This is a genomic window from Methylophaga sp. SB9B, assembly GCF_004832235.1.
Taxonomy (GTDB): domain Bacteria; phylum Pseudomonadota; class Gammaproteobacteria; order Nitrosococcales; family Methylophagaceae; genus Methylophaga; species Methylophaga muralis.
In genome coordinates, this window is record NZ_SSXS01000008.1 from 35,248 (window position 1) to 92,918 (window position 57,671).

Genomic DNA, 57,671 nt, shown 5'->3' on the forward strand with positions numbered 1-57,671 from the left:
TCGACCAGTGACGCTCGTAATTGATCCTGTAAAGGAACCTCTGTCTAATTGGGTATAATCCTGCGACCAAAAAGGCAATGCTTCTGCTTGTTCCAGTACATCTCGTGAAGTTCGCTCAACCAAATGCATTTTCCCTTTGCCCACAGGACTGCTATTTAAAAGCGCTTCTCTAAAATTCATTGTGCTCTCTCCTCGCTTGGTTTTTCGTGGACATCATGGTCCGGCATTTAAAATATGCCTTATCGAAAAAAACGTCTTCCCTCCTTATTTTTGTGCCTGTTTGATTTATGGAGTTTCAGACTGTTGACACAACTCTAGGCAAATAGTAGGGGGATAGATAGCAATAATCGGCAACACCCTCAAAATGGTATGAGTAATCTCACATTAGGAGTTTGTTAAAGTTGCATAGCCTCTTGTTAACCCATGACTTAAAAGACATTTTTTGCTTGTCATAGCGACTATTCGTTGAATCATACTCCTAGTTTCATCTATTCAGTAGTTAATGCATTTCCATATCAATTGAACTCTGTAACAAGTTACTTGTTGCCAGAATTTACTAATTGATTTTTATTTTGATACGTATATTCGAAGCACCTTTTTTAATTAATCATGACTATTTACTGCAGCCAGTTTTTTATAAAGAAAGTCAGAGAAATTGACCTGAAAAAGGCAGATCACATTATTTGAATGACATACAACTTAGGGATCTTTCAATGAAGAAATCAATTATTTTGTTCAGTACTACAATACTCCTCTTATCTCAAAATGCTTTAGCCTGGGAAAGTGAGAATGGTCAACATTCAACAAGCGCTTCTATAGCACTATCAAGTGATTACGTCTGGCGGGGTTACTCTCAATCGGATAATAAGCCTGCGATTTCTGGTAGTGTTGATTATTCACACATCAGTGGTTTTTATGCAGGCACCTGGGCATCAAATGTCGATTTTATGATTAACGATGATGATGCTCATCTTGAAATGGATATATACGCCGGTTACGCAGGTGAGTTCCATAATAATGGCATTGCATATGACGTGGGTGTGCTTCGTTATATTTATCCAGGGACTGATGGTGGAAATTGGAACGAAGTTTATGGGTCACTGAGCTACCATTATTTTTCACTTGGCATCTCACACTCTGGCGACGTATATGGCAGCGGGGAAAAGGGAACTTACTATAACCTGGGGGTAAACTACCCATTGCCTGAGGGCATCAATTTGGGGTTGGGGTTAGGTTATTACGACTATGACCGTGATGTCTTTGGTAGTGGGAATCCTGACAGCGCAACAAATTACCTGGTTGGCTTATCCAAAGACTTTGCTGGTTTTGAATTGAACTTGAGTTACTCCAATACAAACAGCAATGCTAAAGATTTGTATGGAAGCAAATATGCAGATAGTCGTTTTATCTTCAGCATTTCCAAATCAATGTAATTGTAGTTGTTGCTAGTGGCATTAAAAATCCTTTTGAACGTCTGACTAAACTCTGAATCCACTCTCTCAATTTATTACGAGAGGGTGGAAACAGTCACCTACCTCCGGGATACCTTTTTCAGGCATTTTTTCCCGAACCCCAACTAATCAATAAAAGAAATTCTGTAATGAATATGGATTTTCCACTCTGCCAAAAATGAAACCCATCACTATCCTATTGTTTTTAATAAACCTTCAAAACCGTTTACTCGTCATCGCCCAATTTCAAAGCCACAAAACTGCTGTTTGTGCTCCTGAATAGCAAGAATCGGCAACACCCCATCAAATCGGGAAAAAATTCTCGCTCTCATGCCGATTATTGCTACGGCAGAAAATTTTAACTCGCTATAGTTAAGTCGTTGCAATTTTACAACAACGATAGGTCAGTTATGGCCATAGGAGGAGAAATGAAATTGGATCTTGGTGCTGAAGCATTTCATCAGCCATCCCATATTAATGCAACGGTTGCATCAGTCCCTGATGCAATAGATTTTTCTAAACCGAGCTCAAGCAAAACACGTTTATCGACAATGTTATTTGCCGTTACATCAGGTGTGGCGGGCGGCGCCATGTTAAGCACTCAAGGTTTAGCCACCGGCGCTTTGCAGTGGATGTTTATCGTACTCGCACTTGTTGGTGGCTTTCTGTCCACCTGGTCACCATGTGGTTACTCAAGCCTTAGCCTGCTAAGACCTGCTGGTAAATACTCTTTAGCTTCAGTAATGCGCTGGAGCCCTACTTTTATGACCCATGCGTTGGGATATGCTCTTGGCGCCTTAATGTTAGGTGGCATGCTGGGATTAATCGGCTGGGCTTTATTCAGTAAATTGCCATTTTCGTACATGGCTGGTGGCATGGCATTGCTTGCTCTGGGGTACGGTGCTCATCAGCTCGGTTTCATGAAAATGCCTTACCCACAACGTCGTGCACAAGTCCCACATGATGCGAGATTCCGTTTTCGTTCATCAACTATCGGTCTTTTATACGGCTATGCACTGGGTATGAACTATCTGACCTACGTACAAACACCGATTCTATACATCGTTACCGGCGTTGCCTTACTTAGCGGCAACGTTATAACGGCAATTGCCGTTATTGCCATATTCAACATCGGACGCTGTTTACCAGTTGCCGTTAACTTCCTACCGATCAGTAATCAATCAGTTCAAGCATGGTTGGCACGCTGGCAGGAACGTGCTGTTGAAATAGATGGATTCCTTCTGCTTTCGATTGGATCAGCAGCATTGATGCTTCTGCTTCTTTAAGAGCCGAATGAATCTTGTTAGAGAAGTGTGGAAAATTTTAATAACAATGGTTGGAGGAGAGATATGACCATAAAATTTAATGACGGTAAAACTGGATATCCAAAACAAATCAAACGCTTAGCAGCCTCTATGGCTATGACTGCGATGTTTGTCGGTGGAACTCAAGCTGTAATTGCGGGCGGCGTACCACAGCAACTTGGTTCTGAGGCAACTTTGGACCTGATGGATACACCAGTAATTCTTGATGCACCACCTAGTGATGCTAAACGTGTTTATGTGCTTGATGCAGGTGCATTTCACATGACATCAACTTATTACACTATTGATGGTAATAACAACAAACTGCTGGGCATGACTGATGCAGGAAAGCTACCCCATATGATGTTGGGTGATAACGGTAACTTCATGGCCATAGCCAGCACCATGTATTCACGTGTTGCTCGGGGTACACGGGATGACTATATCGAAATCATTGATTCCAGAACGCACAAGCCAATCGCAGATATTGATATCCCAGAAGGTCGCTTCTTAACACAAGTAATGCAACGCATGGCGAGTCTGAGTGCAGATGATAAGCATATATTGTTTCAGCAATTTTCACCTTCACCGGCAGTTGGTCTCGTCGATCTTGAGAAAGAGTCCTTTGTAAAGATGATGCCAATGCCAGACTGTTATCACCTTTTCCCGGTACCAGATCAAAAGTTTTTCATGCATTGTCGTGATGGTTCATTACTTGAAGTAAGTTACGACAATGAAGGCAATACGCAGCAGAAAAACACCAAAGTTTTCCATGGTGAAGAAGACTATCTGTTTAATAACCCATCCTACTCTATAAAAACTGGTCGTCTTATCTGGCCAAGTACTGGAGGCCGTATTTTCCAAGCCAAGCTATCAGCTTCAGGTGCAGAATTTATTGAACCGTTTGATGCGTTCACTGAGGAACAGAAAGCTGATAAATGGGCTCCGGGTGGTTGGCAACCTGTCAGCTTCCACAATGATCGGAACGAAATCTATTTGTTAGCCGATCAACGTGAAAAATGGACACACAAGCTAACAAGCCGATTTGTATTTGTAATCGATGCTACCACCGGAAAACAGTTGCGTCGCATCGATATGGGCCATGAAATCAATGGTATCGGCGTAAGCCAGGATGCTGAGCCTTACCTATTTGCATCTTCACCTGGAGACCAATCTCTCTATACCTTCGATGCAATCACCGGTAAACAACTCGGTCAGATCGATGAGCTCGGAAGAGCACCTGTAATGATTTACTTACCAGAATAAAGTGAGGAAATTATGAACTGGGTAATTAATGATGCTTCTGTAGCAGTACTGGCCTCCCTTTTTCTGGGACTTGTACTAGCTGCAGCAGCTATTCCTAAGTTACGACACCCTGACGAATTTCAGGGTGTTGTAACCAATTATCGTTTGTTGCCATCTTTCATGGTAACGCCGTTTGCAAGATTACTGCCTCTGATTGAACTGGCATGTGCGATAGCACTACAAATGACACCAGTTCGAGAGTTGGCAGCATGGGTAGCAACGGGTCTTTTTATTATGTTTGCAGTTGCAATCGCCATCAATGTAGGCCGCGGTAGAACTCATATTGATTGTGGTTGTGTTCGCCGTCCTACCAGCGTTAGTCGAATAGGGATGTTCCATGTACTAAGGGCTCTGAGTCTGGCGGGAGTCAGTCTTTATGCAGCTTTAGTCCCTGTGCAGTTTACTAGTGTTTCAATTGCATCATGGGTTATGGGGCTCGCAGCGGCAGTCATGCTGACCTTACTTTACCTGGCAGCCGACGTAATCGTTGGGCTACCTGCCACTCGTTCTAACAAACTTTAGACCTTATTAAAGGAAAAACTGACATGAATTTTGAATTTCTTATTGCATCAAATGTTCTTCTTTGGGGAGCTTTTTTGGCACTAGCCGCACTTATGCTTGGTGTCATTCGTCAGATCGGGCTGCTACATGAACGTTCAGCTCCATTAGGCGCATGATGATCGATCATGGTCCTGATATTGGTGAAAAATCTCCTGTCTTTAACGTAACAACCATTGATGAGAAACCATTGTTAGTGGGTCGTGCTATCACCGCTGGGCGTCCAAGCTTATTAATGTTCACCGGCCCTTCTTGTCCAGTATGTGCAAAATTATTGCCAATAATCCGCTCTGTTGCTGCTGCTGAAGGAACTGATGTCATTTTAATCAGTGACGGTACACAGGCTGAGCACCGCGAATTTCTGCAAAATCATCCACTTCAAGGCGAGCGGTATGTCGTGTCAGCAGAAATTGGTATGCGTTACCAGGTTTCTAAAGTTCCTTACGGCGTTCTACTCGACCAAGATGGTGTAATTCAGTCTAAAGGTTTGTGTAATACCCGTGAACATGTTGAAAGCCTTTTCGAAGTTATTCGCTTGGGTCATTCGTCATTGCAAAGCTTTATGAAAGAAGGCACTGCGGTTCCAGCAGCAGGGTTAGGCAAAGAAACGCACGTACATTAATCGGTGAATCATTAGTTATAAGTACTAACGGAGAGAATAGAAATGAAAAAAAATAAAGGTTTTGACTCTACTATCGAAAAGATGGCCAGAAGCACTGCCAGTAAAACTGGCCGTCGTGGCTTTATTGGAAAACTCGGTGGATTTATTGTCGGTGCAGGTCTCCTTCCTTTGCTACCGGTAGATCGTCGTGGCCGTATGAAAGAAGCTAATGCGACGACGACAGGCACGATGGACCGTGGCGGATTCCAACCTCAGGATCAGGATACTCAAGCTTGTGATTATTGGCGTCACTGTTCTATCGACGGCAATCTCTGTGATTGCTGTGGTGGTACATTAACATCATGTCCTCCAGGCACCGAACTATCACCCAGCTCTTGGGTTGCTAGCTGTTATAACCCAGGTGATCAGCAGACTTATCTGATTGCTTATCGCGATTGCTGTGGTAAACAGACTTGTGGACGTTGTAATTGCCTTAATACGGAAGGTGAACTGCCAGTTTATCGTCCTGAGTTCTCCAACGACATCGTATGGTGTTTTGGTGCTGATAATGACGCTATGACCTATCACTGCACAATCTCGCCAGTAGTTGGTAAGGCGAGCTGAGTTAGATAGGTATCACCTAGCATGAGAATCAGCAGCCTGTTTGTATTTTTATCAGTTGTCCTGGCAATTCAGGCTGCTGACTCTTTTGCCTCTGAACTGGAAGCCTTCAAGCGTCCAGAGGGAATTCCGGCGCCATATACCAACCCACTTACGGTGGAAAAGGCGGCGCTCGGAAAAACCCTGTTTTTTGATCCTCGCCTTTCCCGAAACCAGGAAATGTCATGTGCCACATGTCATGCCCCAGATAAACGTTGGAGTGATGGGCGCAAGATTCCACTTGGTTCTGAAAGTCTTTTGAATCCGCGACGAACCCCCTCTGTTTTAAACAGCGCATGGCTTACCTCATTAATGTGGGATGGACGTGCTGACACACTGGAGTCGCAAGCCGTTTTACCAATAACAACTCAACATGAAATGAATTACGACATGTCAGAGCTGACCACTCGCCTGGAGGATGTCGAAGGATATTACCCATTATTTAAAGCCGCTTTTGGTGATGAAGTCATCAATCAGCAACGTATTAGTGAAGCGTTGGCCAGCTTCCAGCGGACCCTAGTTTCTGCGCCATCCGCGTTTGATAGATGGGTAGAGGGTGACGAATATGCAGTTAGTGAAAGTGTTAAACGAGGTTTTGCACTATTTAACGAAAAAGCAAAATGTGTAGCCTGTCACGCATCGTGGCGATTCACCGATGACAGTTTTCATGACATTGGTCTTAATAGTAATGACCTCGGTAAAGGTGCATTGGTCCCGCCTCAAATAATCATTATGCAACATGCATTCAAAACACCTTCACTTCGTGATTTACCTGAAAATGGTCCGTTTATGCATGATGCATCAATGAACACACTGGAAGAAGTAATAAAGCATTACGAAAAAGGCGGAATCCAACGAGAAAGCCTATCTCCAGAAATGAAGCCTTTTAAGCTGACTGAAACCGAGCGCGATGATCTTATCGCTTTCATCAATTCACTTACGGGCCCGGTACTCGGCATTAAATTTCCTGATATTCCTGAATGACAATCACGACAACTTTAATTAACCACATGAAAACAAAATGAAAATTTTCTCAATAGAACGTATCAACAAAATATTTTCCCATATGGTCAATAGATTAGTCTTGAGCATACTTATTTCAGCAAGCTTTATAACATGTGTTTACTCGATGCAGCTTCATGCTGAGATCCAAAAAGAAGCCGATACCAAAATTCATAAAGTCTATTTACTGCATCACGATTTTGAATTCGATGTTTACAAAGCATCTCCAGGCGACATCATAGAAATCATTAATCAATCAGATATTTCTCATAGCGTTTACATCGAAACACCTGATGAAACTATCATCAACATAGATGAAAAGCTTTATGTGCAAACACCTGGAGTTTCAGTAAGGTGGAAAGTGCCAGAATCTGGTGAGTTTACTCTGCGCTGCTGGATCCACCCGGTCATTCACGCCAAGTTGCTTATTTCTGAATCGATAGATTAAAAGGCGTGCTTAAGCAATAGAGGTGGGAGATGAGAAATAAAACCGAACTTAATCCCGACAACGCTGAACCCGAGAGAAGAACAGCATTTAAACAGATATTCCGACGTTTTGGCGTTGCTGTTGTCGGCACGTTGGCAGGACATGCGATGTTACGTTCCCGACCAGCTATATCTGCTGAAATTATACGTCCACCTGGCGCCTTACCCGAACCAGCGTTTGACTCAACCTGTATTCGCTGTGGTTTATGCGTAGAAGATTGCCCTTACGATATTCTTAAATTAGCAAGTTGGACAGATGTTGCTCCCGTTGGTACACCTTTTTTTGTGGCTAGAGAAGATCCCTGCAGAATGTGTCCGGATATTCCATGTGCCCGAGCTTGCCCGACTGGTGCGCTTGATCCTTTATTAACAGATATTCGTAAAGCCGATATGGGGGTAGCAGTGCTTGTTGGGCATGAAACATGCCTTAACTATAAAGGGATGTCTTGTAGTATCTGCTGGCGAGTATGCCCGATTCGTGATGAAGCAATAACACTTGAACCTATGCAAAATACCAAGGGTATATTACTAATTCCGACGGTTCACTCGGATAAGTGCACAGGATGTGGTACCTGTGAAAAACACTGTGTGCTGTCAGAAACAGCAATACGTGTTTTACCACGCAAACTTGGTTTAGGACGTCCAGGCAGAAATACTGCTGGTCGCGATAAAGTATGATTAAAACCATCAGATTTATATGTGCTGGCATTTATAGTAAGCGATGGTTGCTTACACGGCGTACCGTGCAGCTTTTTATTCTGTTGGCTTTTTTATACCAACTTCCGTTTATTGGAAATATTGCTACTGGCAACTTATCCTCCAGTGAATGGTTTGACAAAATTCCTCTGACCGATCCCTTTATCTTGTTGCAATCATTTTTAGCGGGCTCATCACTCGCCGCCCCAGCTTTGTTTGGAGCATTAATCCTAGCAGTGTTTTACGCCATTTTTGGTGGACGGATATACTGTAGTTGGGTATGTCCCATAAACATGCTGACAGACGCTGCCTATTGGTTACGTCAACGCTTAAACCTAAAAAGTAACTTATCCATTTCGAAAGAGTTGAGAAAAGCCATTTTATTCTTAGCTTTACTGCTTTCTTTTTCTGCAGCTACCCTCGCTTGGGAAATAATTAATCCAATCACCTTACTGCAGCGCGAATTGATGTGGGCATCAATGGCAGGCTCGATGTTTTTATTGGCTTTGTTTTTTTTCGATCTACTAGTAAGCCGTAGAGGCTGGTGTGGACATCTTTGTCCAGTTGGGGCTTTTTACGGATTTCTCGGACATTTTGGACGTTTACGTGTAACCGTTAACAGAGCTGAATCTTGTGCAGGTTCTTCATGCTCGGCATGTATGAAAGTATGCCCAGAGCCACATGTATTGGTTCCAGTTGTGTCACTTAAGGGTAATACAGTTGTATCCGGTGATTGCACACGGTGTGGCGCATGTCTTGATAAATGCTCATCCGGAGTGCTTTCAATGAAAATAGATTTAAGCCACAAACACTCGTTTAAAAATATCCCGATTGTGACCAAAAAATAGCTTCTATCTATAAGAAAAAAGGTTGACGACTTATCGCCAACCTTTCTATGAAATTTTATTCCACCAAATTAACACTGCCACGCATCATCGCTGAATGTCCTGGGAATGAGCAAAAGAAAGTATAAGAGCTGTTAGCATTCAATGAGCTGGTCTCAAATGTGACTGAAGCCTTTTCACCTCCGCCAAGCATTGGAGTCGCAGCGACAACCCGGCTGTCATCTGCAGGAAGATAATTATTTGCAAGACCCGCAGCTGTTCCTGCTTTAACTACTTCTTGAACATCTGAACTTTGAGTCATTACCCAGTTATGACCCATTCCGCCTTTCGGTAAACGTCCTGTGTGTTCAAAGTTTACCGTGAACTGTTCACAACTCATCGGAATATCCATAGTTCGGGTATTAAAGGACATACTATCTCCAGCACTGATTGAAACTTCACAGTCATCTGCTATGGCAACCATCGGAAGGAAACTAACGGCTAAAGGAAGCAATAAGTAAAATCGCATACAAACTCCAAATTAAATAATTGTAGAGCTTGTGATTTTAGTCCTGTATTCCTGTTCTTCATTAGCAAGAATCGGCATTGCTTACTTGCTAAACCCTATATGGCTTAGGGCTAATATTTTTGAATTTGGAAAATCACAAAACAGCAGACATAAAAAAAGCGCCATAAGCGCTTAGGTATTATTTTTATGGTGTTTCAAAATGGAGGTGGGGTCACTATCGAACAGAATGCATATAGCGTTGTTTTTATTGGTTATTTTTTATAATATAAAAAATATTACCACCAAAGTTACCACCAAATTAATTTCTTATATATCACTACATCGTTTAATTCGAACATATAGTATCTATATGTTGATCTGGCGGCGATCGCTCTAATAGTGACTATAGACCTTTGTTATAAAAGATTTTCTTAGTTCAACAATTCAGTGTTGCCCCCATAGTGCCCCATAAATAATTCTTATTAAGCCCCAAACATTTTTGCTAATCATAGATGGTTATGCACTTATGCACTCAATGGACTAGTCAACATCATTAGATTACTCTATCAGGTTGAGTTTTACATCAATGCGTAAATGTCGATTTACATGACAGACTAACTATTATATTTACTAACATAAAAAAATAATGAAAATCAAAACGTCGGAAATAAAAACACTTTTAAATGCCCTTGGATTTACTCGGTTTGATGGGGATAAGGATATCTACTATAAAAATTATCCCAGCAACGATAACTACGTACTGAAAGTAGATTTCGACGAAGAAAAAATTGATTATGGCAACAAAATAAAATTGGGTGATTTGACGACATCTAATTTTGAAAGCACTGAGAACTTTGTAGTATTGGATTGTGTAGACAAACTTCTCGTAAAAGGCTATCCAACTCAGAACTTATCCTTAGAACACAAATGGCCAATGGGCAGAAAAGAAAAAGGAAAGCTTGATGTTTTAGTGTTTGACAATGATGGCAAAGCCTATCTTATGATTGAATGTAAAACTTGGGGTGAGGAATATGATAAAGAAAAGAAAAAAATGCAGCGCGATGGAGGTCAATTATTCTCTTACTTTCAACAAGACAAAGCAGCCCAGTACCTATGCTTATATGCTTCAAGGATAATTGAGAACGAAGTTGAGTTTACTAACGATATTGTAAAAGTTGATGAAGCCTGGAAAGAGCTGGACAATCAAAAGGAAATCTTTGACCATTGGAACAAGAACTTTAAAGACAATGGAATCTTTGAAGAATGGGCGAACGCATACGACGTTGAAATCAAGTCACTTAGGCGGAGTAGATTAAAAGAACTCACGGCAGAAGATAGCGGACGCATTTACAATCAATTTGCTGAAATTCTTCGTCACAATGTCGTGTCTGATAAGCCCAATGCATTCAATAAAATTTTCAACTTATTTCTCTGCAAAATTGTTGACGAAGACCGTAAGCCAGACGAAGAGCTAAAATTCCAATGGTTAGAAAGTGATACCAACGAAGACTTGCAAAAACGCCTTTCAGACCTTTACAAACAAGGAATGAAAGAATATTTAACCAAAGAAGTAACCGACTACAATGACGAGCAAGTAGAAGAAAAGCTGTATGCACTTGATTCTACCGTTAGAGATCAAATTCGTGAAATGTTTACTCGTGTTCGTTTACATAAGAACAACGAATTTGCCTTCAAAGAAGTGTTTGACTCAAAGTCTTTTGAAGAGAATGCAGTTGTAGTGCGTGAAGTAGTCGAGTTACTTCAACCTTATCAAATCCGTTATGGACACAAACAACAATTTTTAGGCGATTTCTTCGAGTTACTTTTAAGTACAGGTATCAAGCAAGAAGCAGGACAGTTTTTTACGCCTGTTCCCATTGCTAAATTCATTATTTCGTCACTGCCTCTTCGTGAACTCATAAAACAAAATATTGAAAATGATGAAAAACACTTTCTCCCCTACATTATTGATTATGCAGCTGGAAGTGGTCACTTCCTTACTGAGTCAATGGATGAAGTGCAAAACATTATTAATGGCATCGATGAGTCCAAGCAAAGACCCTCTGTAAAGCGGAGTTTAAGCAGTTGGAAAATAAATCCGTTTGATTGGGCTTATGATTATGTGTATGGCATAGAAGCAGATTATCGATTGGTAAAAACCGCCAAAGTGAGTTGCTTTCTTAATGGTGATGGATTAGCTAATGTGATTCATGCCGATGGATTAGATCACTTTCAAAAAAGCACTGACTATAAAGGTAAACTTAAAGAGGTAAGTAAAGACGACGCCAAAGACAATGGCATTTTTGATGTATTAGTTGCCAATCCGCCTTATTCTGTTTCAGCTTTTAAAAATACTCTTAAAAATGGTGAAGAGTCTTTTGACCTTTTTAACAGACTGACTGACGACAGCTCAGAAATTGAATGTTTGTTCATCGAGCGTGCAAAACAACTATTAAAACCGGGTGGTTGGGCAGGAATCATTTTACCGAGTTCCATTCTCAGTAATTCAGGTATCTATACAGATGCCCGAGAAATTATTTTAAAGTACTTCACAATCAAGGCCATCGCAGAGTTTGGTTCAAATACCTTCATGGCTACAGGAACAAATACTGTTTCCCTGTTTTTAGAAAGGAAAAACAACAACGATTGGAAAAAGATTGAATCAAGTATAAAAAACTTTTTTGAAAGACCAAAGGAAGCAAATGTCAACGGCATTGAAAAAGCCTTTTCTAAATACGTAGATGAAGTTTTTGAAGATATTACCCTGGGAGACTACATTAGCTTAGTAAACAAAAAGCCGACTGAAGCTTTTAGCAAAACTGAACTTTTTACGGATTACCAAGCGTGGTTTAACGGTTTAACCGAAGTTAAAAACCTAAAAAAGAAAAAAATCTTTAACGACAAAACCTCTGAGCAGAAACAGATTGAACTGGATAAACTGTTTTATTGCAAAGTCTTTGCGAAAGAGCAAGAAAGAATGCTCTATTTCTTTTTGGCAAAGCCTGAGCAGTTGGTGTTGATAAAAGTAGGTGAAAAACAAGCCGAAAAAGATTTTATTGGGTATGAGTTTAGTAACAGACGTGGACATGAAGGCATTAAAATGTACCGCGACCAAGACGGCAAGCTTACAACCAAGCTCTACAATGACGACAACCATCTAGATGAAGAAAAAGCCAACAGTTACGTTTATAGCTCCTTTTTAGGTGAAAATAGAGAAATTTCTGAATCTCTTCAGAACAACCTAACCAAATTTGACTTAAGCGAACTTATTGATTTTAAAAGCGTTACTTTTACAAAAGAAATTTCATTAGGTGTTAAAAAAAAAGTAAGGTTTCAGACTAAATATGACACCGAACGTCTATCAAAACTTTTAATTGATTTAGAAAGTGGCTCGCGTCCTAAGGGTGGAGTTGGTAGTTTCAAGACTGGTATACCAAGTTTAGGCGGAGAGCATGTCGGTACAAATGGCGAAGTAATCACTGATTCATTAAAGTATGTTCCAAAATCTTTCTATGAGAAATGTACAAGAGGAATTTTAAAAGGCAGTGAAATATTAATTTGTAAAGATGGTGCTTTAACAGGAAAAGTGGCATTAATGCCAAAACCTATGCCTTTTGATAAAGCGATGATAAACGAGCACGTATTTTTATTGAGAGCCAATGAAAAGATCGAGCAACTCTATTTGTTTCATTTTCTTTACTCTTCAATTGGTCAATCTTTATTAAAATCCAATATTACAGGCCAAGCTCAAGGCGGTCTAAATTCAACAAATTTAAATAATCTCAAAATCCCCCTTCCCCCCAAAGATGTTCAGAAAAAAATCATCCAAGAAATAGAAGCGTTAGATAAAAAAGAAAAAGCGGATAGAGAAAAGTTATTTGATCTAAATTCGAACCTTGACAGGTTATTTTTAGACTTGAGTCACCCAACTGAAAAGTTAGGAAAACTCGCAAGTTTTAAAAATGGACTTAACTACAGTGAAAAAAGCATGGGAGAATCTGTAACAATTGTTGGTGTTAAGGATTTTCTAGAAGATTTTTCACCTGATCTTGAAAAGCTCGTTCAGGTCAGAATAGACGGTGCTCTATCAGAGAGCTATAAGCTAGAAGCTGGCGATATCTTGGTGGTAAGGTCAAATGGTTCCGCAAATCTTGTTGGTAGGTTTATTTATATAAAACAGCTCAACAGAGTAACTTCTTACTCAGGCTTTACGATTAGAGTGCGTGCTAATTCAGATAAAATTAATTCCAAGTATTTATGCTACTGCTTAAGAACAGACTCAGTAAGAAACAAAATCACAACTGATCCTAAGGGAGCAAATATCAAAAGCGTTAACCAAACAATGCTTTCAGCAATCGATGTTCCTCTTCCTCCTTTAAAGGTTCAACAACAAATAATTCAGAGAGCAGAACAAATTGAGAATGAAATATCACAAATTGAGAGTGAAGCGACTCTGAGGGCAGAAATAAAACAACAGATATTCACCTTGTATCTAAAATAATTACTAAGTGCGTACAGTTATTGACAGAACTCCAAGTAAAAGCGGGCTAGTTAGCTAGCCCGTGAAATTTCCCATGTGTGAGGACGAGTGTTAATTCTGACATTAGCATGCTCTAGCCCATATATACTCTGTGCTTTGATTTCACCGTATTGATTCTCTTTAAGCACTCCCGTTGAGATATCTACAGAATCTTTATACACGAGCTTGATGGGGCGGTCTTTTCGTGAGCAGTCATCACCACCCATCGCTTTAAGATATTCATCCCATTTCGAATCATCAGCAGCTTTTCGGGCTAACTCGATAATCGACTCAGGATCGTCCAGAGGATCCATGCGGCGTAGTTCTCTCCAAATACTTACCCCAGCGCCACCAATTTGCTGAAACTGCCTGATACCCCATACAGAGGCCCACGTTTCAATTCGTCTGGCAGCAACAGTAGGATTTTCACCGTAAATTCCAACATCTAGGTTTTCACCATCAATGTTTTTTGAAATGTATTTAGCGATATAGCCCGTTGCACTACCTTTGTTCGGGTCAATTTTCACAATGGTTATACGATGCTTATCAGCACCCTCTTCATCTCCATCCTCTTCAAAAGCGTAGTGTGTGAAAATATCCTTAACCGGTTGTTCATCTGAGCCTTTAAGAAATAACAGCAGATGCCAATGAGGTGTGCCGTCATGATGTGGCTCGGCAACTCTAAAACCGTAAGCGCGAATACCTTGGCGATCCAATTCAGCACGAATTCTGGAAAAGGTTGTTTTCAAGTATTGTTGTGCATCAATCGGAGTGCTGCCATCCCAATTTTTAGTTGGATCACCACTGGTTGAATAGGCACGGTGGTATTTAGAAGGACAGGTAATTGTTATAAAAATAGCAGTGTGCTTTTTGGTTTTGGCATATTCCTCAAATCCTCGGCAACGTACCATCATTTCATCTTTTCTTATACGAGGATTGGAGACGCTGGTTGCTTTAAGTTCCGATAACAAAAATGATTGCCCTTCTTCATTAGTAGCTAACATATTTTCCAGAAACTCATGTTGTTTTTGCTTTTGCCAGCGACGACGAGTGACATTTAGATCAGAAGCATATATTTGAGCATTTTTCTTTACAAAGTTTAACGTTCTGGCAACGGTTTCAATATCACGATTTTGTCTTATACGAAGATTAGATAGCCACCAACTTTTATTAATTGAACGACGTATCAAAGAGAGCATATCTGATGTGCTGGGCTCATCTTTAAGACCAGATGGATGAATGCCACGATAAGCCATAAAGCCTAAAATTCTCTTATAAGGCTTTTTGAGTGATTCATTGCTTAAAGACTGCCAAATCATGATGCACTCTTGAGCCTCGTCCTCAGCTAATTTATTTAAGTCATCCTCGTCAGCATCCAAGGTTTTTAAACTTAATCTGCTAATAAGAGATGAGTCGATATGCTCACTGATGTTTAAGAGATAAAGGTTTGCTTCTCGTCGGCTTAGGTTCTTTAAGCGTTTGTGATATTCCGCCATAATTTTTTTCTTAAAAAACTCTGGAAGCTTCTCCGTTTTATCATAGACAAAAAGCCGATCATCACGATGTATTTCAGTCATGGTAGGCCTCCAAAAATTTCTGGCCTTTTTGACTGATAGTAACGACCTGCCATGCAATACTAAAATCATTAACGTGGTTAGCTTCCACCAGACCTTTTTTGTATAACTTGCGAATTGCTCTAAAGTCGGTTTTAAACGGTGGACATGAGGAATGCACTGTATGCCCAAATTTTTCACGAATATCGACACATATCAGGATGACGTTTGTTTGCTCACCGTCACCATCATTAAACCATTGCAAATAATTAAGTTGTGTAGCTGTTAATTTGAAGTTTTTCTGTTGTTTCATGACATAGCCTCCATGTTACGAGAGGCTGCAATGCGTTCTTCAAGCCAATGGTTAATTTCTGACTTGAGCCACCCACTAGAGAAGCTTGTTAGTTTGATTTGTTTTGGAAAACGATTCTCACTGATCAGTTTGTAGATTGTTGAGCGAGCAAGGCCCGTCGTCGTTATGACTTCTGGCAGTTTTAGAATTTGTTCAGACATCAATATCTCCCTGTGATTTGTTAAAGATGCAGGGAGATGTTCGTTTAATTTTGAGCTGGTATCACTTGACAAGAATGGCCGTTAAAAATGCCTTGGAAGTTTTCTAGGTGATTTTTTGCCGATTTTTATCAGCAATGACATTCGCCATTCTTTTAAGAACTGTTCTATCGGCTAATTTATTTGCCAAAGGTTTAATCGTGTCATTAATCATCGCGGTTGTATCTCGTGTGTCTCGGATACTTGTTTCAGGAAACAAAATATCACCCAGTATTTTGCTGGTAACTTTATTACCTTCAAGACAATTCCAAGTAATCAGATCCAAATAAGCAATGACTCTCGCATCGTGCCATTTTCTGAAAGTTACAGTATTGAAGTTTTTCATCTGGTGTTCTCTACGGTTAGTAGTCTTATCAGATTTTCGCTTTTCCCGTTCCTGTTGAAGCCATCCTGAAAATGCTGATTTAATTTCGTTATCCGAATTATTCATATCAACCTGTAGGAAAGATAATTCATCCTCAGGATAAATATCAGACGTTGAAATAAAGTCGTTAAGCTTTCCAGCATTATCTTGATTTAGCACTGAAAAAGTTGAGAGTTCGGTTTCTATGTAGAGTTTTTCTAATTCAGGGGATTTAAGGTTATCTGCAAGTAAAAATAGCTCTAAATAGGTTATTTCTTTTACGACTGAGCTGGACTCAGACTGATCGTGCATGATTAGCTCATTTAGCAATTGATTTATTCTTTGATCGGTTATCACACCAGATTGAATATTTTGAGTATTAATATTTCTAATCAGAGCTTTTTGAGAATCATCAAAACTTTCCATTGGAGTTTTGCTGGAAATATAACCTAGAAAACGCATAGACAAATTTACCAGCCAACACTCCAGAGGCATATTTGCCGCCACTTCATATTTTTCTAAATTAAATTCTTCGGGAATGAACTTATCTAAATGATCTGAGTACATCAAAACTTCCAGTTTTATTTTTGCGGATATCTAGCTTGCTTAAGATTTGGCGCTCTTTATCGGGATTACATCAGCGCCGTGAGCTAAACCATCAAGATAATCAGCCCATGCCTGCATCATTTCTTTTCGTTCTGGCAAATATTGAGCGTAGTTATATGCTGCTCTCACCCCATTTTTTTCACTGTGGGCAAGTTGTCGTTCTATAGCATCACGATTCCAGCCCTGCTCATTGAGAATTGTGGAAGCCATACTTCTAAAGCCGTGAGCAGTCATTTCTTCCTTTGTATAACCTAATCTTCTTAGGCTTGCATTGATGGTGTTGTTGCTCATTGGCCTTGTTAGAGTTCGGTTACTTGGAAAAACATATTTTCCCCTGCCCGTAAGTGGCTTTATATCCTCCAATATAGCTAATGCTTGTTTTGATAACGGGATGATGTGCAACACTTTCATTTTCATTCTTTCGGCTGGGATACGCCATTCAGCATTTTCTAGATCGATATCATTCCATTCGGCTTGTCGAAGTTCTCCCGGTCGAACGAATACATAGGGCGTTAAACGCAGAGCACATGCAGTAATGTAGCTGCCTTGATAGCCTTGAATCGCACGCATTAATTCACCAATAGCTTTAGGCTCGGTAATAGATGCAAAGTGAGTTTTTTTGGCTGGAGGTAAAGCACCAACTAAATCTGCTGCAGGATCACGCTCAGCCCGTCCGGTGGCTATTGCATAACGCAGGATCTGGCTACAAATTTGGCGAACACGATGAGCACTATCAACAGCCCCCCTGCTTTCCATTCTACGGAGTACCATTAATAATTCTGGTGCGGTTACAGTATTGATTACTTTTGAACCAAGCCATGGATAAACATCATTTCGCAATCGGCCGATTGTGCGTTGTTTATGTTGTTCAGACCATTCACTAGAGAATTTTGTAAACCATTCATCAGCTACAGCTTTAAAGCTGTTTTCACTTGCAGCATGTTTATATAGCTTTTCAGTCTTTCGCTCGACTGCTGGATCAATATCATCAGCAACCATTGCTCTGATTTCATCGCGTTTAAGGACAGCAGATTTTAGGGTAGTTGTGGGATATGTTCCCAGAGACAATTCTTTTTGTTTCCCACCAAAGCGATAACGAATGCGCCACCACTTTCCACCTTTGGGAGAAATAACAAGATAAAGGCCAAGTCCTGCTGAAAGCTTGTATTGCTTAGCTTCAGGTTTAGCATTTCGGATTTTCATGTCTGTTAAAGCCATTGTTCCCACCAGCACTTTGAATGTTCCCATCAAAGTTACCACTAAAAATGGTGGGAAGTACATAGACGCTATTGGACGACGCGGGAACACGACAATCCATAAAACCGTTGATATTACTGGTTTTACGGACGATTTAGGATGTTTCTGGAAGTGTAAATGGAGGCTGGGGTCGGAATCGAACCGGCGTTAACGGAGTTGCAGTCCGCTGCATGACCACTCTGCCACCCAGCCATGGTATGTCTTTCTTAAGCTATCCAAAACTAAAAAGCCGCAGTAGTTACTTGGACTGACCGCGGCTTTTTTTATTCTTGGAGCGGGAAACGAGATTCGAACTCGCGACCCCAACCTTGGCAAGGTTGTGCTCTACCACTGAGCTATTCCCGCTTAGGAAGACGTGCATTATAGGCACTTAATATTTTCTGTCAACCCTTATCTACCAACACTGGCAAGGCTGCTTTCAGGTAGGTGATCATTGAGGTCAATGTGAGCAAAGCTGCCACATATAACAAGGCTACGCCAATCTCAAAAACAGGTAATCCAAACAGCGGTTTATAGAAAATTAAGCAGCCGATGGCGATCATTTGAAAGGTGGTTTTCCACTTGCCGACTGAGGAAACCTGGACCACATGACGAGCACCAATTTCGGCCATCCATTCACGTAATGCGGAAATTGTTATTTCACGAAATACGATAACGATGACAGGAAGCAGAATAAACCAGACCGGAGACTTATAAAGAATCAACAATAACGCGACGACAACAATTAATTTATCAGCGACTGGATCAATAAACGCCCCGAATGGTGAGGTAAGATTCATCCGCCTTGCCAGATAACCATCGAGCCAATCGGTAATGCCCGCCAGCACAAACACCACCGTTGCCCAGATGGTTGCGTTGGGACTTGGAGCAAAATACAAAGCGACCAATACAGGTATCAGTAAGACTCTAAGCAAACTGAGAAGGTTGGGTAAATTCAGCATAATAATATCGTTGCAAGCTATAGATAGCGCCTATGGTAGCACTATGAGGCGGTTAATTGTCTGGATGAAACAAGTCGTAAATCTTCTGTGCGAGCGCGGCACTGATACCTTCCACTCTTTGCAGGTCTTCTACCCCGGCTCGTTTGACCTCTTGAAGCCCACCAAATTGTTGCAGGATCTTCTGCCGACGCTTGGGCCCAAGCCCTACAATATCTTCTAAAGTTGAGGTTTTACGGGCTTTAGCGCGACGTTGTCGATGACCGGTAATAGCAAAGCGATGTGCTTCATCACGAACTTGCTGTAATAAATGTAATGCCGGTGAATCAGCCGATAAGGTGACTTCACCGGCTCGGCCAACCAGAAATAATGTTTCTTCGCCGGGCTTACGAGCCGGGCCTTTGGCGATACCTAATATTGGTAAATCACTTAAATTTAATTCAGCGAGTACTTCCTGAGCTTCTTTGATTTGGCCTTTACCACCATCAATCAGCAATAAATCCGGACGTTTGCCCTCGCCGTTATTCAACCGGGTAAAACGTCGGCTCAATGCTTGATGCATAGCGGCATAATCGTCACCGCCGGTAATGCCTTCTATATTGAATTTGCGGTAATCACTTTTAATCGCCCCTTCCAAACCAAACACCACACAGGATGCAACCGTGCGTTCACCACTGGTGTGGCTGATATCGAAACACTCAATACGCTTGGGCAGTTCGTCCAGCTCTAATGCATCCTGCAAAATTTCAAAACGTTGTAATAAGTTAGAACGGCTGCTAATACGTTGTGTGAGACTGATTTCGGCATTGGTCATCGCCATTTGTAACCAACGGGTTGCATGGCCGCGTTGCGGTTTACGCAGACTGACTTTGTGGCCGGACTCGGTCTGCAATACGTCTTGCAACAGTTGGGCATCTTCGACTTCATGACTCAGCAGTATTTCGGCTGGAACATCTTTACCCAGGTAATACTGTGGGATAAATGCCGTTAGCAATTCTGATTCGCTGAGATCCGATGAGCCTTTAGGGAAATACGATTTACTACCCAGATTACGACCGCCACGAACAAAACTGACTTCAACTACTGCAATACCATCGCGCACGATGGCCGCCAGCACATCAGAATCGCCTTGCATTGAGCTGACATATTGTCGTTCTTGCACCCGACGTAAGCTGATGATCTTGTCACGGATAGAGGCCGCTTGTTCAAACTGCAGTTGTTGCGAGGCAACATCCATCTGATTACTCAGCTCATCCATTACCTGCTGGTTTTTGCCTTCCAGAAACAGAATGGTGTGCTGCACATCTTTTTGATAATCCGCTTCGGAAATCAATCCAACACAAGGTGCAGTACAACGTTTGATTTGATATTGCAGACAGGGCCTGCTGCGATTTTGATAATAACTGTCTTCACATTGACGCACTGGAAACAGTTTCTGCAGCAGATTAAGACTTTCCCGAACTGCCCCAGCACTTGGATAGGGTCCGAAATATTTACCCTTTTTGCGTTTGGCGCCACGATGCACACTCAAACGTGGATAGTCATCACCGGATATTAATAAGTATGGGTAGGATTTATCATCACGTAATAACACGTTGTAACGCGGCATCAGCTCTTTGATCAGGTTATTTTCCAGGATCAGAGCTTCGTTTTCAGTATGAGTAACGGTGATTTCTATCGCCACGATTTGGGCGACCATTACTTGCGTTTTGCTGGTTAAACCCGTGCTACGAAAATAACTGCCGACACGTTTTTTTAGATTTTTAGCCTTACCGACATAAATCACCGTGCCTTCCGCATCGACCATTCGATAAACACCGGGCCGACTGGTAAGTGATTTTACAAAACTGACCGGGTCGAATTTCGGTTCGGTAGTGGGATTTTCAGTCTGACTCATTAAAACCGTGATTTAAGAATTATCGTCTTTTCTTGGAGAATATTGACGTTGATAGCATTTGTGGGCTTGGTAAAAACTGTTGGCAGATAAGCCTAACAAAATTAACCCACCAATTATGGCTGGAACATTTTCGTGATAAAAATAAAACATGGCCAAGGCAGCTAATAACTCAGCAGTGCCAATAACTTTTAATAACACAACATTTTCCGTACGTTTCACCATGTTTCATCTCCGCTTCGTTGCAAAATTTTGACTATAGCATTAACACTTATTATTTGTAAGGACATTATCTTGTTTGAAAATGCTGGATGCTGTACTTGGTCAAGTATGGGAAAATAACGCGCTTTCTCACTTTCAATATATCAAGGTATCACTCTTGCCAGCTAATTTGCTTCAGCCTGTCTTACCAGTATCAGCCAAAGATCAACTTCGTGCCGGGCAATTATACGGTAGTGCACAGGGATTGTTATTGGCAAAAGCAGCGCAACAGCATGAAGGTCCTTTATTAGTAGTGACAGATGATGTGGCCAGTGCCCATCGATTAGAGTTGGAAATCCGTTTTTATCTTGGCAATGCCGAACTGCCAATTTTGCATTTCCCAGATTGGGAAACCTTGCCTTACGACAGTTTTTCTCCGCATCAGGATATTGTTTCCGAACGCTTGCAAACTTTGCATCATTTGCCCGATTTTAAACGCGGCATTTTACTGGTGCCGATTGCCACTTTGATGCAACGTATTGCACCGCGAGCCTTTCTGGATGGCAATCATCTTGAACTGAAAGTTGGCGATCAGTTTGATATCGAACAATGGCGTCTGAAACTGGAAAAATCCGGTTATCGCAATGTGGCTCAGGTTATCGAACATGGCGAGTTTGCCGTTCGTGGGGCCATCATTGATTTATTCCCGATGGGTAGTCGTCAGCCGTTTCGGATTGATTTGTTTGATGATGAGATTGATACGCTGCGTACCTTTGATCCTGAAACACAACGTTCTATCGATAATATCGAACAGATCCAATTGTTACCGGCACGTGAGTTTCCGGTTAATGACGACAGTATTGCGCTGTTCCGTAAACAATTCCGCCAGTATTTTGATGGCGACCCACAACGCAGTCTGATCTATCGTGAAGTCAGTGCCGGCAATATGCCGGGCGGTATTGAGTTTTATCTGCCGTTGTTTTTCGAGCAAACCGCACGCCTTACCGATTATCTGCCGGACAACACGCTGTTAGTGCAGCTCAATGACACGGTTCATGCCGCAGAACAGTTTTGGCAGGAAATCCAGATCCGTTATCGTCAGCATAGTGTTGATCCCGAAAGACCATTATTACCGCCGATCAATGTGTTTGTGCCGGTAGAAGAATTATTTAGTCAATTCAAACAATGGCAACGGTTGCAATGCCAGAACTTTGAAATTGATGGCTCAGCCGGTAACAGTAATTACGCCACGGTAATGCCGCCCTCGTTGCCATTAAATTCCAAGCAAGATCGACCCTGCGAAGCTTTACATCAATTTATAGATAAATTTTCTGGGCGGATTTTAATCGCAGCCGAATCAGCAGGTCGTCGTGAAACGTTGCTGGATTTGTTACGTAAAAACCAGTTACAACCCAAAGTGGTCGACAACTGGGATGCCTTTATTAATGAAAGCGCTCCGCTCTGTATTACCGTTGCTCCGCTAGAACAGGTTTGCTACTGCAAAGTGAAAATATCGCCGTCATTGCAGAAACTCAGCTATTCGGCCAACAGGTTATGCAACGCCGCCGTCGCAGCCGTAAAAAGCGTGATTCCGATGCCATTATCCGTAATCTCGCCGAACTGACGATTGGTGATGCGGTGGTGCATGAAGATCATGGTGTAGGACGTTATCTTGGCCTGCAAACTTTGGATGTTGGTGATGTCGCTACCGAATATGTGACATTGGAATATGCCAAAGGCGACAAACTCTATGTGCCTGTGGCTTCGCTGGATTTGATCAGCCGTTATTCCGGTTCTGCACCTGAACTTGCTCCTTTACATCAACTTGGCACTACACAATGGGAAAAAGCCCGCCGCCGAGCTGCTGAAAAAGTGCGTGATGTGGCTGCAGAATTACTCGATATTTATGCCAAACGTGCTGCCAATAAAAAACCGCCAATGCAGTCACCTGATGAACAATATGAAGCATTCTCGGCAGCGTTCCCATTTGAAACGACCCCAGATCAACAAGACGCAATTGATGCGGTGATTGCCGATATGCAATCGGAAACGCCAATGGATCGTTTGGTATGTGGTGATGTGGGGTTTGGTAAAACTGAAGTCGCCATGCGTGCGGCATTCCTAGCTGTGCAATCTGGCAAACAGGTATTGGTTTTGGTACCAACTACCCTGCTCGCTCAACAACATTACGAAAACTTCAAAGACCGTTTTGCTGATTGGCCGATTAGAGTCGAAGTTTTGTCACGCTTTCGTAGCAAGAAACAATTGGATGATGTGAAATCAGCCATTAGCGAAGGTACTGCTGATATCGTTATCGGCACCCATAAATTATTGCAGCAGGATATTGACCCCAAACGGCTTGGCTTGTTTGTGCTTGATGAAGAGCATCGTTTTGGCGTCACCCAAAAAGAACAACTGAAAAAATATCGCTCGCAGATCGATGTTTTAACGCTTACCGCCACGCCGATTCCGCGCACCTTGAATATGTCGATTTCCGGCATTCGTGATTTATCCATTATTGCCACTGCTCCAGCACGGCGTTTAGCGATTAAAACCTTTGTGTTGCAATGGAATGCCGACAAAATTCGTGAGGGTATGCTGCGTGAAATCAAACGTGGCGGTCAGGTTTACTTCCTGCATAACAAAGTGGAAGACATTGATCGCGTAGCGCGTGAACTTGAAACCTTAATGCCGGAAGCTCGCATTGCAGTCGCGCATGGCCAAATGCGAGAACGTGAGCTGGAACAGGTGATGCTCGACTTTTATCATCAACGTTTTAATGTACTGGTTTGCACTACGATTATCGAAACCGGTATCGACGTACCGACTGCCAATACCATCTTTATAGATAGAGCCGATAAATTAGGTTTGGCCCAGCTTTATCAAATTCGTGGGTCGTGTTGGTCGCTCGCATCATCGTGCTTATGCTTATCTGATTACCCCGCCGCAACAGGCCATGACTGCCGATGCGATTAAACGTTTGGAAGCCATTGAGTCGATTGAAGATTTAGGTGCAGGCTTTACCCTGGCCACACACGATATGGAAATTCGCGGTGCCGGTGAATTATTGGGTGATGAACAAAGCGGTCAGATGCAGGAAATTGGCTTTACCTTATATAACGAATTGCTGGAACGCGCGGTCAATGCGTTGAAATCCGGTAAAACCCCTGATCTGGATAATATGGCGCGGCAGACCGTGGAAATCGATCTGCATGTACCGGCGTTGATTCCATCCGATTATCTGCCCGATGTGCATACCCGTCTGGTGTTATATAAACGCATTGCCGCAGCAACTGATAAAGAAGCGTTGCGTGAACTGCAGGTGGAAATGATTGATCGATTTGGTCTGTTACCCGAACCGGTGCAAACCCTTTTTGCCGTGCATGAATTACGTCTTAAAGCCAAGACCATCGGCATCCGTAAAATTGATGTTTATGATCAAGGTGGCCGCTTGCTGTTTGATAAAGAACCACAGGTTGAGCCAATGACCATCATCCAACTGATTCAGAAACAGCCTTCCCGCTTCAAACTCGATGGTCAGGATAAACTGCGATTCACAGATAATATGCCGGATGCTGAAAGTCGGATTCTGGCGATCGATTCCCTGTTGGATAACCTGCTTAAACCGGCCGCCTGATGCAACAGGATCGTAATTTTGACGATTTAGCTGAGCGCTTTAATGCGCGTATTTATGACACCAGCAAGGGTCAATTACGTTTAGAAATCCTTAAACAGGATTTACATCAGTTCACCGAGTCTAAAGATTTACAGATTTGGGATGCAGGTTGTGGAGCCGGACAAATCAGTTTGTGGTTGGCCGGCTTTGGTCATCAACTGACTTTGTGTGATATTTCAGAGAAATTACTCGACCAGGCCAAGCAATCATTTGCGCAAGCAGAGCTGGATGCAGGCTTTCATCACGCTTCAATTCAGCAGCTGGCACCGCAGTTAGCAGCGTTTGACTTAGTGATTTGTCATGCCGTAGTGGAATGGCTGGCAACGCCTTTAGAAACCTTAAAACTGGTGCTAGACCGTGTAAAAACTGGTGGTTACCTGTCATTGATGTTTTATAACCGCAACGCCATGGTTTATAAAAATATCATTCAAGGTGGCTGGAGACTGGAACCAATTATCAATGATCGCTATATTGGTGCTGGAAACAAATTAAGCCCGCCGTTTCCCCAATATCCGTATGAATTGATTCAGTTTTTAGAAAGTAATGGTTTTGAGATAATTCAACACAGTGGAATTCGCGTGTTTAGTGATTATTTGAACTCTGAGAGCCGAAACCAGACCAATGAACAGGAATTACTGGCGTTAGAGCATCAATATTGCCGTATGCCTACCTATCGTGACATGGGACGTTACGTACATTTACTCACCGAGAAAATATCTCCGGATTAGCAGGGATTACTTCATAATATGCAGCCCTATCAATTTTGTTTTGATAATGCGTTTTGACTTAATAATCCGTTTTAAGCTTTAGGAAAGACATGTTCAAACATAAATTACCTCTCATCCTTGTTTTATCTAGCTTGTTAACAACAGCTTGCGTGCAAAATGAAACCCGCCCGACCGTTTCAAATGAACAATTAAAGTCAGCGCTTAGTGACAGTGAATCCAGAATTCAAAATCAACTGAGTCAGCAATGCCAAAAAGTTATCGATAATCAAAACAAGCACCAAGCTGGCCTGCAATCTTTCTCAAAAGAACAACAAGTCACTCGCAAACAACTCGATGAGTTAAACCACCAAGTTGAGCAGCTGAGTGAAAAACTGGCGCAACGTGCCGTGGTCGAATCTGCGCAAACAGCTCAAGTCGCTGCAGCAGCGAACAGTCAAAGTTGCCCACCACCAGCCCCAATGACGTTGGGCGATAAATTGGTATTGGGTCAATCTGAGTGGTTATGGATTGAAGCGGTTAATCGCGTATTTCCGGCACGAGTCGATACCGGTGCAACAACGTCATCGTTAACGGCACAGGACATTGTGACTCTGGAACGAGATGGTCAGAAATGGGCGCGTTTTACTATTGTTCCTGAAGAAGGCAGTGATAACAGTTACGAGGTTGAAGCACCTATCGCTCGAATCGCCAATATCCGTCAATCATCAACTAATGAAATTGATAAACGTCCGGTAGTCAGACTGACTATCAAGATTGGCAATATGACCGATACTGCAGAATTCACCCTCACTGATCGTTCGCATATGAACTATCCGATCCTATTGGGCCGTGAGTTTTTGAAAGATATTGCTGTGGTCGATGTCGCCAAGAAAAATGTTCAACCTAAACCAGAGCTACTGACAGATCGGGCATCAGCTATTCCGAAAAAAGCAGAACAAGCTAATCCTAAAGCATCAGAAGAAGAATAAGGAACCATCATGGCATCACGTGCGCCGTTTTATATTCTGGTCAGTCTGCTGTTTTTTGCAGGTTTAGCGCTTACTTTACATCGTCATATCGCGTTTGATATTCCCTGGTTTCCTGGTGAACAACGGCAAACCTGGTCAATTGAAGCCAAAGTTGATTTTGAAGCTCGTGGCGAACCGGTTACTGCCCGTCTAGCCATTCCAAATACCCAACCGGGCTTTACTCAGCTTAATCAACAAACTGCCAGTCCGGGCTATGGTTTAGCCTTTGTTGATCGTAAAGGCGGTACCTACGCAGAATGGTCTATCCGCGAAGCCACTGGCAATCAATCGCTTTATTACAAAGTCGACATGTTGCTTGATCCGTTTGCCATACCGGTAGAACAAGAACCTGTGGAAAACATTAAACCAAATGTTGAACAGGAGCCATACGCTGCAGCCGCTAAAATGATTCTGGATCGTGCTGTTGAGCGTTCATCATCCAATTACACATTGGCTCGTGAATTGATTCACGAATTTAATAATCAACAGCAAACGGCTGAGTTATTAGCTCAACTAAAGCCGAAAACGCTTTGGATAGCACAATTACTGCAAGAAGCTGGCGTGCCAGCCAGACGCATTCATGCTTTATATTTGGAAGATGGCCGTCGACGTCAGTCATTAATTGAATACATCCAGGTGTTTGATGGCGAAGACTATGAGGTGTTTAACCCTGAAACCGGTGTACAAGGCCAGGCTGAAAACATGTTGCTGTGGCAATATCATTCCGGCCCGGTATTGGAAGTGGTTGGTGCAACCAATGCACAAGTCACTTTCTCAATGATTTCGCAGGAGCAACCATTCAACATCGCTTTAAACCAAAAGTTTGCTGATAACGAATGGCTGAATTTTTCGTTGTATACCTTACCACTTGAAGAACAGGCGATTTTTAAAGGCATTTTATTGATCCCAGTGGGCGTGTTGATTGTTGTATTGATGCGAATTCTGGTCGGTATCAAAACCTCGGGTACCTTTATGCCGGTATTGATTGCCATGGCATTTATTCAAACCAGTTTACTGACCGGTTTAATCGGCTTTTTACTGATTGTCGGTGTGGGCTTGATGATCCGATCCTACTTGTCTTATCTCAACTTACTACTGGTCGCCCGAATATCCGCGGTCATTATCATGGTTATCGGTATGATCGCTATTTTCTCGATTGTGGCCTATAAATTTGGTCTGACTGAAGGTATGAAAATCACCTTCTTCCCGATGATCATTCTGGCGTGGACCATTGAACGTATGTCGATTCTCTGGGAAGAGGAAGGTGCTAAACAAGTCATGATTCAAGGCGGTGGTTCATTACTAGTCGCCATCCTGGCTTATATGGCGATGAACCTTGATTGGGTGCGTCATTTAACCTTCAATTTTATGGGAATTCAGCTGATTCTTATGGCACTGACATTGGTTGCGGGTAGTTACACTGGTTATCGTTTGCTTGAGTTGAAACGCTTTAAACCCTTAACCAAGCTGGATAAACAATGAGCGAACCAGTAGAAAAAAAATTGAACTGGTTTCAAACCATACGCGAGCGTTATGCGCACCCGAGTGCCCTGAGTAAAATCGGTGTATTAGGTATGAATCGGCGAAACGTTTCCTATATCAGTCGTTATAACCCACGCCGACTGTTCCCATTGGTTGATGACAAATTACAAACTAAAGAACTGGCGTTAGAAGCTGGCGTGAAAGTGCCTGATTTGATTGGTGTCATCAGCGAACAGCATGCGGTAAAAGATCTTACTGACATTCTGCAACGCTGCAGTAGTGGCTTTTGTATCAAGCCTGCACATGGTTCAGGTGGCAAAGGTATTTTAGTCATCACTCGACAAAGTGAAGAAGGCTATCGTAAATCCAATGGGCAATTTGCCAACATTGGTGATCTGGAACGCCATGTCACTAATATCCTGGCCGGTTTGTTTTCTTTGGGCGGTCGTGCTGATGTCGCCATCATTGAAGATTTGATTCATTTTGATGATTGTTTCAGCGGCTACAGCTACGAGGGTGTGCCTGATACTCGGGTAATTGTGTTTCGTGGTTTCCCAGTAATGGCAATGATGCGTTTATCAACTGCCGCCTCCAATGGCAAAGCCAATCTGCATCAAGGTGCTGTTGGTGTTGGTCTGGACATCGGTGATGGACATGCGTTGCGTGCCGTACAATTTGATAAACCGATTCTGTTACATCCTGATACCGGTTTAAATATGATGTCGTTGAAAGTACCGCACTGGGAAGAAGTATTAAATCTAGCAGTATCATGTTATGAAATGTCTGGCTTAGGCTACTTAGGTACTGATATTGTTTTGGATCGTTTTAAAGGTCCGATGTTATTGGAACTGAATGCCGTCCCGGCCTCACCATCCAGATTGCCAATGGTAAAGGCTTATTACCTCGACTGCGGCAGATTGAAGGGCTGAGTCATAAGAAAAGAATGAGCATTGAAGATCGCGTCGCTTACGCAAGAGAACATTTTACTGATCATCGTTGATTCAACAGGAGTCCGGAATGATAGCTAATCAAAGTAAATCAACTGCATTGATTTCGGGTGGGGCATTATTTCTGGGCTTAACCTTACTGGGCTTTCAGCTCGGCAAGGCGTTAATTGATTTCAAGCAGCTGGAACGCAGCGTAACGGTAAAAGGTTTATCTGAGCGTGATTATCCAGCGGATGTGGTGATTTGGCCGATTCAATTCACTGAAGCCAACAATGATCTGCCAGAGTTGTATCAAGCGATTGAAAATAATGGCAAGAAAGTTCGTGAATTTCTGCAGCAGCGTGGCATTCAGCAAGATGAGATCACTTTTAATGCTCCAGCTATTACCGATAAGTCAGCCCAGCAATATGGTGGTGGACCCAGAGCAGAATTTCGCTATACCGCTACACAAACCGTAACCGTCTATTCCCAAAATATCGAAGCAGTTCGTCAGGCAATGCCTGCTGTGGCCGAATTAGGTAAACAAGGTCTGGTGTTGACCGGTGAAAACTATATGGCACAGACCGAATATCTGTTTACCCGACTCAATGAAGTCAAACCGGAAATGATCGAAGAAGCTACTGAAAATGCCCGTGAAGTAGCCGAGAAATTTGCCCAGGATTCTGACAGTGATTTAGGCAAGATCCGCAAAGCGTCTCAAGGCCAGTTCAGCATTACCGCTCGCGACAACAATAACCCGCATATCAAACAGGTTCGAGTAGTTTCGACAGTGGAATATTATTTGTCTGATTAATGCAGCCTAAACAGCCTTCAATCAAAGGACGAGGAACAGCTCAACGGATCGATGCAAGATACAACCATCATCAACGCCAAATGGTTGATGATGGTTGGTTCCAAGAACCAGAAAACCCGCCCAAAACTACGGTGGAGATTGAACACCCGAAAACCATCATTACCCGCAATCAATCGCCTGATTTACCTTTTAGCCAATCCATAAATGCCTATCGTGGCTGCGAACATGGTTGTATTTATTGTTATGCCCGTCCATCCCATGCCTATTTAGGCCTCTCCCCCGGACTGGATTTTGAAACAAAACTAACGGCTAAACCTGACGCTGCCAAGTTGCTCAAAAAAGAGTTATCAGCAAAGAATTATCAATGCTCACCCATTTCCCTGGGTGCAAATACTGATCCTTACCAGCCAATCGAACGAGACTTTCAAATCACCCGACAGATTCTGCAGGTTTTGAATGAAACCCGTCATCCCTGTCATATCGTGACCAAGTCGGCCATGGTGGAACGTGATATTGATATTCTTCAAAAGATGGCCTCGAATAATTTAGTGCAGGTTCATCTTTCTATAACCACACTTGATCCTGCTTTATCACGAATAATGGAACCCAGAGCCAGTGCCCCGAGACGTCGTTTGCAAACCATTGAGACGCTGCGTGCGGCCGGTATTCCGGTAACAGTTTTAATTGCACCGGTTATTCCAGTATTAACCGATGCGGAGTTGGAGAACATTGTAAAAGCCGTTGTTAAGGCAGGCGCATTGGACGTAAATTACATTCTGCTTAGATTACCGCTGGAAGTCAGTCCATTATTCGAAACCTGGCTGCAGACTCATCGACCGGATCAGGCCCAGCATATTTTGAATCGCATATATGATTTACGCGGCGGTAAAAATAACGATCCGCGTTTTGGTCATCGACTTCGCGGTGAAGGTATTTTTGCTGATTTACTAGCCCAACGTTTCCACAATATCTGCAAAAAATTAAACATCAAATCCACTCTTCCTGCATTACGCTGTGACTTATTTCAAACACCAAATAGTCAAATGAGCTTGTTTTAATCCCTATCTGCTGAGCCTAATCGCTCCCCCCTCCTGACTAATGATAGCTAATACTCATTTCTCATAAGTTAAAGAAATTTCCTGATTTTGTTTTTTTAAACAGGCATACATAATATTGCTTTGACATAAAACTCACATGTAATACGCAATGATGCGTTTGCATTCAATAACCAGGAAATTTCAGTGACTATCAAAAACAGGCTTCAACTTGGCTTCGGCATCGTATTAAGTTTGATGGTGTTGATTGCCATAATTGGCATAAACGAAGTCAGTAAAATTGACCGGACTATGAGTAAAATCAACGAGGTCGATAGTGTCAAACAACGTGCAGCCATTAACTTTCGTGGCAGTGTCCATGACCGCGCCATTTCCATTCGAGATGTAGTGTTAAGTGAAAACAGTGCCGAGCGCCAGCAGCATCTCCAGGATATCAAGCGCTTAGAACAATTCTATGCAGAATCAGCTGTAAACCTTGAAGCGATGGCCAATAATCCACAACAATTTGCCGCTCAGGAAAACACACTGTTAAACAATATCAAATCGATTGAGCAACAAACTTTGGCTCACACCGCTGAGACCATTAACTTAATCAATCAAGGCAGAAACACAGAAGCCCGCGATTACCTGATGGTCAATACTTCTCCTGCTTACACACAATGGTTAGCTGCCGTAAATCAATTTATCGATTTTCAGGAAGTCACTATCAGCAATCAAGTTGATTACATTCGTCAGCAAACTGGTGGGTTTATGGCATTGATGATCACCGTGACGCTAATTGCCATCGTCATTGCCATTTTTGTGAGCTATCGGTTGATTGGTCGTTTGTATTCCACCATTGGTGGTGAGCCGGATTCCGCTGCAGAATTAATCAGTGCATTTGCATCTGGTGACTTGACTCAACAAGCTCACACCAAATTTCCTAAAAGTATTGTGGGTGCATTAAGCGCCATGTCGAACGAACTGTCACATATCATGAAGGCGATTACTTCATCCGCAGGTCAGGTTTCGGATGCGGCCAAGGTAATGAATCAAACTTCAGCAAATAATCAAAGTTTAGTTATCGATCAGAAACAACAAACGCTTGATGGCGCTAATGCCATTAGTGAAATTTCTACTTCGGTTCAAGAAATTGCCCGCCTGACCAGTGAGGCTGCAATGCAGGCTCAAACAGCAGATAAAGAAACTATTAACGGTAATCAGGAAGTTAGCAAAACGATTGCCAGTATTGCTGAGTTGGCGGCTAAAGTTGAAGAAGCAGCACGTGTTATTGATGAATTGTCTGAAGACAGCAAAAAAATTGGTAGCGTTGTTCAGGTCATTGCTGATATTACCGAACAAACCAATCTACTGGCGTTAAATGCAGCTATTGAAGCCGCCCGTGCCGGCGAGCATGGTCGAGGTTTTGCAGTTGTTGCCGATGAGGTTCGTGGCCTGGCCAGCCGCACCAAAGAGTCAACATTAAATATTAAAGACTTAATCGAAAAAACCCAAAGCAGAACCATCATCGCGGTAAAAGTGATGGAAGAAGGTAAAAATAAAGCGCATCAATGTGTTACTCAGGCGGAGCATGCCGGTGAATCATTAGCAGTAATCAGCCGTTCAGTAACCGCGATTAATGATATGAATGCGCAAATCGCCAGTGTCGCCGAACAGCAATCGGCAGTAGCCGAAGAAATTAATAATAACTTCCGCCGGATAACTGCCGTATCAGACAAGGCTGAAGCCGGTTCCCAATCGATTTCAACCTTAAGTTTTGAACTCAATCAGTTGGCGGATGTACTGCAACAATCGATCAGTAAATTTAAAACAGCGAGTTAAAACTTAGCCTCGACATAAATTAAGCCGCTCCATTTGAGCGGCTTAATTTGTTTAAAACTGTACGGTTTTACCTTCTTTTACCGACTGCAACGCTGCCACAATAGCTTGGCAGTTAGCCCGTGCATCTTCCAGGCTGAGTAACGGATCGGTGTTCTTCATTACACAATCTGAAAAATGTTCAATTTCATTCACAAATTGATCGGCTGCTGGCACTTCAACCGTTTCCTGTTGCCCTGCTTCTGTCCACCAGGAAATCTTGGCCGTTTCGTCTGCCGGTTGCCAGGTTGTATGACAGGTTATGCCACCCAAGGTGCCGATGATTTCGTAGACACTGCGTCGGGCATGTTCAAAACTTATTTCGAATTGGGCAAACCGGCCATTACCGTAGTCGAAAACACCTGTTAGGCTTAAATCCGCACCATGTTCATTTATGTTGGCAACAGCGGTAACGGCTTTAGGTTCTTCATCAAACCATAATCTGGCTGTATGTATGGCATAAGGTCCGATATCCCACATTGCTCCACCGCCATTTTCAATGGGGCGGTTAACCCGATATAGACGAGCTGGTTTCATTGGAAAGGCAAAACGGGTGCTGACTGTTCTGACATCACCGATCACACCGGACTCAATGATTTCCCGGACCGCGTCATGTTGTGGGTGAAAGCGATACATAAAGCCTTCCATTACTTTGACGCCCTTCTCTTTTGCGGCTTGGGTAATGGCATCAATATCTTTAACCGTTAAGGCCATCGGTTTTTCAATGAGCAAATGTTTACCATGGGCAATGGCTTTTAATGCCCATTCAGCATGCTCTTCATTCGCCATCGGCAAATGGATTACATCAATATCTGGATGACTTAATAAAGCCTCGGGATCATCCAGAGCAAGAATATCGTTATTCTCAGGCGCCAGTTTTGCCAATGCCTCAGCTGCAGCGCCTTTTCGACGGCTGGCGACGGCAACCAGCTTTGCATTATTGGCTTCAATGATGGCAGGGATTAATTTTTCGGTGACGCGCGCTGCTCCGAGGATCCCCCAGTTCAGGATAGTTTTTTCTGCGGTCATTTTTTACTCCATTTAAATCATTATGTGCTTCATCATAACGATTTAAATGGATTGCACCAAACTTGAAAGTCCCTTTAATAATCAGTGTTTTTATCTCGAGACAGATGGCTTATCCTACTCAATAATCTTATTCATCAATGAGGACGAGTTATGACGATTGAAGTTGGACAACAGATACCTGATGGTAAATTAACTGAATGTGTGGAGTTTGATCCTGAAAATGGCTGCCCGATGAATCCGTCGCCGATGGATGTGCGTGAGATGGCAAAAGGCAAAACCATTGTATTGTTCACGGTACCGGGTGCATTCACTCCGCTTTGTTCTTCGCAACATTTGCCTGGATATGTCGAACATGCAGATGCCATTAAAGCCGCTGGTGCCGATGAAATTTGGTGTTTAGCAGTCAATGATGCGTTTGTTATGGCCGCTTGGGGCCGTGAGCAAAAAGCCAATGGCAAAGTACGCATGATGGCTGATGGCAGCGCCGAATACACCAAAGCATTAGGTTTGGATCGTGATTTAACCGGTGGTGGCATGGGCGTTCGTTCGTTCCGGGCCGCAATGATTATTACCGATGGTGAAGTGAAATATATCGGCGTGGAAGGTTCGGGTGAGTTTGCTAAATCTAAAGCCGAAACCATTCTGGAAGAATTAAAAAAATAACCGCTCGTAAGTTAACGGTTTAAACAAAGGGCAGTGTTTGACACTGCCCTTTTTGTTTAATTTTTTCTCAACGCTGTAGCAGCTTCACTCCATCAGACGAGCCAATAAATACCGCTTTGACAATATCCGCAAAAATACCGTGCTCAACTACACCCGGCATAACGGTTAGCAAGGCATTAATCTGCGCAGTTTCAAGATCAGTAAATTGCATATCCAGAATTAAATTTCCAGCAGCACTATAGGCCACATTATCACCCGCGGAATTCAGCCTAAGACTGCCTTTAGCCTGCAGTTTTGCCAGTCGATTTAGCACCAGCTGCGCGGCACTTGGCATCACTTCGATAGGTATGGCGTTTTTCTCACCAATTCGTGAAACCATTTTGCTGTCATCAACCAAAACATAAAAAGCAGTGGCGTGACTGGCCAGTAACTTTTCACAGACCAGATCCTGCCCTCGTCCTTTTAACAGCTGCATATCAGTGGTGACTTCATCCGCACCATCCACATACATATCCAGATGCGATAAATGCTCGATGGAAATGACCTTTAGTCCAGCCTGCTGAGCCTTAACTCGGCTAATGACCGAACTGGCCACCACCTGAATCTCCAATTGCTGTTCATGCTGTCGGCGAGCCAGTTCATCGATAAACAGGTTGGCAGTTGAACCGGTACCCAAGCCGACAATCATGCCGTTGTCGACGATTTCGGCAGCTTTAATGGCCACCTGTTGTTTGGGACTTGGCGGGCTCGCTTCAGTATGTGTGGACATTGACAAACTCCTTGCATGTTTTGGCAAAATTGTCGTTTCAGCTTAGCATGGTTAAATTAGCTGCTCACCTTTCGTGGAGACAAACATGGCTCAACTCACTGAAATAATCCAGGAAATTGAACGTGTAACTGGAGTCAACTGCCAGCCACATCAACTGTCTTCGGTAGGCGGCGGTTGCATAAACACCGCCTATCAGTTGAAAACACCTGATACTCAGTTCTTTATTAAAGTAAATAGTCCGAAGCTGTCAGATATGTTTGTTGCTGAAGCCCAAGGCTTGCAAGAGATGGCAGAACTCAACGCTGTTCGCGTGCCGAAAGTCATTTGCTATGGCACCGGCGATGGACATAGTTATCTGGTATTGGAATATATTCCTCTTGGCAGTATGCGCGGCTCAGCCAATGCCAAGCTCGGCGAACAACTGGCTTTGTTACATCAACAGCCACAAGCGTATTTTGGCTGGCATATGGATAACACCATAGGCAGTACGCCGCAGATAAACGATCGTTCTGCCAACTGGGTGCAGTTCTGGCAACAACAGCGTCTTGGAAAGCAACTTGAATTCGCTGCCACAAACGGCTTTAGAGGCAGTCTGCAGAAAAATGGCGAACGGTTAATTGAACAACTGCCAGCCTTTTTCACAGATTATCAGCCACAAGCTTCTTTATTACACGGTGATTTATGGGGCGGCAATGCAGCTGCTGATGAGCAAGGTAATCCAGTGATCTTTGATCCCGCCTGTTACTACGGAGATGCTGAAACCGATTTGGCCATGACTGAATTATTTGGTGGCTTTGGCAATGACTTTCATGCCGGTTACCGGAGTATCAGAGCAGTCGATTCCGGTTATCGCACTCGCAAAACGCTCTATAACCTTTATCATATTATCAATCATCTTAATCTGTTTGGTGGCGGCTACCTCGGTCAGGCCGATGCCATGATTTCACAATTACTGGCCGAGCTACGGAGTTAGCTAAGAATGAGTCAAATCAAAGTGTTATTCGTCTGCATGGGCAATATCTGTCGTTCACCCACAGCGGAAGGAGTTTTTATCAGCTTATTAAAAGATAAAGGCAGCAGTGACAAGTTTCTGGTTGACTCTGCCGGCACACATGCTTATCACGTTGGCGAACCACCTGATGCCCGTGCTCAACAAACCGCTAAGCAACGTGGTGTAGATTTATCTTTTATCAGAGCTCGTAAATTTCGTTACGAAGACTTTGAGCATTTTGATTACATTCTGGCGATGGATCAGGACAATCTGGATATCCTCAAACAGGCTTGTCCAATTGAATATCAACATAAGGTCAGACTATTTCTTGACTATGCCGAAGGCCGTGATGAAACCGATGTGCCGGATCCCTACTACGGTGGGCAGAATGGCTTTAACCATGTATTTGATTTAGTCACTGATGCTGCTGAAGGTTTCTATCAAAAAGTTCTAAAATAAGGGTTGTTATTCCAGCGATGAGGGGTATCATCTAACAGCTTTTTTACCCCCCATCGCAGGAAGCTATCATGCCCGTTTCAGGCTTATCCAAGTCATTGTCTGGCTGGACAATCTTTGTCTTAATGTCACTGTTTTCTCCAGCGTTATTGGCAGCAGAAAATGCAGCTATGCTTGATCTGACAGGACATTGGGTTGGCTTTGCCGCATTAGCAATATTCTTTATTGCCTATGGATTGGTCATCGCCGAAGAGCAGATCCATATGCGCAAGTCCAAGCCGGTCATTGTGGCTGCGGGTTTGATTTGGGTATTGATTGCAATGATTTACGCCCAGCAAACCGATCCGGTTTTCCATGAAACAGCTGGCATCATGATTCGCCACAATCTGCTGGAATATGCCGAACTGTTTTTATTTCTGCTGGCAGCAATGACCTATATCAACACCATGGGCGAACGCGGAATCTTTGATGCGATTCGTGCCTGGCTGGTCAATAAAGGCTTTTCATTAAGAACTATTTTCTGGCTAACCGGTTTGATGGCTTTTTTCATCTCACCGGTAGCCGATAACTTAACTACCGCATTATTGATGGCCACCGTGGTCATGGCTGTTGCCGGCAATAATCATAAATTTATTGCTGTCGCCTGTATCAATATCGTTGTGGCAGCTAATGCGGGCGGTGCTTTCAGTCCATTTGGTGATATCACCACGTTAATGGTCTGGCAAAAAGGTGTGCTGGCATTTCATGAATTTTTTGCCCTGTTTGTGCCGTCGCTGGTCAACTGGTTAATTCCGGCAGTTTTATTATCACTGGCAATTAAAAATGTGGCCTCAATAGCAGTTCATGAATATGCCCCACTCAAATCGGGAGCGATGGTAGTTGTAGGATTATTTATCCTCACCATTGCGATGGCTGCCAGCAGTCACCACTTTCTACATTTACCCCCCGTGCTTGGCATGATGACCGGTTTAGGTCTACTGAAACTGCATGGTTATTTCCTAAAAATGCGCGATAAACGTTTAATGGATAAACGTGAAAACGATGGCCAGACCGCGTTTAATATTAACGATGAAACCCAGCAGAAAATGCCGTTCAATATTTTTGAGCAATTGCAACGCGCCGAATGGGACACATTAATGTTTTTCTATGGCATCATTTTATGTGTTGGTGGCCTTGGCACAATTGGCTATCTGAGTGTTGGTTCCGAGTTTCTCTATGGCCAATTAGGCGCAACTACCGCCAACATCATGGTTGGTCTAATTTCCGCAGTTGTCGATAACATTCCTGTCATGTTTGCCGTGTTATCTATGATGCCTGACATGAGTCATGGCCAATGGTTACTCGCCACGTTAACTGCCGGTGTGGGTGGTTCGCTGTTATCGATAGGTTCGGCTGCAGGTGTTGCGGTAATGGGTCAAGCCCGTGGTATATATACCTTCGTCGCGCATTTGAAATGGGTTTGGGCTATCGCGCTTGGCTATATCGCCAGTATCTGGGTACATCTATGGTTGAATGCTGATTTATTTGCTGTCGCTCTACCCTGACAGCTTGAAATAGCGTAAAAGGCCCCGACGTATTACAATTGCCGATTATTTTTTTGAACACAAATCAGGTTGAAAATGCGTTACAACACAGATGATTTACGCATCGTTGGTATTCAGGAAGTTTTGCCACCAGCGCAATTGCATGAACAATTACCGATCTCGGATGCGGCATCTGAAACCGTGTTTAACGCTCGCACTGCGTGTCAGGATATTCTGCATCACCGTGATGATCGTTTGATCGTCATTATCGGCCCCTGCTCTATTCATGATCCCAATGCTGCACGTGACTATGCCAGTCGCTTGCAGCCGTTGATTCATGAGCTGGCTGATGATCTGCATATCATTATGCGCGTCTATTTTGAAAAGCCTCGTTCCGTTGTCGGTTGGAAAGGTCTGATTAATGATCCTTACCTCGATGGCAGTTTCAAAATCAACGACGGACTGAATATCGCCAGAAAATTGCTGTTGGATCTTGCTGAAATGGGTGTTCCTGCTGCAACAGAATATCTGGATCTTATTAGCCCTCAATACATTGCCGATCTGATCTCCTGGGGCGCAATCGGTGCGCGTACAACAGAAAGTCAGGCGCATCGTGAACTGGCCTCCGGCTTGTCTTGCCCGGTTGGGTTTAAAAATGCCACTGATGGTGGACTGCAAATTGCTGTGGATGCGTGCCTGTCAGCATCAAAACCACATCACTTCATGTCCCTGACCAAAGATGGCCATTCCGCTATTTTTTCTACTACTGGCAATCCAGATTGCCATGTCATTTTACGTGGTGGTAAAAAGCCTAATTACGATAAAAGCAGTATTGATGAAGCGGCGGCAGTGATTGGCCGCAGTGGGCAATCAGTGCGAATTATGGTCGATTGCAGTCATGCCAATAGTGGCAAAGATCACTTGCAACAGGAAGTGGTCGGACGCTTATTGGCTGAACAGATCGCAGCCGGTGATAAACGCATTATCGGCTTGATGCTGGAAAGTAATCTGGTTGGCGGCAGACAAAATGTGGAAGCGGACAAAGAACTGGTTTACGGCCAAAGTATTACCGATGCCTGCATGGCTTGGGATAATAGTGAGCCATTATTGCGTGAGTTAGCCGCGGCGGTCAGACAGCGTCGCAAGAATGCCGCTGCTGCTTGATAAAAAGCAAAGGAATTTTTGGCTCTTTTACCAGTCAGATTGCGAACTCGTTGCTAAGACGCTAAGTCCTTCACCATCAAGCCTTAACCTCATACTGCAACGCTACATTAAAAGCGTTATTAAGCTATAATATTCGGTTCATAATTTGTATTTGAATCAGGGTAAAGCAGTAACTCATGCTAATTCCTGAGAAAATCAGTAGGTTATTACATGGCTGACTATGCCCTAATTTTGATAAGCACCATTCTGGTGAACAACATTGTGCTGGTGAAATTCCTCGGCCTGTGTCCGTTCATGGGTGTTTCGCGCAAGCTGGAAACAGCAATGGGCATGGCGCTGGCAACCACATTTGTTTTGACCTTATCGTCTATCAGTAGTTATTTGATCAACGAATACCTGCTGTCTCCACTGGGTCTTGAATTCCTGCGCACCATCAGTTTTATTTTTGTTATTGCCGTTGTCGTTCAATTCACCGAAATGGTCGTGCATAAAACCAGCCCACTGCTGTATCAGGTTTTGGGTATTTTCCTGCCATTGATCACCACCAATTGTGCTGTATTGGGCGTGGCGTTACTCAATGTTCAGGAAAAACACGGCTTCCTGGAATCAGCCTTATATGGCTTTGGTGCCGCGGTCGGCTTTTCAATTGTATTAATCATTTTTGCTGCGATGCGTGAACGACTCGCTGCAGCTGATGTGCCCGTTCCGTTCCAAGGTGCAGCGATTGGGCTGATCACTGCCGGATTAATGTCGATGGCCTTTATGGGCTTTGCCGGTTTAGTGAAGGTTTAGCCATGTTGACAGCGATTATAGCCATCACGCTGCTCGCGTTGACTCTGGGACTTGTGCTCGGCTTTGCCTCGATACGTTTCAAAGTTCAAGGTGATCCGATTGTCGATCAAATCGATAAAATCCTGCCACAAACCCAATGTGGTCAATGTAGTTTTGCCGGTTGCCGACCATATGCAGAAGCGATCGCTGCAGGGGAAGTTGATATCAACCGTTGCCCTCCCGGTGGTGAAGCCACCATTCAGGCACTGGCCGATTTGCTTGATGTTGAACCCAAACCACTGGACGAAGAATGTGGGGTGGAAAAACCGAAAATGCTGGCTGTGATAGATGAAGCTCGCTGTATCGGTTGTACTTTGTGTATTCAAGCCTGCCCTGTAGACGCCATTCTCGGCGCTGCCAAACATATGCACACGGTTATTGCTAATGAATGCACCGGCTGCGAATTATGTGTTGAACCTTGTCCAGTAGATTGTATTGATATGGTCGAAACTCAACCGAACCCGCACACCTGGCGCTGGCCGGATCCTTCCCATGTTGACCTGCAAAGGAGAACCGGATCATGAGTGCGCCGTTAGGTGATTTTCCGGGTGGATTAAAACTACCCGGCCATAAAAAACGTTCCACTCAAGGGCCGATTCGTAAAACGCCAATAAGCAAACAACTGGTGTTACCTTTGCAACAACATATCGGTGCAGCTGCGGTGCCAATTGTTGAGGTCGGTGATAAAGTCTTAAAAGGCCAACGGATTGCGCGTGCTGAAGGCCATGTTTCTGTCTGTCTGCACGCTCCTAGCTCCGGTGTAATTTCCGCTATTGGTGACCATGCCATCCCGCATCCATCAGGTCTTTCTGCACCGTGCATCACCATTGAAACCGATGGCGAAGATCGCTGGATTGAACGGCAACAAATAAAAGATTTCCGTCAGCACTCTGCCCATGAATTACGGCAGATTATTCGGGATGCCGGTATTGTCGGTTTAGGTGGTGCTGGTTTTCCAAGCTTTATCAAACTCAATCCAGGCGTGCATCACAGCGTTGAAACCTTACTGATTAACGGTGCAGAGTGCGAACCTTACATCAGCTGTGATGACATGCTGATGCGTGAACGTGCAGACGGTATTCTTGATGGTGTAGAGATCATGTTGTTCGCCTTGCGAGCTTCACGCTGTATTCTGGCTATTGAAGACAACAAACCTGAAGCCATCGCAGCGATGCGTTATGCCCTCTCCAGCCGATCGCATTTATCTCAAACTGAAATAGTAGTAGTGCCAACCCGTTATCCAACCGGTGGTGAAAAACAATTGATCCAGGTTGTCACCAACAAACAGGTGCCAACCAATAAATTGCCGATTGATATCGGTATCGTCTGCCATAACCCCGGAACAGCCTATGCAGTAGGCCGCGCTATTTTGCATGGTGAACCGTTAATTTCACGAGTGGTCACAGTCACCGGTACAGACGTCCCTCACGCTGGCAATTTTGAAACCTTATTTGGCACGCCAATCAAAGACTTATTGGTATTCTGTGAGACCCGACGTCAACCGGACGAACCGTTTATCCAGGGTGGTCCATGATGGGTTACAGTCTGGCTGGTGATGATTTACCGATCACTAAAACGGCCAACTGTATTCTGGTCGGTGTTGATGATGTGGCCCCGCCAGCACAACCGTTACCGTGTATTCGTTGTGGTGATTGTGCCGATGTCTGCCCTGCCAGTTTGCTGCCACAGCAGTTGTATTGGTATTCCCGCGCCAAAGATTTTGATCAAACCCGTGATTACAACCTGTTTGACTGTATCGAATGCGGTTGCTGTGATTACGTGTGCCCTAGCAAAATACCGCTGGTTTCTTATTTCCGTTTTGCCAAAACCGAAATCATGAATCAGGAACGCGAACGTCACAAATCTGACCTTGCCAGACAACGCCATGAAAGCCGTCTCGAACGTTTAGAACGTGAGGCGCAGGAAAAAGAAGAACGTCAACGTCAGCGTAAAGCCGCTCTGGCTACAACCAAAGCAGCAAAAGCCAAAGAAGAAGATTCGACCAACACAGCTGAAGCTGCCGATTCGGTTACTGAGGAAAAAGCCTGATGCCTATTTTTCGGCTGAGCCCGCCGTTTCTAGCAGGAGCTAATCGCGTCACGTTACAGATGCTGCAAGTGCTGCTGGCATTAATTCCGGCCGTGATTGCCATGACTTTTTATTTTGGCCCAGGTGTTTTAATTAATGTCACGCTAGCCGTTTCAGTGGCACTCATCACCGAAGCCTTGATGCTGAAATTACGTCATCGCCCATTAAAACCATTTCTAAGTGATGGCAGTGCAGCGGTAACCGCGGTGTTACTGGCATTGGCGATTCCTCCGTTGTCACCCTGGTGGATGACGGTGATTGGTGTGACCTTTGCCATTGTGTTTGCAAAACATTTATATGGCGGTCTGGGTTATAACCCGTTTAATCCGGCGATGATTGGTTATGTGTTGTTATTGATTTCCTTTCCATTGGAAATGACCACCTGGTTACCTGTGCAATCTTTGGCCGACCAACCAATGAGTTGGATGAGCGCCCTGCAATTGATATTCAATGGTCAATTTAATGGGTTAGGTATAGATGCCTATTCCGGTGCGACCCCGCTTGATGCGATGAAAACGCAAATCGTATTACAGCAACATCCTGAATATATCAGCAGCCAAGCTATGTTTGGCATGGCTGGTGGCCTTGGCTGGGAGTGGATCAATATCTGGTTTGCCTTGGGCGGGATTTGGCTGATTTATCGTAAAGTTATCAGCTGGCATGTGCCGGTGGCGATGATTCTGGCGCTACTGATTATCAGCAGTATTACTACCCTCATTGATCCGACTATTTCTGGTTCCCCGCTGTTTCATTTATTAAGCGGTGGCACCATGCTCGGCGCATTTTTCATCGCGACTGATCCGGTGTCAGGTTCGACCACATTGAAAGGTCGTATCGTATTTGGTGCCGGAGTTGGCATTTTGACTTATGTAATTCGTATTTGGGGTGGTTATCCAGATGGTGTGGCGTTTGCCGTGATCCTGATGAATATGTTGGTGCCTCTAATTGATTATTACACTCAGCCACGTGTCTATGGTGGAGCGGCACGATGAAAGCATTATGGAATCAACCGGCGTTTCGGGTTGGGCTGATGCTGGCTTTGTTTGCCATCGTGGCCACAACTTTAGTGGCGTTTACTGAAGAAAGTACTCGTGATCAAATAAAAGAAAATGAACGTCTGGCTTTATTGGATGCCATTAATGTATTGGTACCAAAACAGGTCTATGACAACGATATTCTGAATGACACGATTGTGTTACCCGCTACCCCGCAATTAGGCACTACAGAACCAACAATGGTGTATCGGGCACGAAAAAATAATGAGCCGGTGGCGGCAGTATTAAGTAGTATCGCACCTGATGGTTATAGCGGCAGTATCAATATTTTGATTGCTGTATACACCGATGGCAGTCTGGCTGGAGTACGTGTTATCAGTCATAAAGAAACCCCCGGCTTGGGCGACAAAATTGATGTGCAACGTGATGACTGGATCCTGCAATTTGCTGGATTGTCATTAGACTCACCGGATAAATCGCGGTGGAAAGTTAAAAAAGATGGTGGTGATTTTGATCAATTTACTGGCGCAACCATTACCGCCCGCGCCGTAGTGAATGCCATCAAACGTACATTGGAATTTTTTGAAGCTAATCAGGATAAGTTGTTTATCCCGGCAGAGGAAAACACATGACAATCTATCAGCAGATTATTAAAGAAGGTCTGTGGAAAAATAATCCCGCCCTAGTGCAATTATTGGGTTTGTGTCCGTTGTTGGCTGTTACCAATACCATGATTAATGGGCTGGGACTTGGCCTCGCCACCATTCTGACTCTAGTGGCTTCAAACGGTATTATCTCCATGTTACGTCATCAAATTCCGGATGAAGCTCGCTTGCCGGTGTTTGTTTTAATCATTGCGTCGATTGTCACCGCGATCGAATTGTCGATGAATGCCTGGTTTCATGAGCTGTATCTGATCCTCGGTATTTTCATTCCGTTAATCGTCACTAACTGTTCGATCATCGCCAGGGCAGAAGCCTTTGCTGCACGTAATCCAGTCGCACCCTCTTTACTCGATGGACTGATGATGGGGATTGGTTTTACTGCAGTGCTGGTATTGCTTGGTGGTATGCGCGAATTATTGGGTCAGGGCACCTTGTTTAGCCAGGCACACTTAATGTTTGGTGAGGCTGCTCGCGGTTTGGAAATCACTGTTATTGATGATTATCGTGGATTTCTGATTGCCATTTTGCCGCCCGGTGCATTTATCGGTCTGGGATTAATCGTGGCGTTGAAAAACGTGATTGATGCTCGAGTCAGTCGTCGCGCCGTTAAGGTCGAAGCAACAACACTGGCTCCACAAACCACAACGGGCTAACAATGAATCAAACGCAGCGGCAACAATTTTTCAGCAGACTGCGCGATCAAAACCCATCGCCCACCACAGAGCTGAATTATTCAACACCGTTTGAATTGCTGATTTCGGTGATTCTGTCTGCACAAGCCACGGATGTCGGCGTCAATAAAGCTACCGACAAACTTTATCCAGTGGCAAACACGCCGCAGGCGATTCTGGATTTGGGTGTGGATGGTCTGAAAAGCTATATCAAAACCATCGGCCTGTTTAATAGCAAAGCTGAAAACGTTATCAAAACCTGCCAGCTACTGATTGATAAACATAACGGCGAAGTTCCAGAAGATCGTGAAGCATTGGAAGCTTTACCCGGTGTCGGTCGCAAAACCGCCAATGTCATTCTCAACACCGTTTTCAAACATCCAGTCATGGCGGTTGATACCCATATCTTTCGTTTGTCGAATCGAACCGGACTGGCCAAAGGCAAAAATGTCCGTGAAGTGGAAGATCGCTTGATGAAAGTTATTCCGGCAGAATTCAAACTTGATGCCCATCACTGGTTGATTCTGCATGGTCGCTATGTTTGCACAGCAAGAAAACCACATTGCGATCAATGCATTGTGACTGATTTGTGTGATGAATTTCGTCGCAATCAGCGACAACGGATAACTGCCTGATGGCCGTTTTCAGTCAGAATCGTGATGCACTACGCCAGCAATATCATGATGTTTGGCAAAAAATGCAATCCGCTCAAATACTCACTGCGTTAGAACAGATGATTGCTGATGTAATAACGCTTCACCCCGAATATCACTCCCTGCTCTCCTCACCTATTCAATCAGGTCAGGAATATTTTGTAGAAAACGGTCAGACCAATCCCTATCTGCATATGGGACTGCACATTGCGGTTCACGAACAACTCTCCATCAATCGTCCAGCTGGAATCGTGCAAGCCTATCAACAGTTATCGGCTAAAACAGGCGATGAACATACCACTGAACATTTAATGGTTGATTGCCTGGCTGAACAATTGTGGCTGGCCCAACAGCAGCAACAACCGCCATCAGAAACCGCCTACCTCAGATCAGTTCAACGTTTATCGGAGAAATAATCATGCAGGCATTAAAGTTTCAGAATGCTCAGACAATGGCGCAAATAATCAGCCAACCAACACCTAAAGCATCCGGCTATGACGTATTGGTTGCCGTGGAAGCTGTAGCGGTGAATCCAGTAGACCTGAAAGTTAAATCGACAATTCAGCCCGATTCAGAAGGCAAAATCATTGGCTTTGATGCCGCTGGCACCATCGTCGAAATTGGTGATCAATGCCAAGGCTTTCAGGTTGGCGATAAAGTCTTCTACGCTGGTGATATTGGTAGAGAAGGTTGTTATGCGACGCACCAACTGGTGGATTCACGGATTATTGCCAAAGCACCTAGCAATCTGGAAATGCATCAAGCAGCCGCCTTAGCGTTAACCAGCCTTACCGCATGGGAAAGTTTGTTTGATCGACTGAAAATTGATGTGGTCAAAGATGAGAATAAAACATTATTGATTATCGGTGCTGCTGGCGGTGTCGGTTCAATGGCCATTCAACTTGCCAAACAACTCACTAAACTGAACGTTGTCGCGACCGCTTCACGCCCAGAGAGCAAACAATGGTGTGAAACCTTAGGCGCTGATGCCATAGTGAGTCATCAAGGCTCACTACAAGCCAACTATCAGCAAGCCGATCTGCCTGCACCGGATTATATTCTTTGCCTGAATGACAGTGATTTTTACTATCCACAAATGGTCGAATTAATTGCTCCACAAGGTCTAATCGCTTTAGTGGTGAATTTTCAGCAGCCCGTCGATTTGAATCTGCTGAAAAACAAAAGTGCCGGACTGGTTTGGGAATTCATGTTTACCCGCCCTCGTATGCAAACCAATGATATTCAACAGCAGGGAAACATCCTAAAACAAGTCGCTGAGATGGTTGAATTAAATCAATTACGGCCTATTGCACAACGACATTTTGACAAGCTGACCCCCCAAACACTTGAACAAGCCCATGATTTGTTAAGCCAATCTCAAACATTAGGCAAAATAACGCTTGGGCCGTTGTCTGATGCGTAGCGCGGCTGAGCATATGCCCGTATAATTAGTGCCACTATTAAGAAGACTGAGGTAAACATGCAATCATCTAATTCACCTAAGTATTTGATCGGCAGTTTAATTGTTGTCGCAGTACTGTTTCTAATTGCCAATCTGATTTTGTCTAATATGCTGGCAATTGCCGACAATGTTGTCGAACCAGAACCTATGGATGCTGAAGCAATTGCCGAAAGATTAAAACCGGTTGCCAGAGAAAATATTGGTGAAGAACAAATTGCCGAAGCGCCTGTAGCAGATGAAACCGAAGATACAGCACAAGCTGGGGATAACAGTGTCGGTAAACAAGTCGTTACCCAAGTGTGTGCGGTTTGCCACGCATCTGGCATGATGAACTCACCCAAAATTGGCAATGCTGCTGATTGGGCTCCACGTATTGAACAAGGCATGGACACTGTATATAAACATGCGATTGAAGGCTTTAATATGATGCCAGCCCGCGGCGGTAATCCGAAACTAACGGATGAAGAAGTAAAAGCTGCTGTGGATTACATGATTTCATCAGCTGACTAAAAAAAGTAATTGCATGAACACGCTAAGCCGGTATATTCCGGCTTAGCTTTTGAGATAAATACCAAGACAATATTTTAGAGTTATTAAGCCTAATGCTGAAACGATTATCGTCTAGCATCGACAGGGATCACACCAGCCGCCATGAGCTTACTCAGTTTTAATCTCCCACTTGCCGCCTTATTGCCTTTTTTTGCAGCCCCTTTTGCTGCATGGGCCACCCGCTACAATAGATTAGCCTCAGCCTGGGTAGCCGGTATAACCACCTTACTGACTCTGGCGCTGCTATTCCCTTCAATGGCATTTGTCTTTGCTGGTGAAACGATTATTCAACAATGGTCCTGGCTACCATCTATTGGTTTCAACATCGCTTTTAGACTAGACGGTCTGGCACTGTTATTTGCGCTACTAATCTTACTGATTGGTCTGCTGGTAATTATCTATGCCCGTTATTACTTGTCTGCAAAAGATTCCATGGGCCGTTTTTACGCCTACATGCTGATGTTTATGGGTTCGATGCTTGGCATTGTTTTATCGGAAAATCTGCTTCAACTGGTGGTGTTCTGGGAACTCACCTCAATCACCTCATTCCTGCTTATCAGTTACTGGCAACATCGTCAGGATGCCCGTCAAGGTGCACGTATGGCACTTGCTGTGACCGGTGGCGGCGGATTAGCGTTACTGGGTGGCGTGTTACTGCTCGGTCATATTGTGGGTAGCTATCAGTTAACGGATGTATTAGCTTCTGGTGACTTGATCAAAGGGCATGACTTATATCTGCCGACATTAGTTTTGATTTTGCTTGGTGTATTTACCAAATCAGCTCAATTTCCATTTCATTTCTGGCTGCCCATGCAATGGCGGCCCCCACTCCGGTTTCGGCTTATCTGCATTCCGCCACCATGGTTAAAGCTGGTATCTTTTTGTTAGCACGCTTTTTCCCAGCCTTATCCGGCACTCCGGAATGGGTTTGGCTGGTCAGTTCCGCCGGTTTGATCACCCTTCTGCTCGGTGCTTACGTTGCTTTATTCAAACATGATTTAAAAGGTTTATTGGCTTACTCAACATTAAGTCATTTGGGTCTTATCACCCTGCTGTTTGGTTTTAGCAGTGAGCTGGCATTAGTTGCCGCAATTTTCCACATCATCAATCACGCTACTTTTAAGGGCTCGCTATTTATGGTCGCTGGTATTATCGACCATGAGTCTGGTACCCGTGATATGCGTAAGCTTAATGGTCTGTTCAAAATGATGCCGCACACGGCTGTACTGGCAATGATTGCTGCAGCAGCCATGGCAGGTGTTCCTTTGTTGAATGGTTTTTTGAGTAAAGAGATGTTTTTTGAACAGGCGATTAGTGCTTCTGGAACACCGCTTGCTATCTGGACCATTCCAGCATTGGTCACACTCGCCGCCATCTTCTCAGTCGCCTATTCACTGCGCTTTATCCATGATGTGTTTTTCAATGGCGACCCCATTGATCTACCTAAAACACCGCATGAGCCACCACGCTTTATGAAAATCCCAGTAGATATCCTGGTAGTGCTGTGTTTATTGGTCGGGATTGCCCCGATGTATTTAATCAGCCCTATTTTGACAGTGGCTGTGGCATCAAGTCTGCAAACCGCAGCGCCTGAATTCAGTCTGGCTATCTGGCACGGTTTTAATATTCCATTATTGATGAGTTTCATTGCCTTAGTTTTAGGTGTGGCGGTTTACACCATGCGCCATCGTTTATTCGCCTGGAATGAAAAAGGTCTGCATAGCCTTGATGGCAAGGCGTTTTTGATTGGCTACTGTGGAAATTTATCCGTTTGTCGAAAAAAGTTACCGATGCCTTCGATCAAACCACCTTACAACCAGCAGTTACGTGGGTAATTGGTGGTGCATTGGTTCTCGGTATCATTACCTTCTTCCAGTTCAACTCACCATTGATCGGCAATCGTGTGATGATGGAGGCCGATGTCATTACGTTATTAATGTCACTGATTCTCATAGTGGCCAGTTTGCTGACGGTCATACTCCACCATAAACGACTGGTCGCATTAATCGCTATTGGGGTAGTCGGTCTGATTGTGGCTTTGGGCTTTGTGAAGTTTTCGGCACCGGATTTGGCGTTGACACAGTTATCCGTTGAAGTCGTCACCATTGTTTTGTTGTTGCTGGCCTTGTTCTTTTTGCCGCAACACACACCGCAGGAACGCAGCTATATTCGCTTTACTCGTGATGGCGTCATTTCTGTCTCCGCTGCTGTTTCAGTATTCTTTTTAGCCATGGCGGTGTTGAGCCGCGATTACTCACCTATCTCTGGCTTCTTTATTGAAAATGCCAAACCGGGTGGTGGTGGTACCAATGTGGTCAATGTCATTCTGGTCGATTTCCGTGGTTTTGATACTTTGGGTGAAATTGCAGTATTGGCATTAGCCGGTTTAGGTATATTTGCCATGCTGGAAGGCTTGAAACTGTTTGCACCAACAAAAGATGTCGATGGATTGGTTTGGAGTCATGATCCACATCCGCCTATTATGCAGACCCTGACACGTTTACTGTTCCCGCTAATGTTGATGGTGGCGGTGTTTATCTTCCTGCGTGGTCATAATCTGCCGGGCGGTGGGTTTATTGCTGGTTTGATTGCTTCGGTTGCTTTGATTTCACAATACTTAGCTAATGGTATTGATTGGACCAATGAGCGTTTACGAATCGATATGCATCGGGTGATCTGGATTGGCTTATTGATTGCCACATTGACTGGCGTGGTATCGATGTTTATTGGCTATCCGTTCCTGACAACCGCATTTACTTATCTGACTTGGCCTGTTGTCGGCAAATTTGAAGTTGCCAGTGCAATAGCCTTTGATTTAGGGGTATTCCTGGTGGTGGTGGGTGCCACGGTAATGATTCTGGTAGAGCTTGGCAAACTCAGTCATGCATCGCATCACATCAAAAAAGAGGAAGTGAACTAATGGAGTGGCTAATTGCCAGTGTCATTGCCGTTATGACCGGTTGTGGCGTGTATTTAACGCTGAGAGCCAGAACTTTTCCCGTCGTATTGGGGCTGACCATGCTTGCCTATGCGGTTAATGTCTTTTTGTTTGCCATGGGCCGTTTGCAGGTTGGCTTTCCTGCAGTTATTGATCCTGCTGCTGCTGGTTACACCGACCCTCTGCCCCAAGCATTAGTGTTAACCGCAATTGTTATTGCCTTTGGTATGACAGCGTTTCTAATCGTTCTAGCATTAAAAGCGCGTAGTGAACTGGGCAATGATCATGTTGATGGCCTGCATCGCTCTGATGATGAACGCAAAGCCAAGCGACACAATAACAAAACAGATTCCGAACGGAGCGCATCATGAGTCCGTTCACCATTTTGCCCATCTTGTTGCCATTAATTGGCGGCATCTTGATGCTGATGGCGCGTCCTGCCGGCATTCAAACACAACGCATCTTAAACCTGATATTAGTGAGCTTGCTGGTCGGTGTCAGTCTGGTTAGTTTCAATCTAGCAAGCAGCGATGTACAGCAAGTAGTTTTGCTCGGTAACTGGCAAGCACCATTTGGTATTGTCATCGTGCTGGATCGCTTATCAGCGATGATGTTGCTGTTAACCTCGTTACTCGCATTGGCTGCGTTGTGGTACGCCATACGCACCGATACCGATAAACAGGGCAACATTTCCATGTGTTGTTCCAAATGCAGCTGTTTGGTCTTAACGGCGCATTTATGACCGGTGATGTGTTCAACCTGTTTGTGTTTTTTGAAGTTCTGCTACTCGCCTCATACGGTTTATTACTCCATGGTGGCGGTCGTCTGCGTACTCGCGCCGGTCTGCATTATGTGGTGATCAATCTGGTAGGTTCGACGCTGTTCCTGTTTGCCGTCGGCACGCTTTACGGCATCCTCGGTACACTGAATATTGCGGATATGGCTATTGCAGTAAAAACCGTGTCACCAGAAGATCAAGGTATTGTCGCTACAGCAGCTGTGTTATTGCTGGTGGTATTTGGTATTAAAGCAGCAATGTTTCCTTTGTATTTGTGGTTACCCGGTGCGTACGCCTATACCTCGGCACCAGTTGCTGCGCTATTCGCCATCATGACCAAAGTTGGTCTGTATTCAATTATCCGGGTGCATGGCACCATCTTTAGCGAACAAGCAGGTGATCTGGCCTTTGTTCATGTTCAATGGGTTTTACTGCTTGGCTTAATCACTTTGGCATTGGCTGCATTAGGTGTATTAGCCGCTCGGGCATTACGCCGTCAGGTGGCGTATTTGATTTTAGCGTCAGTAGCGACCTTGATGATTGCTATTGGTGTTAACAATGAATTAGCACTGACAGCCACTTTTTACTATCTAATACATTCCACCCTGCTGGGCGCGGCAATGTTTTTAGTCGCTGATGTCATCCTCAAAGGGCGTGGCACATATGCGGATTCACTGACCAAAGCGATTCCTATTGATCGTCCGATCATTGTGGGATCAGTTTTTATGGTGCTCGCTATTGCCTTGACTGGTATGCCGCCGTTGTCAGGCTTTTTCGGTAAGGTAATGATTCTGAACTCAGCACTCAGTCATCCATGGTTCGCGGCTATTTTAGGCGTGGTATTGGTTGCCGGTTTACTGATGATCGTGGCAGTTTGCCGTTCGGGCTCATTGATGTTTTACAGCGTGAAAAAAGATAAATCGGAACAATCAACACCGTTAAATAAATCCGCATTTGTGGCAGTCATCATGTTAATGCTGGTCAGCCCGTTAATGGTGATATTTGCCAAACCATTAAATGAGATGAGTAGCCAAATCGCTGCTCAGTTATACGATCAACAGGCTTATATTGATGCCGTATTAACGACGCTTCCTCATGGAGAAAACGGCAAATGATGTTTCGGCGTATCTTTCCCCATCCGTTACTGACCCTGATTTTATGGGCGATCTGGTTATTACTGAATAACAGCATAGATCCGGGACATATCGTACTGGGTGGCGCTTTAGCAGTCTTTATTCCGTGGCTGACTTCCAGCTATTGGCCCGAGCAAATTAACATTCGTCGACCCTGGAAACTGGTGCATTATATCCTCTACGTTTTATGGGATATTTTGATTGCCAATGTCATTGTTGCAAAGTTGATCCTCGGCCCACAAAAGAAACTCAATCCGGGTTTTCTGCATTATGAATTGCAATTAACCAGCCCGGTTGGCATCAGCTTGTTAGCGAATACCATTTCATTAACACCCGGCACAGTCAGCTGTGATTTGACCGAAGACCGGCGTTATTTATTGATCCATGCTTTACACATTGATGACGTGGCAGAAATCAAAGCTGAAATTTACCGCAAATTCGAGAAGCCATTGCTGGAGATCTTTGTCTTATGCTGAATCTGGCCCTGTCAATTGCTTTTGTCATGGTCGCCATCGCGATCCTGCTGAGTTTTATCCGGCTGATTATCGGCCCCAGTGTGCCGGACCGAATCTTGGCGCTGGACACTTTATATATCAACACCATTGCCCTGCTGATTTTGCTGGGAATCAACCTGCAAAGTGCGCTGTATTTTGAAGCGGCATTGTTAATCGCTGTAATGGGCTTTATGGGCACGCTGGCGCTAAGCAAATATTTGCTGCGCGGCGACATAATGGAATAGAGGCAATTATGCTTGAGTGGACCTTAGCAATTTTGATTTTACTGGGCGCGTTTTTTACGCTGGTCGGTTCAATTGGCTTATTTAAACTACCCGATTTCTATATGCGTTTACACGGCCCAACTAAAGCCAGTACTTTGGGTGTAGGCGCCATTCTGGTCGCCTCCGCTATTCATTTCAGCCTTAAAACTGATGGTGTTAGCCTGCATGAAATTCTGGTCACGCTGTTCTTGTTTATCACAGCGCCGGTTAGTGCGCATCTGATGGCCAAAGCCGCGATTCATATTAAAGTCAAACAGGTGGATCGTACCCGCCAGTTGGAAAATAAATTGACCGAAGTTGAACCACGCAAACCCCAAATCTGGGTCGATGCTGATGCCTGTCCGGTGGTGATAAAAGAAATTCTTTATCGTGCTGCCACTCGGAGCGAAACACATACCACCTTTATTGCTAACCACAGTTTACGATTACCGCCCTCACCATTTCTCAAGTTCCAGCAAGTACAATCTGGTTTTGATGTGGCTGATAATGAAATAGTCGAACGCCTGCAAAAAGGTGATTTAGTGATTACGGCAGATATCCCGCTCGCTGCCGAAGCCATTGAAAAAGGTGCATTAGCATTGAATCCCAGAGGCGAACTCTATACCACCGACACTATCAGCGCCCGGCTCACTATGCGTAACTTTATGGAAACTATGCGCAGCAGCGGTGAACATATGGGCGGCCCCGCCACTTTTAATCAGCGCGACAGACAAGCGTTTGGTAATCAACTGGATAAGTGGTTACAAAAAGCTAAACGTTAAGTTGAAATTTCGCTCAAGTTATTTTCCAACAGCGTGAAGTTACAAAGGCTTAATCGCCACCTTTCGGAACTTGATCTCACCTGCGGCGTGTTGCAGAGTAATTGGCCCTTCGGTAAATAAGCCGTTATTCAGCTCTGAAACCGTCTCGCCATTGAGAACTACAATGATGTCCCGACCCTTAGCAGTAATTTCAAAAGTGTTCCATTGACCACCGGCCTTGGGCATCGGATCTACTTCGGCGAAAAGCACAATCCCACCGGTGCCGTAGCTCTGGTCTGGGCGCTGGTCAAAAATATTGACCTCATAGCAAGACCGTAACGTAATTGCCGAAGGATCTTGGCAACGAAGAAAAACCCCGCTATTGGCATCATCACTTGACCAAAATTCAACATATAGCTGGAAATCCTTATAGCTGTTTTTGGTAACCAGGTGTGCGGCATCTTCACTCGTGAGTTTGTCAGCAACGATCACACCGTCCTCTACCCGCCAGTTGCTCTCACCTACCTGGTTCCATTCACTACCAATAGCCTTACCGTCAAACAATGAAACCCAGCCAGATTCAGCCTTTCCTGTGGCCCATACACCAGCAGTTACAACTGAAAGACCTACAGCAAAAACCGCTGTGAGTTTCGATAGTCGTTGCATTGTGATTTTCTCCTTTAGGGGACGGTAACTTTGTCGTTGGTTTCTATATGTAAGTTTTTCGGACAATGATTATTAGAAGAGCTTCAGACAAAAATAAATGCCCTTATGTATAACCATTCTGAATCGTCAGCATTACCAAAGTATTAACAGCGAATTGTTATTTTCGTTCTGTCTTTTAAGTGGTAAACCTGAACTGTTAAGACATAGACATAGTATTTCGGGATATTGGTCGAGGTGTATTAGCGATGAACACCGTTTAGTTTACAAAGTGTCCGATGAAAGTCTGTTAATAGCTCAATTATGGTATCAGTACGAGTAATAATTTCGCTTTAGCGTCTCAGAACAAAAGGCTTTAGAGTAAGGCGAAGCCGCAATGAAAATACATCGCAGTACCTGTGATTATTATGTGCTTTTCTTGGATAAGTACCTGACATTCTCCAATCCCTCAAAATCATTATCCTGCGTCCACAATACTGCAGCGTGCTTTTGAGCGGTGGCGAAGATAATGCTGTCAGCCAAAGGCAGCTTATGGAGCACACCATATTTTGCGGCATCCATTGCTAGATCAGAATCCAGGGGGATAACTTTGCCTTGCTTCATGTGCGCGGTGACGATCAAAGCTGCTTCTTCACCACGTTGGCGCAATACATTCTTAAAAACTTCTGTGATCGTAATACTTGGCACAAGCAACTCTGGTAGTTTTTCGATTGCCTCCGAAAACACTGTAGCGTTGTCGTCGCCGGCAAAGTACGACAACCAGGCCGATGAATCAACAACATTCATATCCGATCTTCTTCCCTGACAACAGTGGTATCAATACCTTTAAGAAAGCCTTGCATTTCCTTCATTGGCTTGAGTGGAATCACCTCGATTCGGCCCTGATAGGACATGATCTGGACTTTCTGCCCCGACACAATGCCCATCGATTCACGAATTTCTTTAGGAATTACAATCTGATACTTCGGAGAAACGGTTACTTCAGTCATGACACCACACATCGATAAGGAATTGGTATTACGATACCGTTATCGATGAACGAAATCAAGACACACAGCAGCTTACTCACCAAAAAAAGGCGAGTGAAGCCCATGATTTTAAAGCCGGCATTTTTTGGAACATCAAGGTGATGAAAATACTCAAGAAACCTTAAATTGTCTGACCATTCTTTCCAGAGCCTCACTGAGCTCTGCTATACGATGGCTGGCTTGTGCAACTTGCTCAGCACCTAAAGCTGTGTCTTCTGAAACGTTTTGAATATTCAAAACATTATTATGAATTTCGTTAACGACATGGCTTTGCTCTTCGGCAGATCTGGCAATCAGGGTGTTCATATCAGTAATTGAATTAACTGATTGACTGATTGCATTTAGCGAATCGGTGGCATTCACCGCTTTTGAAACCAAGCCCTCGATACTGTTTCGATTTTGCTCCATGGAGGTGACCGCATGGTCTGAACCTTGTTGTAGTGAAGAAATCAGGCCTTCAATTTGTTTGGTTGAATCTTGGGTTTTTTGGGCAAGTGAACGGACTTCATCCGCTACCACGGCAAAACCTCTGCCCTGTTCGCCTGCACGGGCAGCTTCAATAGCCGCATTGAGTGCCAGTAGATTCGTTTGCTCAGCAATGTTTTTGATCACTACCAGCACCGTGCCGATATTTTCGCTGCCTGCTTTTAAATCTCTGATGACGGTGGTTGATGAATTAATTTCTGAAGCCAATTGATTGATTGAACCCACAATTTCCTCAACGACTTTACGGCCTTTGTCAGAATCCTTGCCACCATTTATCGCTGCTGTGGAGGCTTTTTCAGCATTAATCGCCACCTCTTGAACAGTTGCTGTCATTTCGGTGATGGCTGATGCAACCTGGTTGGTTTCATTTTGCTGCTTCGCAACATTCTGGTTGGTTGCACTAGTAACAATTGATGTTTGTTCGGCAGCGGTTGAAAGCTCTTCAGAAGCTGAAGCAATTCCAACGACCAGAGTTTGCAGTTTTTCAACAAAATTGTTGAAGGTTTTGCCCATTGCACCGACTTCATCAGTGCTATCAAAATGCATCCGTCTGGTGAGGTCATTATCTTTCGCCATCGCACTTAGCGTGTTCATTACCTCTTTAATCGGCGTCACGATATTGCTGATGATGACTTTTGAAATCAGCAGACCAATGATAAGTGCAGCAGCAGCCAGACCGATTAGGCTGTACAAGCTTGCAGCTTGGACTTGCTGGACACCAGCAATCGTTCGCTGACTAATGTTGCCGATAGTGGCTTGCATGCTCTCAAGTGTGAGAAACAAATCCGCCTCAATTTCTTTTAAAGTTTGTTGCTCAGCTGCCGAGAGGTAACCGCCACCTGACATGCTTCCACCGCGTTGAATGACTTTAATCGCGCTATCAACATAGTTTTGATAATTTTCCTGCTGCTCCACAATTTTGGCCGTACTTTGTTCCAGGCTGGCGACGTCTGCTAATAATTCAGCTTGCAAAGTTTTATTTTCAGCATCCTCCAGGATCGTCAGAATTTCCTGAAGTCCTAGAGCGTTTTCAATCGTAATATTTTCAATAACTTCAATATGGCCTTTAATCACACTGCGAGAAGCGCCTGATCGGGCATCAGCCAACAGTTCTTGTAAGGCTATGGTTTTTTTCAGTTGCAGTTGACTGGTTTGTGTAACGCGACTTTCCAATGGGATGGCCATTTCATACATCACATTAAATTCAGCAGAAATATCGTTCATTTTAACGATGGCCAATGCTGCAATAAGAATCTGCATCAGACCTAGTACGATAACTATGCTGAAGATTTTCTTGCCGATGGGAAGGTTATTAATAAACTGCATTTAAACTCCGTGGAAAGGGCTTTATAACGAAAGTGAATATTAATGTCTGTAGCGGTTGCAAGCGGATTAAGCTTAATTTTTTTTCGATACTTTTTTCAAAAAAACGCCATTCTTCATCCAATGTTGGCCCAGAAGATCAAAAAGCAAAAAATTGTACATTCATCGACCTTTTATAACTTTATTTATTGATAATTTTTTGAAGTGTTTTAAAACTTAGTCATCCGAAAAACAACTGAACTATGTCAACATAACAAACAAAAAAAACGCGGCTTAAAACCGGCGTTTTTGTTCAAGCGTTAACACTGCTCGTTTTATTTATCAGAAGTAAACTCCGGATAAGCATTCATACCACATTCGTGGATATCCATACCTTCCATTTCTTCCTCTTCACTAACACGTAACTTGGCGAATTTATTGATAATCGACAGTACGATATAAGAAGCGATAAACATCCACGCAAAGGTCACCACG

At 43.8% G+C, this 57,671-nt stretch carries 55 protein-coding genes, 2 tRNA genes and 6 pseudogenes (1 of these 63 running past the window's edge); 44 read left to right on the top strand and 19 right to left on the bottom strand.

From position 1 onward, the window contains the following. Positions 1-180 (bottom strand): annotated as a pseudogene (locus E8Q33_RS09815) (AraC family transcriptional regulator); the annotation flags it as partial. Between the two features lie 533 nt (positions 181-713). Between E8Q33_RS09815 and E8Q33_RS09820 the strand changes: the two are divergent. The 11 genes from E8Q33_RS09820 (at position 714) to napH (ending at position 8,911) form a co-directional block, all read left to right on the top strand. Further along, positions 714-1,433, top strand: coding sequence for a TorF family putative porin (locus E8Q33_RS09820; RefSeq protein WP_136554473.1), 720 nt, complete (start codon positions 714-716; stop codon positions 1,431-1,433). Positions 1,434-1,879: 446 nt separating this feature from the next. Continuing rightward, positions 1,880-2,737 (top strand): methylamine utilization protein MauF, encoded by an 858-nt coding sequence (locus E8Q33_RS09825; RefSeq protein WP_069295929.1) that lies wholly within the window; start codon positions 1,880-1,882, stop codon positions 2,735-2,737. Positions 2,738-2,800: 63 nt separating this feature from the next. Then, the gene (mauB, locus tag E8Q33_RS09830) at positions 2,801-4,021 is read left to right on the top strand and encodes a methylamine dehydrogenase (amicyanin) large subunit (RefSeq protein ID WP_069295928.1); all 1,221 of its coding nucleotides are present in this window, start codon (positions 2,801-2,803) and stop codon (positions 4,019-4,021) included. Between the two features lie 12 nt (positions 4,022-4,033). Then, a complete protein-coding gene (locus E8Q33_RS09835) occupies positions 4,034-4,582 on the top strand; it encodes a MauE/DoxX family redox-associated membrane protein (RefSeq protein ID WP_069295927.1) in 549 nt (182 codons plus the stop codon). Positions 4,583-4,605: 23 nt separating this feature from the next. Next, positions 4,606-4,737 (top strand): hypothetical protein, encoded by a 132-nt coding sequence (locus E8Q33_RS16455; RefSeq protein WP_256369454.1) that lies wholly within the window; start codon positions 4,606-4,608, stop codon positions 4,735-4,737. Then, complete coding sequence (gene mauD / locus E8Q33_RS09840) at positions 4,734-5,240, top strand: methylamine dehydrogenase accessory protein MauD (RefSeq protein WP_247870025.1); 507 nt, start codon at positions 4,734-4,736, stop codon at positions 5,238-5,240. Before E8Q33_RS16455 ends, mauD begins: the two co-directional genes overlap by 4 nt. Positions 5,241-5,282: 42 nt before the next feature. Next, positions 5,283-5,843, top strand: coding sequence for a methylamine dehydrogenase (amicyanin) small subunit (mauA, locus tag E8Q33_RS09845; protein WP_069295925.1), 561 nt, complete (start codon positions 5,283-5,285; stop codon positions 5,841-5,843). Positions 5,844-5,864: 21 nt separating this feature from the next. After that, a complete protein-coding gene (mauG, locus tag E8Q33_RS09850) occupies positions 5,865-6,863 on the top strand; it encodes a tryptophan tryptophylquinone biosynthesis enzyme MauG (RefSeq protein WP_084002986.1) in 999 nt (332 codons plus the stop codon). A 37-nt stretch (positions 6,864-6,900) separates the two neighbouring features. Beyond that, positions 6,901-7,329, top strand: a complete 429-nt coding sequence (locus E8Q33_RS09855) for a hypothetical protein (RefSeq protein WP_168800188.1) — start codon at positions 6,901-6,903, stop codon at positions 7,327-7,329. A 29-nt stretch (positions 7,330-7,358) separates the two neighbouring features. After that, positions 7,359-8,045, top strand: a complete 687-nt coding sequence (gene napG / locus E8Q33_RS09860; RefSeq protein ID WP_136554475.1) for a ferredoxin-type protein NapG — start codon at positions 7,359-7,361, stop codon at positions 8,043-8,045. Beyond that, entirely contained in the window at positions 8,042-8,911 is an 870-nt protein-coding gene (gene napH, locus E8Q33_RS09865; RefSeq protein ID WP_136554477.1) for a quinol dehydrogenase ferredoxin subunit NapH, read from the top strand. The genes napG and napH overlap by 4 nt, the downstream gene beginning before the upstream one ends. Positions 8,912-8,966: 55 nt before the next feature. Here the strand turns inward: napH and azu are convergent, their stop codons facing one another. Further along, entirely contained in the window at positions 8,967-9,416 is a 450-nt protein-coding gene (gene azu / locus E8Q33_RS09870) for an azurin (RefSeq protein ID WP_069295921.1), read from the bottom strand. 625 nt (positions 9,417-10,041) lie between these two features. Here azu and E8Q33_RS09875 point away from each other — a divergent pair. Continuing rightward, positions 10,042-13,896 (top strand): restriction endonuclease subunit S, encoded by a 3,855-nt coding sequence (locus tag E8Q33_RS09875; RefSeq protein ID WP_136554479.1) that lies wholly within the window; start codon positions 10,042-10,044, stop codon positions 13,894-13,896. 50 nt (positions 13,897-13,946) lie between these two features. On the opposite strand, the gene E8Q33_RS09880 is transcribed toward E8Q33_RS09875, so the two are convergent. The 10 genes from E8Q33_RS09880 to E8Q33_RS09920 all read right to left on the bottom strand — a co-directional run bounded on the left by E8Q33_RS09880 (position 13,947) and on the right by E8Q33_RS09920 (position 21,300). Then, positions 13,947-15,491: a replication endonuclease gene (locus E8Q33_RS09880; protein WP_168800189.1), complete on the bottom strand. Its 1,545-nt coding sequence runs from the start codon at positions 15,489-15,491 to the stop codon at positions 13,947-13,949. Then, the gene (locus tag E8Q33_RS15475) at positions 15,484-15,780 is read right to left on the bottom strand and encodes a hypothetical protein (protein WP_168800190.1); all 297 of its coding nucleotides are present in this window, start codon (positions 15,778-15,780) and stop codon (positions 15,484-15,486) included. The genes E8Q33_RS09880 and E8Q33_RS15475 overlap by 8 nt, the downstream gene beginning before the upstream one ends. Then, positions 15,777-15,980, bottom strand: coding sequence for an AlpA family transcriptional regulator (locus E8Q33_RS09885; RefSeq protein WP_136554483.1), 204 nt, complete (start codon positions 15,978-15,980; stop codon positions 15,777-15,779). Before E8Q33_RS09885 ends, E8Q33_RS15475 begins: the two co-directional genes overlap by 4 nt. A 103-nt stretch (positions 15,981-16,083) precedes the next feature. Beyond that, positions 16,084-16,947 (bottom strand): DUF6387 family protein, encoded by an 864-nt coding sequence (locus E8Q33_RS09890; protein WP_136554485.1) that lies wholly within the window; start codon positions 16,945-16,947, stop codon positions 16,084-16,086. A 39-nt stretch (positions 16,948-16,986) separates the two neighbouring features. Then, positions 16,987-18,234, bottom strand: a complete 1,248-nt coding sequence (locus tag E8Q33_RS09895; RefSeq protein ID WP_247870027.1) for a tyrosine-type recombinase/integrase — start codon at positions 18,232-18,234, stop codon at positions 16,987-16,989. A gap of 127 nt (positions 18,235-18,361) precedes the next feature. Continuing rightward, positions 18,362-18,435: transfer RNA gene (locus tag E8Q33_RS09900), tRNA-Cys, on the bottom strand. Between the two features lie 78 nt (positions 18,436-18,513). After that, positions 18,514-18,588, bottom strand: a tRNA-Gly gene (locus E8Q33_RS09905). Between the two features lie 38 nt (positions 18,589-18,626). Beyond that, the gene (gene pgsA / locus E8Q33_RS09910; RefSeq protein ID WP_136554487.1) at positions 18,627-19,184 is read right to left on the bottom strand and encodes a CDP-diacylglycerol--glycerol-3-phosphate 3-phosphatidyltransferase; all 558 of its coding nucleotides are present in this window, start codon (positions 19,182-19,184) and stop codon (positions 18,627-18,629) included. Positions 19,185-19,236: 52 nt separating this feature from the next. Continuing rightward, a complete protein-coding gene (uvrC, locus tag E8Q33_RS09915; RefSeq protein WP_136554489.1) occupies positions 19,237-21,078 on the bottom strand; it encodes an excinuclease ABC subunit UvrC in 1,842 nt (613 codons plus the stop codon). A gap of 12 nt (positions 21,079-21,090) precedes the next feature. Continuing rightward, complete coding sequence (locus E8Q33_RS09920; protein WP_069295918.1) at positions 21,091-21,300, bottom strand: hypothetical protein; 210 nt, start codon at positions 21,298-21,300, stop codon at positions 21,091-21,093. A 79-nt stretch (positions 21,301-21,379) separates the two neighbouring features. Between E8Q33_RS09920 and mfd the strand changes: the two are divergent. From mfd to E8Q33_RS09960, 8 genes and pseudogenes are all read left to right on the top strand, one after another. Next, positions 21,380-24,913: pseudogene (mfd, locus tag E8Q33_RS09925) on the top strand (transcription-repair coupling factor). Beyond that, positions 24,913-25,680 (top strand): methyltransferase domain-containing protein, encoded by a 768-nt coding sequence (locus E8Q33_RS09930; RefSeq protein WP_136554491.1) that lies wholly within the window; start codon positions 24,913-24,915, stop codon positions 25,678-25,680. The pseudogene mfd and the gene E8Q33_RS09930 overlap by 1 nt, the downstream one beginning before the upstream one ends. 89 nt (positions 25,681-25,769) lie before the next feature. Beyond that, the gene (locus E8Q33_RS09935; protein ID WP_069295916.1) at positions 25,770-26,648 is read left to right on the top strand and encodes an ATP-dependent zinc protease; all 879 of its coding nucleotides are present in this window, start codon (positions 25,770-25,772) and stop codon (positions 26,646-26,648) included. 9 nt (positions 26,649-26,657) lie between these two features. Beyond that, positions 26,658-28,169, top strand: a complete 1,512-nt coding sequence (locus tag E8Q33_RS09940; RefSeq protein ID WP_136554493.1) for an inactive transglutaminase family protein — start codon at positions 26,658-26,660, stop codon at positions 28,167-28,169. Continuing rightward, a pseudogene (locus E8Q33_RS09945) lies at positions 28,166-29,169 on the top strand (alpha-L-glutamate ligase-like protein). The gene E8Q33_RS09940 and the pseudogene E8Q33_RS09945 overlap by 4 nt, the downstream one beginning before the upstream one ends. A gap of 17 nt (positions 29,170-29,186) precedes the next feature. After that, entirely contained in the window at positions 29,187-29,909 is a 723-nt protein-coding gene (locus E8Q33_RS09950) for an SIMPL domain-containing protein (RefSeq protein WP_247870028.1), read from the top strand. After that, the gene (locus tag E8Q33_RS09955; protein ID WP_136554495.1) at positions 29,909-30,967 is read left to right on the top strand and encodes a PA0069 family radical SAM protein; all 1,059 of its coding nucleotides are present in this window, start codon (positions 29,909-29,911) and stop codon (positions 30,965-30,967) included. The genes E8Q33_RS09950 and E8Q33_RS09955 overlap by 1 nt, the downstream gene beginning before the upstream one ends. 183 nt (positions 30,968-31,150) lie before the next feature. Then, positions 31,151-32,785, top strand: a complete 1,635-nt coding sequence (locus E8Q33_RS09960) for a methyl-accepting chemotaxis protein (RefSeq protein ID WP_136554498.1) — start codon at positions 31,151-31,153, stop codon at positions 32,783-32,785. 51 nt (positions 32,786-32,836) lie between these two features. Here E8Q33_RS09960 and E8Q33_RS09965 read toward each other — a convergent pair whose 3' ends face one another. Next, positions 32,837-33,850, bottom strand: a complete 1,014-nt coding sequence (locus E8Q33_RS09965) for a Gfo/Idh/MocA family protein (RefSeq protein WP_136554500.1) — start codon at positions 33,848-33,850, stop codon at positions 32,837-32,839. Between the two features lie 150 nt (positions 33,851-34,000). On the opposite strand from E8Q33_RS09965, the gene E8Q33_RS09970 reads away from it, so the two are divergent. Then, the gene (locus tag E8Q33_RS09970; protein WP_136554501.1) at positions 34,001-34,513 is read left to right on the top strand and encodes a peroxiredoxin; all 513 of its coding nucleotides are present in this window, start codon (positions 34,001-34,003) and stop codon (positions 34,511-34,513) included. Positions 34,514-34,580: 67 nt separating this feature from the next. Here the strand turns inward: E8Q33_RS09970 and rpiA are convergent, their stop codons facing one another. After that, positions 34,581-35,282 carry a ribose-5-phosphate isomerase RpiA gene (rpiA, locus tag E8Q33_RS09975; RefSeq protein WP_136554503.1) on the bottom strand — a complete coding sequence of 234 codons (702 nt, stop codon included), beginning with the start codon at positions 35,280-35,282 and terminating at the stop codon, positions 34,581-34,583. An 85-nt stretch (positions 35,283-35,367) separates the two neighbouring features. On the opposite strand from rpiA, the gene E8Q33_RS09980 reads away from it, so the two are divergent. The 22 genes and pseudogenes from E8Q33_RS09980 to E8Q33_RS15670 all read left to right on the top strand — a co-directional run bounded on the left by E8Q33_RS09980 (position 35,368) and on the right by E8Q33_RS15670 (position 53,718). Next, positions 35,368-36,255 carry a fructosamine kinase family protein gene (locus E8Q33_RS09980; protein WP_136554505.1) on the top strand — a complete coding sequence of 296 codons (888 nt, stop codon included), beginning with the start codon at positions 35,368-35,370 and terminating at the stop codon, positions 36,253-36,255. A 6-nt stretch (positions 36,256-36,261) separates the two neighbouring features. Continuing rightward, a complete protein-coding gene (locus E8Q33_RS09985; RefSeq protein ID WP_069295906.1) occupies positions 36,262-36,732 on the top strand; it encodes a low molecular weight protein-tyrosine-phosphatase in 471 nt (156 codons plus the stop codon). A 68-nt stretch (positions 36,733-36,800) separates the two neighbouring features. Continuing rightward, the gene (gene nhaD / locus E8Q33_RS09990) at positions 36,801-38,273 is read left to right on the top strand and encodes a sodium:proton antiporter NhaD (protein ID WP_136554506.1); all 1,473 of its coding nucleotides are present in this window, start codon (positions 36,801-36,803) and stop codon (positions 38,271-38,273) included. 75 nt (positions 38,274-38,348) lie between these two features. Continuing rightward, a complete protein-coding gene (locus E8Q33_RS09995) occupies positions 38,349-39,416 on the top strand; it encodes a 3-deoxy-7-phosphoheptulonate synthase (protein WP_069295904.1) in 1,068 nt (355 codons plus the stop codon). Between the two features lie 210 nt (positions 39,417-39,626). Continuing rightward, the gene (gene rsxA / locus E8Q33_RS10000) at positions 39,627-40,208 is read left to right on the top strand and encodes an electron transport complex subunit RsxA (RefSeq protein WP_069295903.1); all 582 of its coding nucleotides are present in this window, start codon (positions 39,627-39,629) and stop codon (positions 40,206-40,208) included. 2 nt (positions 40,209-40,210) lie between these two features. Then, positions 40,211-40,771 (top strand): electron transport complex subunit RsxB, encoded by a 561-nt coding sequence (gene rsxB, locus E8Q33_RS10005; protein ID WP_136554508.1) that lies wholly within the window; start codon positions 40,211-40,213, stop codon positions 40,769-40,771. Beyond that, on the top strand, positions 40,768-41,781 hold the full coding sequence (rsxC, locus tag E8Q33_RS10010; protein WP_247870029.1) for an electron transport complex subunit RsxC: 1,014 nt from the start codon (positions 40,768-40,770) through the stop codon (positions 41,779-41,781). Before rsxB ends, rsxC begins: the two co-directional genes overlap by 4 nt. Further along, positions 41,778-42,296, top strand: a complete 519-nt coding sequence (locus E8Q33_RS16055) for a 4Fe-4S dicluster domain-containing protein (protein WP_247870030.1) — start codon at positions 41,778-41,780, stop codon at positions 42,294-42,296. Before rsxC ends, E8Q33_RS16055 begins: the two co-directional genes overlap by 4 nt. Further along, entirely contained in the window at positions 42,296-43,327 is a 1,032-nt protein-coding gene (rsxD, locus tag E8Q33_RS10015) for an electron transport complex subunit RsxD (RefSeq protein WP_136554510.1), read from the top strand. Before E8Q33_RS16055 ends, rsxD begins: the two co-directional genes overlap by 1 nt. Continuing rightward, positions 43,324-43,962 carry an electron transport complex subunit RsxG gene (rsxG, locus tag E8Q33_RS10020; protein ID WP_136554512.1) on the top strand — a complete coding sequence of 213 codons (639 nt, stop codon included), beginning with the start codon at positions 43,324-43,326 and terminating at the stop codon, positions 43,960-43,962. Before rsxD ends, rsxG begins: the two co-directional genes overlap by 4 nt. Then, positions 43,959-44,648: an electron transport complex subunit E gene (locus E8Q33_RS10025; RefSeq protein WP_136554514.1), complete on the top strand. Its 690-nt coding sequence runs from the start codon at positions 43,959-43,961 to the stop codon at positions 44,646-44,648. The genes rsxG and E8Q33_RS10025 overlap by 4 nt, the downstream gene beginning before the upstream one ends. Positions 44,649-44,650: 2 nt before the next feature. Continuing rightward, positions 44,651-45,301 (top strand): endonuclease III, encoded by a 651-nt coding sequence (gene nth, locus E8Q33_RS10030; protein WP_136554516.1) that lies wholly within the window; start codon positions 44,651-44,653, stop codon positions 45,299-45,301. Then, positions 45,301-45,735: a DUF1841 family protein gene (locus E8Q33_RS10035; protein WP_136554518.1), complete on the top strand. Its 435-nt coding sequence runs from the start codon at positions 45,301-45,303 to the stop codon at positions 45,733-45,735. Before nth ends, E8Q33_RS10035 begins: the two co-directional genes overlap by 1 nt. Before the next feature lie 2 nt (positions 45,736-45,737). Next, positions 45,738-46,742, top strand: a complete 1,005-nt coding sequence (locus E8Q33_RS10040; RefSeq protein WP_136554519.1) for a zinc-binding alcohol dehydrogenase family protein — start codon at positions 45,738-45,740, stop codon at positions 46,740-46,742. Between the two features lie 57 nt (positions 46,743-46,799). After that, positions 46,800-47,291, top strand: a complete 492-nt coding sequence (locus E8Q33_RS10045) for a cytochrome c5 family protein (protein WP_069295895.1) — start codon at positions 46,800-46,802, stop codon at positions 47,289-47,291. Positions 47,292-47,432: 141 nt separating this feature from the next. Then, positions 47,433-50,250 (top strand): annotated as a pseudogene (locus E8Q33_RS10050) (monovalent cation/H+ antiporter subunit A). Next, positions 50,250-50,639 carry a Na+/H+ antiporter subunit C gene (locus E8Q33_RS10055; RefSeq protein WP_069295893.1) on the top strand — a complete coding sequence of 130 codons (390 nt, stop codon included), beginning with the start codon at positions 50,250-50,252 and terminating at the stop codon, positions 50,637-50,639. The pseudogene E8Q33_RS10050 and the gene E8Q33_RS10055 overlap by 1 nt, the downstream one beginning before the upstream one ends. Continuing rightward, a pseudogene (locus E8Q33_RS10060) lies at positions 50,636-52,161 on the top strand (monovalent cation/H+ antiporter subunit D). Before E8Q33_RS10055 ends, E8Q33_RS10060 begins: the two are co-directional and overlap by 4 nt. Continuing rightward, positions 52,158-52,655 (top strand): Na+/H+ antiporter subunit E, encoded by a 498-nt coding sequence (locus tag E8Q33_RS10065; protein ID WP_136554521.1) that lies wholly within the window; start codon positions 52,158-52,160, stop codon positions 52,653-52,655. Before E8Q33_RS10060 ends, E8Q33_RS10065 begins: the two are co-directional and overlap by 4 nt. Then, positions 52,649-52,918 carry a K+/H+ antiporter subunit F gene (locus E8Q33_RS10070; protein ID WP_069295891.1) on the top strand — a complete coding sequence of 90 codons (270 nt, stop codon included), beginning with the start codon at positions 52,649-52,651 and terminating at the stop codon, positions 52,916-52,918. The genes E8Q33_RS10065 and E8Q33_RS10070 overlap by 7 nt, the downstream gene beginning before the upstream one ends. An 8-nt stretch (positions 52,919-52,926) precedes the next feature. Further along, positions 52,927-53,244 (top strand): annotated as a pseudogene (locus E8Q33_RS15665) (Na+/H+ antiporter subunit G); the annotation flags it as partial. Next, the gene (locus E8Q33_RS15670) at positions 53,245-53,718 is read left to right on the top strand and encodes a YaiI/YqxD family protein (RefSeq protein ID WP_069295889.1); all 474 of its coding nucleotides are present in this window, start codon (positions 53,245-53,247) and stop codon (positions 53,716-53,718) included. 39 nt (positions 53,719-53,757) lie between these two features. Here the strand turns inward: E8Q33_RS15670 and E8Q33_RS10080 are convergent, their stop codons facing one another. Further along, on the bottom strand, positions 53,758-54,363 hold the full coding sequence (locus E8Q33_RS10080; protein WP_136554525.1) for a DUF1080 domain-containing protein: 606 nt from the start codon (positions 54,361-54,363) through the stop codon (positions 53,758-53,760). Positions 54,364-54,460: 97 nt separating this feature from the next. Here E8Q33_RS10080 and E8Q33_RS16780 point away from each other — a divergent pair, with 97 nt between their 5' ends. Continuing rightward, positions 54,461-54,682 (top strand): type II toxin-antitoxin system YoeB family toxin, encoded by a 222-nt coding sequence (locus E8Q33_RS16780; protein WP_136554527.1) that lies wholly within the window; start codon positions 54,461-54,463, stop codon positions 54,680-54,682. 83 nt (positions 54,683-54,765) lie between these two features. Here the strand turns inward: E8Q33_RS16780 and E8Q33_RS10090 are convergent, their stop codons facing one another. The 4 genes from E8Q33_RS10090 to E8Q33_RS10105 all read right to left on the bottom strand — a co-directional run. Next, positions 54,766-55,146, bottom strand: coding sequence for a type II toxin-antitoxin system VapC family toxin (locus E8Q33_RS10090; protein ID WP_136554529.1), 381 nt, complete (start codon positions 55,144-55,146; stop codon positions 54,766-54,768). Continuing rightward, positions 55,143-55,349 carry an AbrB/MazE/SpoVT family DNA-binding domain-containing protein gene (locus E8Q33_RS10095; protein ID WP_069295934.1) on the bottom strand — a complete coding sequence of 69 codons (207 nt, stop codon included), beginning with the start codon at positions 55,347-55,349 and terminating at the stop codon, positions 55,143-55,145. The genes E8Q33_RS10090 and E8Q33_RS10095 overlap by 4 nt, the downstream gene beginning before the upstream one ends. A gap of 150 nt (positions 55,350-55,499) precedes the next feature. After that, complete coding sequence (locus E8Q33_RS10100; RefSeq protein ID WP_136554531.1) at positions 55,500-57,200, bottom strand: methyl-accepting chemotaxis protein; 1,701 nt, start codon at positions 57,198-57,200, stop codon at positions 55,500-55,502. A 311-nt stretch (positions 57,201-57,511) separates the two neighbouring features. Then, a protein-coding gene (locus E8Q33_RS10105) for an ammonium transporter (protein ID WP_069295885.1) crosses the window boundary here: on the bottom strand, positions 57,512-57,671 show its 3' portion. The gene runs 1,094 nt beyond the window's last position; 160 of the gene's 1,254 nt are visible here — the last part of the coding sequence; the start codon falls outside the window, past its right edge; its stop codon occupies positions 57,512-57,514.

Coding starts and splice junctions, on each gene's coding strand:
- E8Q33_RS09950 (WP_247870028.1), top strand. CDS start 29,187: ATGATAGCTAATCAAAGTAAATCAACTGCATTGATTTCGGGTGGGGCA.
- E8Q33_RS10080 (WP_136554525.1), bottom strand. CDS start 54,363: ATGCAACGACTATCGAAACTCACAGCGGTTTTTGCTGTAGGTCTTTCA.
- E8Q33_RS15475 (WP_168800190.1), bottom strand. CDS start 15,780: ATGAAACAACAGAAAAACTTCAAATTAACAGCTACACAACTTAATTAT.
- mauB (WP_069295928.1), top strand. CDS start 2,801: ATGACCATAAAATTTAATGACGGTAAAACTGGATATCCAAAACAAATC.
- mauG (WP_084002986.1), top strand. CDS start 5,865: ATGAGAATCAGCAGCCTGTTTGTATTTTTATCAGTTGTCCTGGCAATT.
- E8Q33_RS10100 (WP_136554531.1), bottom strand. CDS start 57,200: ATGCAGTTTATTAATAACCTTCCCATCGGCAAGAAAATCTTCAGCATA.
- rpiA (WP_136554503.1), bottom strand. CDS start 35,282: ATGTCCACACATACTGAAGCGAGCCCGCCAAGTCCCAAACAACAGGTG.
- E8Q33_RS10035 (WP_136554518.1), top strand. CDS start 45,301: ATGGCCGTTTTCAGTCAGAATCGTGATGCACTACGCCAGCAATATCAT.
- E8Q33_RS09935 (WP_069295916.1), top strand. CDS start 25,770: ATGTTCAAACATAAATTACCTCTCATCCTTGTTTTATCTAGCTTGTTA.
- E8Q33_RS10065 (WP_136554521.1), top strand. CDS start 52,158: ATGATGTTTCGGCGTATCTTTCCCCATCCGTTACTGACCCTGATTTTA.
- E8Q33_RS09835 (WP_069295927.1), top strand. CDS start 4,034: ATGAACTGGGTAATTAATGATGCTTCTGTAGCAGTACTGGCCTCCCTT.
- mauD (WP_247870025.1), top strand. CDS start 4,734: ATGATGATCGATCATGGTCCTGATATTGGTGAAAAATCTCCTGTCTTT.
- E8Q33_RS09955 (WP_136554495.1), top strand. CDS start 29,909: ATGCAGCCTAAACAGCCTTCAATCAAAGGACGAGGAACAGCTCAACGG.
- E8Q33_RS09885 (WP_136554483.1), bottom strand. CDS start 15,980: ATGTCTGAACAAATTCTAAAACTGCCAGAAGTCATAACGACGACGGGC.
- E8Q33_RS09980 (WP_136554505.1), top strand. CDS start 35,368: ATGGCTCAACTCACTGAAATAATCCAGGAAATTGAACGTGTAACTGGA.
- uvrC (WP_136554489.1), bottom strand. CDS start 21,078: ATGAGTCAGACTGAAAATCCCACTACCGAACCGAAATTCGACCCGGTC.
- rsxD (WP_136554510.1), top strand. CDS start 42,296: ATGCCTATTTTTCGGCTGAGCCCGCCGTTTCTAGCAGGAGCTAATCGC.
- E8Q33_RS09820 (WP_136554473.1), top strand. CDS start 714: ATGAAGAAATCAATTATTTTGTTCAGTACTACAATACTCCTCTTATCT.
- E8Q33_RS09855 (WP_168800188.1), top strand. CDS start 6,901: ATGAAAATTTTCTCAATAGAACGTATCAACAAAATATTTTCCCATATG.
- E8Q33_RS10055 (WP_069295893.1), top strand. CDS start 50,250: ATGGAGTGGCTAATTGCCAGTGTCATTGCCGTTATGACCGGTTGTGGC.
- rsxC (WP_247870029.1), top strand. CDS start 40,768: ATGAGTGCGCCGTTAGGTGATTTTCCGGGTGGATTAAAACTACCCGGC.
- E8Q33_RS09985 (WP_069295906.1), top strand. CDS start 36,262: ATGAGTCAAATCAAAGTGTTATTCGTCTGCATGGGCAATATCTGTCGT.
- nth (WP_136554516.1), top strand. CDS start 44,651: ATGAATCAAACGCAGCGGCAACAATTTTTCAGCAGACTGCGCGATCAA.
- E8Q33_RS09825 (WP_069295929.1), top strand. CDS start 1,880: ATGAAATTGGATCTTGGTGCTGAAGCATTTCATCAGCCATCCCATATT.
- E8Q33_RS10045 (WP_069295895.1), top strand. CDS start 46,800: ATGCAATCATCTAATTCACCTAAGTATTTGATCGGCAGTTTAATTGTT.
- E8Q33_RS10090 (WP_136554529.1), bottom strand. CDS start 55,146: ATGAATGTTGTTGATTCATCGGCCTGGTTGTCGTACTTTGCCGGCGAC.
- rsxB (WP_136554508.1), top strand. CDS start 40,211: ATGTTGACAGCGATTATAGCCATCACGCTGCTCGCGTTGACTCTGGGA.
- E8Q33_RS09920 (WP_069295918.1), bottom strand. CDS start 21,300: ATGGTGAAACGTACGGAAAATGTTGTGTTATTAAAAGTTATTGGCACT.
- E8Q33_RS16780 (WP_136554527.1), top strand. CDS start 54,461: ATGCCCTTATGTATAACCATTCTGAATCGTCAGCATTACCAAAGTATT.
- E8Q33_RS09995 (WP_069295904.1), top strand. CDS start 38,349: ATGCGTTACAACACAGATGATTTACGCATCGTTGGTATTCAGGAAGTT.
- E8Q33_RS10070 (WP_069295891.1), top strand. CDS start 52,649: ATGCTGAATCTGGCCCTGTCAATTGCTTTTGTCATGGTCGCCATCGCG.
- napG (WP_136554475.1), top strand. CDS start 7,359: ATGAGAAATAAAACCGAACTTAATCCCGACAACGCTGAACCCGAGAGA.
- nhaD (WP_136554506.1), top strand. CDS start 36,801: ATGCCCGTTTCAGGCTTATCCAAGTCATTGTCTGGCTGGACAATCTTT.
- E8Q33_RS09890 (WP_136554485.1), bottom strand. CDS start 16,947: ATGTACTCAGATCATTTAGATAAGTTCATTCCCGAAGAATTTAATTTA.
- E8Q33_RS09940 (WP_136554493.1), top strand. CDS start 26,658: ATGGCATCACGTGCGCCGTTTTATATTCTGGTCAGTCTGCTGTTTTTT.
- pgsA (WP_136554487.1), bottom strand. CDS start 19,184: ATGCTGAATTTACCCAACCTTCTCAGTTTGCTTAGAGTCTTACTGATA.
- E8Q33_RS09930 (WP_136554491.1), top strand. CDS start 24,913: ATGCAACAGGATCGTAATTTTGACGATTTAGCTGAGCGCTTTAATGCG.
- E8Q33_RS09970 (WP_136554501.1), top strand. CDS start 34,001: ATGACGATTGAAGTTGGACAACAGATACCTGATGGTAAATTAACTGAA.
- E8Q33_RS09875 (WP_136554479.1), top strand. CDS start 10,042: ATGAAAATCAAAACGTCGGAAATAAAAACACTTTTAAATGCCCTTGGA.
- rsxA (WP_069295903.1), top strand. CDS start 39,627: ATGGCTGACTATGCCCTAATTTTGATAAGCACCATTCTGGTGAACAAC.
- rsxG (WP_136554512.1), top strand. CDS start 43,324: ATGAAAGCATTATGGAATCAACCGGCGTTTCGGGTTGGGCTGATGCTG.
- mauA (WP_069295925.1), top strand. CDS start 5,283: ATGAAAAAAAATAAAGGTTTTGACTCTACTATCGAAAAGATGGCCAGA.
- E8Q33_RS09965 (WP_136554500.1), bottom strand. CDS start 33,850: ATGACCGCAGAAAAAACTATCCTGAACTGGGGGATCCTCGGAGCAGCG.
- azu (WP_069295921.1), bottom strand. CDS start 9,416: ATGCGATTTTACTTATTGCTTCCTTTAGCCGTTAGTTTCCTTCCGATG.
- napH (WP_136554477.1), top strand. CDS start 8,042: ATGATTAAAACCATCAGATTTATATGTGCTGGCATTTATAGTAAGCGA.
- E8Q33_RS10040 (WP_136554519.1), top strand. CDS start 45,738: ATGCAGGCATTAAAGTTTCAGAATGCTCAGACAATGGCGCAAATAATC.
- E8Q33_RS16055 (WP_247870030.1), top strand. CDS start 41,778: ATGATGGGTTACAGTCTGGCTGGTGATGATTTACCGATCACTAAAACG.
- E8Q33_RS09880 (WP_168800189.1), bottom strand. CDS start 15,491: ATGACTGAAATACATCGTGATGATCGGCTTTTTGTCTATGATAAAACG.
- E8Q33_RS10025 (WP_136554514.1), top strand. CDS start 43,959: ATGACAATCTATCAGCAGATTATTAAAGAAGGTCTGTGGAAAAATAAT.
- E8Q33_RS09895 (WP_247870027.1), bottom strand. CDS start 18,234: ATGGGAACATTCAAAGTGCTGGTGGGAACAATGGCTTTAACAGACATG.
- E8Q33_RS16455 (WP_256369454.1), top strand. CDS start 4,606: ATGAATTTTGAATTTCTTATTGCATCAAATGTTCTTCTTTGGGGAGCT.
- E8Q33_RS10095 (WP_069295934.1), bottom strand. CDS start 55,349: ATGACTGAAGTAACCGTTTCTCCGAAGTATCAGATTGTAATTCCTAAA.